The sequence below is a fragment of the Variovorax atrisoli genome (assembly GCF_014195185.1).
Classification (GTDB): domain Bacteria; phylum Pseudomonadota; class Gammaproteobacteria; order Burkholderiales; family Burkholderiaceae_C; genus Variovorax; species Variovorax atrisoli.
In genome coordinates this window covers 388,747-442,741 of sequence record NZ_JACIBG010000007.1, presented here as the reverse complement: position 1 = coordinate 442,741, position 53,995 = coordinate 388,747, and the positions used below count along the sequence as shown (strand labels likewise).

Here is a 53,995-nt window from a genome sequence, read left to right as displayed (position 1 = left end):
CGGGTCTCCGCGAAGCTCCCAGAGCACGCGCAGCGCGGTGCGCCGCCCCAGCAGGTCCAGGGCGACCATGAGGGGGCGGCCGGTGGTGGAACCGCGAACAGGTTGACCGATGCGAGGTGTCGTCATGCTTTACTTTATACAGCAAGAAGCCTACGATGACGCCGTCTTGGAGTCAGGAACCTGCATGCCCGCACGCATCGATCCAGCAACGCCACCATTTGCCGAGCACATTTCCCGGCCGCTCGACAGGCTGATGAAGGGACAGCCCCCTTTGCGGCTGTTCACGACGTTGGCGCGCGACCCTCGTCTGTTTCAGAAGTTCTTTGCCGGCGGGCTGCTGGACAAGGGTAACTTGAGCGTCCGGCAGCGCGAGATCGTGATCCACCGAACAACGGCGCTGTGCAGATCCGAATATGAGTGGGGCATCCACGTCACGGTCTTCTCGAAGCTTGCGGGCCTGACGCCGGAGCAGGTTCAGGCGACCGTCACGGGTTCGGCGAACGAAGCCTGCTGGTCGGTCGAGGAACGGGTTCTTCTGCGCCTGTGCGACTCCCTGCACGAGCACTCCGACATCGACGACGGACTCTGGAGCGAGTTGCGAAAGTACTTCGCCGAAGAAGCCGTCATCGAGCTGCTGATGCTGGCCGGCTTCTATCGCACCGTCAGCTATCTCACGAACGGACTGCGCCTGCCCCTGGAAGAGACGGGCGCACGATTCCCGGCTTGAGGCTGCTTCTGGCCGAGCCGCGGCCGCAAGCACCAACGTGCAACAACAGGAGAAATCTCGATGATCAAGGTCAGTGTCATGTACCCGTACGCCGTCGGCGCACGGTTCGATCACGCCTACTACCGCGAGAGCCATATGCCGATGATGAGGCGGCTGCTCGGCGATGCATGCCTCTACTACACGGTGGACAAGGGCATCTCGGGGCGTGCTCCCGGCAGCGACCCTGTGTACGCAGCAAAGTGCGATTTCATCTGCACTTCCGCTGAAGCTTACCGAGCGGCCTCCGGCGAGCACCAGCAGGAGATCATCGATGACATCCCCAAGTACACGGACATTCGGCCGGTCGTGCAGATCAGCGAAGTGGTGGTCGAGCGTTCGGAAGTCTGATCGAGGAGCGAATGTCGCCAGGCACCGCATCCACGCGAGCGATTCGTGGAATGGAGCGTTCGAGGGGCTTGCCTTGGCGGCAGCGTCTTGCCGGGACATCGGATGCAGCGACGTATGGCCGTCGGCATGCTGGCCCCAGACATCCGATTCGGACTCAGGGAGCGAAGACCTCGGGATGGGTATAGCGCCAGGCACCGACGCAACCGATCAGGCAAACGGTGTGGCTGATCATCGTGCTCTCGCGCCCCTGGCCGGCGAACGTGACCGCGATGTTCTGGTGCTGCTTGCGCCAGGCCAGAACCCTGCCTGAGAAACCGGGCCGATCATGCTCCTCGTCCAGGTCCGGCTGGCCATGCGCATCGATGCAATCCTGGGGTGTAGAGCCGATGGCGAGGCCCATCGGGAGCGGGCCCGGAAATGGCGTCTTGATCCTGTCGTCCGATCCGGGCGCGAGGAGCTGCACGGACCCGATGAACCATCCCTCTTCATCCGGGTAGTTCGATCCCGTCAGTCCGTTCAGTTTCTGCGCCTGGTAAATATCGATGCGCACGCACGCCTTGGGTATCCAGATGACCTCCTCGCTCGAGGACAAGGCACCGGGGCCGGAAACCCTCTTGACGCCCAGGGCGCCCAGCACATCTCGGACCTTCCTGCTGTCGAAAGGCTGGCCGATCATGGCGACCAGCTGCTCTGATATTTCTTTCACGCGAGACCTCTGCTTCGTACGCTGCGATTGGCCGGCGGCCAGGAGATGGCGCGGGATCATAGTGGATGGAGACGCATGGAATCCCTTGCTCTCCATCGGCGCGGGTCATGCCCTCAAGGCCTTCACCTGCGCACGAAGCGTCAGCACCTCAGTAGCCGAGTTCGCGGGACACCAGCCCGGACACGGCGCGACCCGCAAGGTAGGCTTCGATCTTGGATGCGATCTGAGCCACGGTCTCGCGACGACCGGTCTGCGCCGCGATGTGCGGGGTCACGCTGATGCGCGGATGGCTCCAGAAGGGGTGATCCTTGGGCAGCGGCTCCGTCCGGAACACGTCCAGCACGGCGCTTTCCACGTGGCCGGATGCCATCACATCCAGCAGGTCCTCCTCGACCAGGTGCTCGCCGCGCCCCACATTGATCAGGTGGGCGGGTGCCTTCAGTCGGCCCAACGTCCGCGCATTGAGGATGCCCGAGGTTTCCGATGTCAGCGGAAGGATGTTCACCACGATGCGGCTGCGCGCAAGGAAGGCATCCATCTGCGACTGACCGCCGAACACCTCGACCCCCTCCAGCGGCTGCCCGCTGCGCGACCATCCCGCCACCGCATAGTCCAGCTGCGCAAGCGTGGTCGCAATCTTTCGGCCGATGACGCCCATGCCCAGCACGCCGACCGGAAACTCGCGCCGATCGATCGCCGTCAGTTGATGCCAGTGGCGGTCCGCCTCCTGCTCGGCATACCGGTCGAGCTGGCGCACGATCCTGGAGACGGCATGCACCACATATTCGGCGATCTGGGCCGACATGCCGCCGTCTTCCAGGCGGTACAGCGCCAATGAACTGGGGAAGACCGGGTTGCGCAGCAGCGCATCGACGCCGGCGCCCAGGTTGAAGACAGCGCGCAGGCCCGGCTCGCGGGCGTACAGGGCGTCCGGGGGCTGGAAGATCACCGCCAGTTCCGCGCCCTGCGTGGGCATGTCCTCCCGCCAGTGGATGAACTCCACGGCCGGAAGCGCGGCCTGGAAATCAGCGAGGAAATCCGCCGTGTGAAGCGGATGCGTGCTGCAGAAAAGAACTTTCATGGTGCTGCGAATGGTGGATCTTGTCGAAAGGCGGATCACGGCTGCCGCGGTGGCTGCTCACCGATCGGTGGCGTCGAGCGGCATGCACCCGCGCGGAGGCCGGGCTCAGAAAATCTTTCCGGGGTTCATCAGGTGGTTGGGGTCGAGCGCCTGCTTGATCCGCATCATCAGTTCGTACTCGACGGCGGGCTTGTAGCGCCGCAACTCGTCGCGCCGAAGCTGTCCCACGCCGTGCTCGGCACTGATGCTTCCCTCGTACTGGTCGACCAGGTCGTGCACCACGCGATTGAATTCGACCAGGCGGGCATCGCGGGCCGCACTGGGGGTGTCGGGCGGCAGCAGCACGTTGTAGTGCAGGTTCCCGTCGCCCAGGTGGCCGAAGTTGACGATGCGCACATCGGGCGCGAGCCGGCGCAGGGCTTCGTCGGCACGAGGCACGAAGTCGGCCACCGCGGAAATCGGCAGGGAGATGTCGTGCTTGATCGCCCAGCCCGCCCGCACCTGCGCCTGCGAGATGCCATCGCGCAGATTCCAGAAGTCCCGAGTCTGCGCGTGCGCGGCGCTGAGCGCGACACCGCTGACCAGCCCGGCCTGCAGCGCGTCGCCCAGCACTTCTTCCAGTTGCGCGTCCAGACCCGAGGCGCAGGTATCGGACAGCTCGACAAGCGCATGGAACCCATGACGGCCAGCCAGCGGTGCGCGTGTGCCGGGCACATGCGCGAGCACCAGCGACAGGGATGCTTCGGACATCATCTCGAAGGCCGCCAGCCGTTCCCCGCACCGCTCGCGCAGCGCGGCCAGGAGCTTGACCAACGAGCCCAGGCGGTCCGCGCCCACCCACGCCGTCGCCGTCGATATCGGCCGTGGCAGCAGCTTCAGAACGGCGGCCGTGATCACGCCCAGCGTTCCTTCGGAGCCGATCATGATCTGCCGCAGATCGAAGCCGCTGTTGTCCTTTCGCAGGCCGCGCAAGCCGTTCCAGATCCGGCCATCGGGCAGCACCACTTCCAAGCCCAGCGCAAGCTCGCGCATGTTCCCGTAGCGCAGCGCGGCAATGCCGCCCGCATTGGTGGCCAGGTTGCCGCCGATGGTGCAGCTGCCTTCGGAACCCAGGCTCAGCGGGAAGAAGCGGTTGGCGTCCTGCGCGGCTTGCCGGACCTGGGCCAGCAGCACGCCCGCTTCGGCCACCAGCGTGTTGTTGAGCGGATCGACTACACGGATGCGATTCATGCGACCCGTGCTCAGGATGACCTGTGCCCCGCTGGCGTCAGGCGTCGCGCCGCCGCTCATGCCGGTGTTGCCGCCCTGCGTGACGACCGGCGTGTGCGTCTCGTGGCAAACCCGCATCACGGCCGCCGTCTGCGCCGTGTCGGCCGGGCGAGCGACGAGCGAGGCACGCCCGTGCCATTTGCCGAGCCAATCGCTCAGGTAGGGCGACTGCGCCTGGGCGTCCTGCACCAGGCCTTCGTCGCCCAGGATGGCGTGCAGCCGCCGGTGCAGGTCCGGATGCGGCGCGACAGTCCTTGCCCGCGGCTCGAAGAGAACCGAATTCATCGCCGGCGCTGTCCCGGATGGCTGCGCGCGCTCACCAGCCAAGCAGGACACGGCCCAATGCCATCGCGGTGGCCGCCTGCGTGGGCTCGACCACGGGCAGGCCGCAGGCCTCGGCCAGGGGCGCCCGGAATCCGGCCATGCCGGCGCAGCCCATCACCAGCACGTGCGCGCCGCGTTCGTCGCGCAGCCGCCGGCCTGCGTCGATCATGGCCGCCAGCGTGGCTTCGCGGTCGGCAAGCGCGGACACGCCCCGCCCGATCGCGATCTCCCCCACGCAGCGCTGCGAGATGCCCATGGCCCCCCACGCACGCAAGTGACGCGGGATGGAGCCCGGCAGGATGGCGATCACGCCGAAGTGGTGGCCCAGGGTGAGCGCCGTGAGCACGGCCGACTCGCTGATGCCGAGCACCGGCACGGCGACGCGCTCGCGCAGTTGTGCCACACCCGGATCGCTGAAGCAGGCCACCACGAAGCCGGCCGCGTCGGCTTCATGCCGCACGGCAAAGTCGTTGACGGCCAGGGCCGCGCCGTCCACGTGCGCCTGGGTTTCCACGCCGGGCGGGCCGGCTTCCAGGGTCACGCACCGGATCTCGGGCCCGCCCGCGCGCCGCAACGGCTCGACGGCTGCGCTGAGCTGCGCGGTGACGTCTGCGTTGCTGTTGGGGTTGATGACGTAGAGGGTGCGTGACATGGCGTGCAGTGGTGGCGGACAGCGGGTTGCGGCGTGAGGAAAGTCTAGGCCGCGGGCTGGGGCATGGCACTTGCTAAGTTGTCGGTCACCCTTAACCTTCTGTTATCCGCTCACCCGGCTTTGCAGCTTGCATGCCATGTCCCTGAATCTCCGCCAGATCGAGGTTTTCCGCGCCGTGATGACCACCGGCTCCATCACCGGCGCCTCCGAACTTCTCTGCGTTTCCCAGCCGGCGGTGAGCCGGCTGCTGTCGCACACCGAAAGCCGCGTCGGGTTTCCGCTCTTCGAGCGCATCAAGGGGCGGCTGTACCCGACGCCGGAGGCGAAGAAGCTGATCCGCGAGGTCGAGCAGGTGTATGCCGGCGTCAACCGCGTGAACGAACTGGCGCAGGAACTGCGCGACAACAGCGACGGGATCCTGAACATCGTCTCGAGCCCCAGCGTGGGCCAGATGATCATTCCGCAGGCCGTGACGCGCTTCCGCCAGCGGCATGCCAATGTCAAGGTCACGTTCCAGTACCTGGGCCCCGCGCCGCTCATGGAGCGCGTGCTCAACCAGCAGGCCGACCTGGCGGTGACGCTTCGGCCGGTCGACCATCCCAACCTGATCGCCGCGCCGCTCGGCTCGGCCCGGCTGGTGTGCGTCTGCCCGTACGACCACCCGCTGGCGCGCCTCGCCACCTTGTCTGTGGAGGACCTGCTGCCTTGGCCGCTGGTGTCTTACGAACGGAGCACGTACTTCGGCCGCATGGTGGCCCAGCTGTTCGAGTCGGCGGGACAGACGGTGCGCGCGGCCGTGGAGGTCGGGTCGCCGCAGAACGCCTATGCGATGGTGCAGGCGGGGGCCGGCATCGCGCTGGTCGACGAGTTCTCGGTGCGCAGCTGGACGAACCATCGCCTCGTCGTGCGGCCGGTCCACGGGACGCCTCTGGTGCATGCAACGCTGATGCATCTGCGCTTCGAACCGCTGTCTCAGATCGCCCAGTCGTTCATCACCGACCTGCGCGCCCTGATGGATGGCCAGGAGACATCGACGCCCCAGGAAGGTGCATAGGCGCACCAGGTGCAATCACTTAACAGCAGGTTATGGCTGCTGCATAAAAAGGCACGCGACAAGGCCTGACGCGATCGAAATAATTTCTTTCATCGCTTCACCCGTGCAGGCCTTCGTCATGAATCACCACCGCCCGACTCGCCGCAATACGCCTGCTGCCGCAGGTCGCCAGTGACGTCCGCCGGGTCGGCAACAACAACCCGTCTCCACGCTCCGGCGCAAGAGCACTCCCCGCTTTCGCCGACGCCAGCACACAAGAAACATGACCTCTTCATTTGACCTGACCATCCGGGGCGGCCGGATCTGCAATGCCACCGGCTGCATCGAGGGCGACATCGGCGTGACCGACGGCCGCATCGCCGCCATCGGCACCGGCCTGGCTCCCGGACGGGAAGACATCGACGCACGCGGGCGATGGGTGCTGCCCGGCGGGATCGACAGCCACTGCCACATCGAGCAGCTCTCGGGCATGGGGCTGATGTGCGCCGACGACTTCTATTCGGGCACGGTGTCCGCCGCCTTCGGCGGCACGACCACCGTCCTCTCGTTCGCCGCCCAGCACCGCAAGGACAGCATTCCGCAGGTCCTCGCCGACTACGCCCGGCGGGCGAGCGAGAAGGCCGTCATCGACTACGGATTCCACCTGATCCTGACGCGTCCCGACGAGGAGGCCCTGGCGGTGCACTTGCCGCAGGCGATCCGCGACGGCATCACGTCGCTGAAGGTCTACATGACCTACGACCTGCTCAAGCTCGACGACCACGCGCTGCTGGACGTCATGTCCACGGCCGGCCAGGAGGGCGCGATGGTCATGGTCCACGCCGAGAACCACGACATGATCCGCTGGATCGCGCGGCGCCTGCTCGAGCGGGGCCACACGGCGCCGAAGTTTCACGGCGTGTCGCACGACCCGCTCGCCGAGGCGGAGGCCACCAACCGCGCGATCCAATTGTCGCGTCTGGTGGACGTGCCGATCCTGATCGTGCACGTCGCAGGCGCCGAGACGGTCGAGGTGCTTCGCCAGGCGCGCCGCCTGGGTGCACAGGTGCATGCCGAGAGCTGCCCCCAGTACCTCTTCCTCGAGGCCTCCAACATCGACCTTCCGGGCATGGAAGGTGCCAAGTTCTGCTGCAGCCCGCCGCCGCGTGACAAGGCCTCGCAGGAAGCCGTATGGGCCGGTCTGCTGGACGGCACGCTCGGCGTCTACTCGTCGGACCACTCCCCCTTCCGCTTCGACGAATCCGGCAAGTTGCCCAAGGGCGATGCGACGACCTTCAAGGAGATGGCCAACGGCGTGCCGGGCATCGAGCTGCGCATGCCGCTGCTGTTCTCCGAAGGCGTCATGAAGGGCCGCATGAGCATCGAGCAGTTCGTGGCGCTCACGGCCACCAACCACGCACACATGTACGGCCTGGCGCCCCGCAAGGGCGCGATCGCCATCGGTGCCGATGCCGACATCGCCATCTGGAATCCGCAACGCGTCGTGGACGTGTCCGCCGCGATGCTGCACGACAACGTCGGCTACACGCCCTACGAAGGCATGCGCCTGACCGGCTGGCCGGAAGACGTGTTCAGCCGCGGGCGCAGCGTCGTGCGCGCAGGCGAGCTGCGCGCGGAGCGCGGCTCCGGCCAATACCTGCGCCGCGGCCCGTCCCGGCCGCTCGGTGCTGCGCCCGCCCGCTCGGCGAGCCGGGGCGCATTCAGCGCGCTGGTCGGACTGGATCAGCCCGAAGGTCTGCGCGGCCGCTGAAGCTCTTCCATCTTCTTTCCTCTTCCTCCCTCTTCTTCCAACTTCATCCCACACACGCGATCATGTCCAAGCTCCATATCTCCCGCCGATTCGCCGCCCTCCTGGCCGTCGGCGCCGCTGCATTCGGCCCCCTGGCCCAGGCCGACGAAGGCGCGCCGCTGCGCACCGCACTCGACCCGACCTTCGCTCCCCAGGCCATGGTCAAGCTCGGCGGCGGCATCCAGGGCTTCAACGTCGATCTGGCCGAAGAGCTGGGCAAGCGGCTGCGCCGCAAGGTCGAGATCGAGGCGACCGAGTTCTCCGGGCTGATCCCGGGCCTCAACAGCGGCAAGTACGACTTCCTGCTGGCGCCGGTGACGGTCAACCCCGAGCGTGCGCGCGCCCTGCTCTTCACCGAGGGCTACACCGAGACGAACTACACCTTCCTGGCGCGCAAGAACGGCACGAAGCTGGAGTCCCTGGAAGGTCTGAAGGGCAAGACCGTGGCCGTGAACAAGGGCTCGAACTACGAGGGCTGGGCCAAGGAGAACGCCGAGAAGTACGGCTTCAAGTACGACGTGTACGGCACCAACGCGGATGCGATCCAGGCCGTCATGTCGAGCCGGGCCGACTTCAACCTGGCGGGCAACACGGTGGCCGGCTGGGCCGCCAAGCAGAACCCCGCCCTGCAGACCACCTACACGGTGAAGACCGGGCTGGTCTGGGCGATTCCCTTCCGCCTGAACGACAAGGCCGGCCGCGACCTGGTCTCCAACGCCCTCAAGTGCATGAAGCTCGACGGCACCATCGCGCGCCTGGCCACCAAGTGGTACGGCATCGAGCCCGCAGCGGGAAGCGTCGAGCGCACCGTGGCGCCCGGCCACGGCGTGCCCGGCACCGAGAACTACGACCCCACCCCGGTCAAGCCCAACTGCGCCTGATCGCCGGGTTCAACGGAAGAAACGCAGCCCATGAGCGCCCCCATCCTAGAACTAGTCGGACTGAAGAAGTCCTACGGCTCGCAGGAGGTCTTGCGCGGAGTCGAACTCCGCGTCCGGCCTGCCGAGCTGGTATGCGTGATCGGGCCCTCCGGTTCAGGCAAGAGCACCATGCTGCGCTGCTGCAATCGGCTCGAGGAGCCCAGCTCCGGCCAGGTGGTCGTCGATGGCCAGGACATCACGCGGCCCGACACGGACATCAACCGCGTGCGCCAGAGCGTGGGCATGGTGTTCCAGCATTTCAACCTCTACCCGCACCTCAGTGCGCTGGAGAACGTCACGCTGGCGCTGCGCCGCGTGCAGAAGAAGGACCGCGCGCAGGCCGAGGCGATCGCACGCGACGCGTTGACCCAAGTGGGGCTGGGCCACAAGGCCGATGCCTTTCCGGCCCAGCTCTCCGGCGGGCAGCAGCAGCGCGTCGGCATCGCCCGGGCGATTGCCTTGAAGCCCAAGGTGATGCTGTTCGACGAGCCGACCAGCGCGCTCGACCCCGAACTCGTCGACGAAGTGCTGCGCGTGATGCGCGCCCTGCGCGAAGGCGGCATGACGATGCTGGTCGTGACCCACGAAATGGCGTTCGCGCATGCGGTGGCCGACCGGGTGGTGTTCATGGACGGCGGCGTCGTGGCGGAACAGGGCACGCCGGCCGAGGTGTTCGAGAACCCCAGGGAAGCGCGCACGCGCAGCTTCATCGGCCGCTACATGGACGCGAAGAGCGCGAGCCCGGCATGAACGAAGCCAATTCCGGGTTCCTCTTCACCTTCTTCAATCCCGCGGTCGCGGCCCAGTATTGGCACGAGATCGCACGGGGAATGGTGGTCACGATCGGCGTCGGCGCGGCCACGGTGGTGACGGGCGTGGCGGCCGGCCTGGTGCTGGCGCTGGCCCGGGCCACCGGCCGCGCCTGGCTGCGCCTGCCCGTCGTGCTGTTCTCGGACATCACGCGTTCGCTGCCGCCGCTGGTCATCATCATCCTGCTGTACTTCGGCCTGCCCGCGCTGGGGATGCCGCTGTCGTCCTTCACCTCGACATGGCTGTCCCTGTCGCTGGTGCTCGCGGCCTATGCCCAGGAGAGCATCTGGGCCGGCCTGTCCTCCCTGCCGAAGGGGCAGATGGAGGCCGCCCGCTCCACCGGCCTCGGCTGGTGGCAGGCGATGCGCTGGGTGCTGCTTCCCCAGGCCCTGCGGCGCGCTGTGCCGCCGCTGACGAACCGGGTGATCGCCACGACCAAGAACACCGCGCTGGGCTCGGTGGTGGCGTTGAGCGAGATCCTCAGCACGGCGCAGGCATCTGCAGCCGTGGCGGGCAATCCGACGCCGCTCACGGTGGGCGCCTTCCTCTACCTGCTGGTGTTCCTGCCCCTCGTCTTCGTGGCAAGAACGCTCGAACACCGCTCATCCAACAGGAACTAAGCCAGGCCAGCCATGGACTCGATCATCGAGAACTTCTTCAACCTGGAGATCTATCGCCAGGTCCTTCCCTATCTGCTGAACGGTCTGTGGACGACGATCTGGTTGTCGGTGATCGTCATCCCGCTCGGGGCCATCGCCGGGCTGCTGCTGGCGCTGGGCCAGACGCAATCGGGCTCGCGCTGGGTGCGCTGGACCGTGATCGCATACGTCGACTTCTTCCGTGCGTTTCCGCCCCTGGTCCTGCTGATCTTCCTGTATTTCGGCCTGCCCTTCCTCGGCGGCGACGTGCCCAAGCTCGCGGCCGTGGTCATCGCCTTCGTGCTCAACAACGCGAGCTACTTCTGCGAAGTGTTCCGGGCCGGCATCCAGGCGGTGCACAAGGGCCAGATGGAGGCGGCACGTTCGACGGGACTGACCCGCATGCAGGCCCTGCGCTACGTGGTCCTGCCGCAGGCGGTGCGAAACGTCATGCCCGACCTGCTGGGCAACTGCATCGAGGTCGTGAAGCTGACGACGATCGCCAGCGTCGTGGGCATGCCGGAGCTGCTAAGGGCCGCGCGCGATACCCAGTCGCTGGTCTACAACCCGTCGCCCATCGTGCTGGCCGCACTGCTCTACCTGGTCATGCTCTGGCCGCTGACGCGCGTGCTCGCCAGCCTCGAGAAACGCCGCACCGGCATGGCCGGCCACTGATCCTCCGCCCGGCGCCTGCGGCATCGGCAGGCACCGGCCATTCAATCGACTCGAATCTTTCACCTGGGAGGGGCTGCCTCCGACCGCAGGTCGCAGTCCCGTGTCTGCCGTACATCGGCGCTCGCATTGCTTGTGCATTTATTCCTTAGCCATCAGCCATGAAACGTCTCATCACCGTCGCCGCCGCCCAGCTGGGCCCCATCCAACGTGCCGAAGGGCGCGACGTCGTCGTCGCGCGCATGGTCCGCCTGCTCGAACGCGCCCACCAGCGCGGCGCCAACGTGGTCGTCTTTCCCGAACTCGCCCTGACCACCTTCTTTCCGCGCTGGTACGTCGAGAACCTGGACGAAGCCGACGGCTGGTACGAAGAGACCCTGCCCTCGCCCGCGACCCAGCCGCTGTTCGACGCCATCCGGCGCTATGGCCTGACCTGCTACCTCGGCTATGCCGAGATCGCCCACGAGCCGGACGAGCAAGGCGTGCTGCGCAAGCGCCGGTTCAACACCTCGGTGGTGATCGCTCCCTCTGGCGAGATCGTGCTCAAGTACCGCAAGGTCCATCTGCCGGGCCACAAGGAGTTCTCCACGATCCGCAAGGTGCAGCACCTGGAGAAGCGCTACTTCGAAGTGGGCAACCTGGGGTTCCCGGTGGTGCGCGCACCGGTGGCCGGCGTGGACGTGAACATGGGCATGCTGATCTGCAACGACCGCCGCTGGCCCGAGTCGTGGCGCGAGCTGGGCCTGCAGCAGGTCGAGCTGGTCATGCTCGGCTACAACACGCCGGCCGTGAACCAGGAGAACCGGGGCTTCGAGGCGCCCTACCAGCGCCAGTTCCATTCGCAGCTCTCCATCCAGGCCGGCTGCTACCAGAACGCCACCTTCGGCGTGGGCGTGGCCAAGGCCGGCAACGAGGACGGCTGCGAATTGCTGGGCCACTCCGTGATCGTCAACCCGCAAGGCGAAGTCATGGCCCTGGCCTCCACCTGGGACGACGAGCTGATCGTCGCCGACTGCAACCTGGAGATGTGCGAGCTGGGCCGCAACACCATCTTCAACTTCGCGCAGCATCGCCGGCTGGAGGCCTACACCCGCATCACGAGCCAGACCGGCAGCGTCGCGCCTTCCGTCTGGAACCCCGCCTGATGGAAGCCGCCGTCGTGAACGCCGAACCCGAAGCCCGCAGCGCCGCGCTGCTGCCCGACACCATCGCGCACGAGATGCTCGGAACCCTCAGGGTGCCGCGCTTCGCGGACGTGCAGCGGGCCGCGCAAGCCATCGCCCCGCATGTTCGCCGCACGCCGCTGCTGCGCTGGCCCGCGCTGGATACACGCGCGGGCGGTCCGGTGTGGCTCAAGCTGGAGAACCTCCAGCTCACCGGCTCCTTCAAGCTGCGCGGCGCCTTCAATGCGCTTCTGAACCTGGATCCGGCGCAGCGCCGCCGCGGCGTCGTGGCCTATTCGACCGGCAACCACGGCCAGGCGATCGCCTGGGCTGCCGCTCAGCTCGACATTCCCGCGACCATCGTGATGCCCGTGGATGCACCCCGCAACAAGGTCGCGAAGGCGGTGGCGCAGGGCGCGCGCGTCGTCCACTACGACCGCCGCCACGAAAGCCGCGAAGCCATCGGCATGCAGCTGCTCGCCGAGACGGGCGCAACGCTGGTGCCTCCGGGCGACCATCCTGACGTGCTGGCCGCGCAGGGCACGGTGGCCCTCGAGGCGCTCGAGGACCTGCCGGCGGGCGAGCGCGAGAACCTCGGAGTCTTCGCCGCGCCCTGCGGCGGCGGCGGCCTGATGGCGGGCTGCAATCTGGTGCTGGATGCGCTCAGCCCCGGTGCGCAGCGGGTGGCGGTGGAGCCGGCCGGCTACGACGACACGGTGCGCTCGCTGCGCAGCGGACGGCGTGAAAGCAACGACCCCGCTGCGCGCACGCTGTGCGATGCGCTGCAGGCCGCGACCCCGGCCGAGCTTCCCTTCGCGATCAACCAGCCGCTGCTCAGCAGCGCGCTCGCGGTCACCGACGCGCAGGTCGGCCAAGCCATGCGCTTCGCGCTCGAAGAGCTGCGCATCGTGGCGGAGCCCGGCGGCAGCGTGGCCCTGGCCGCGTTGCTGGCCGGCTGCCTGCAGCTGGACGGGCGCAGCGCCGTGATCGTGGTGTCGGGCGGCAACGTGGATCTGCCGCTGCTCCAGTCCGTGCTCGCCGGGCATTGAGCGGGCTGCCGCACGGCACGTCGATGCCGGCGGCCCCCCAGCCGCTTCCATCAACCCTTTTCCTTCTTCGCATGAACTCCACGCTTTCACTGCCCTCCGCCTTCCATCTGGCGTTCAACGTCACGGACCTCGACCAGGCGCGCGCCTTCTACGGCGGCGTGCTCGGCTGCTCCGAAGGGCGCAGCACCGACACCTGGGTCGATTTCGATTTCTTCGGCCACCAGATCTCGCTGCACCTTGGAACGCCGTTCGCCACGGCCGATACGGGCCATGTCGGCGCGCACATGGTGCCGATGCCGCACTTCGGTGCCATCCTGCTGCTGCCCGCCTGGAAGGCGCTGGCCGAGCGGCTGAGCGCCGCGGGCACGGCCTTCGTGCTGCCCCCGCAGGTTCGATTCGAAGGCGAGCCTGGCGAACAATGGACGATGTTCTTCCGCGATCCTTTCGGCAATCCGATCGAGATCAAGGGTTTCCGATCGGTGGAGGCGATCTATGCGGCGTGACTCCCGTCACGTCTGCACCTGACTCGGCCGCGAAAGCGCAGCGGCGGCTGCCTGTCGCAACTGCGCAGTGCATCCGGTACAAGAAGGTGAGGCATCGATCACGGCCGAGGAACGACGGCAGGCTGAGGCCACCTCAGTGCCTGTGGCGCTCGGTCCCGGCATGGCGCATCGCGGCGTTGAACGACAGCCGCAGCCGCCCTCGGACGACCGTGGCGGAGATGCGGAAGCCCCCGCCATCCGGCACGCCGGGGTCCTGCACGCCTTCGGTGATGCCGATGCTGCCGTCATGCACCAGGTGTGCGATGTAGTCCTGAAGTTCTCTGCGCCGCCTGGGAGTCGCGGGAACCAGCGACGAATGCAGGAAGTTGCCGTTGCTGTCGAAGACCAGCGTCCCGCCGCAGTGCATGTTCACCCGGGTTCCATTTAAGGGGCCGAAGCCCGGGCCCCTGAGTTCGACGTCCTCTGTCCAGGTGAACTCGATGATGCGTTCGCGCGGCGGCCGGAAACCTCCGGCCGTGCTCTTGCGCGTCGCGTACACGGCGACGATGCGCAGGTTCGCCTCGTGCGGCACGCCGAACATGCCGCGGTACCGGTCCACGAAGCGGTAGGCGTCGCCCGGGGTCGCGGTGATCGCTTCGATATCGCCCGCAGCGCGCAGCGCGTAGGTCACCTGCGAGTTGAAGCCCTCCACTTCGGGGGCCGGCACCAGGCCGCGAACGGCAAACGACCGCTGCAGCGCGGCCCGGATGCCGTAGCTGTCGACGGGGTACGCGACCTCGTGCGCGCGAAGCAGCGCACGGGCGTACTCGTCATAGCGCAGGTCCACGGGTGGGCAGTAGTCCAGGGCACGCAGCATGACGTTCGCGGTCTGCCCGGCCGCCCGGATCACGGCGCGCATGCAGTGCTGCTGGTTGCGCACGACCGCACGTCGCGGCACTTTCGACTCCCGGGCGATGCTCCCCAGGATCTCGTCCAGGTTCTTGACGTAGAGGAACTGCAGCAGCTCGTAGTAGACGCCGGTCAGCACCTCCGACCAGTCGTGCGGCTCGTAGCGGCCGGCCATCTGGCTCATCGTCCGCCTGCGCCAGGCGCCGCGCAGGTAGTCGTGGTCGGCAAGGCCGTGGACGGCCGCTCCGAACTCGGAGGCGATCGCCGAGACGATGTTCCTCGCTGCCAGCCGCGCGGGCGCATCGGCCGTCAGTCGCAGCGCGATCTCCCGCGTCCTCAGGCTGGCCATCATCGCGATGGCGTCGCCGAAGTACTCGTGGAAGCCGGCGGTCTGGGGGGAGGTCACCTCGTTGTAGCCGGGCTTCAGGCCGTCCAGCACCGCATGTCCCAGCTCGTGCGCGACGATGTCGCGCGACAGGCAGGTGTAGACCGGCTCGCCCGAGGGCCCTTGGAAATAGAAGAAGTGCAACGCCCCGCTCGACCGATCGTAGAAGGCGTTCTCGTCGTAGCCGGCATGCGGGATCACCAGCAGCCGCCCCAGGCCCGAGGCCCAGGGGATGGGGCGCGCCAGCGCCTGTGCATCCTCCAGCCAGCTCAGCGTCTGCTCGACGATGGCCCAGACATTGACCTGGTGGAAGGTGAAATCGTCGAGGCTCCTCTCGTTCGGTCGAATCCTCGCGATGCCGGCATAGCCCGTGCGGTCCTTGAGCAGCTTCGCGGGCTCGAAGAGCACATCGAGCTCGGCGTTGTAGTCGACCACGCAGACCCGTGCGCTGGAGGGCCCGTCGCCCGCCGTCGCGGCTTCGATGTCCACATCGACCGGCCACAGGTTGTCCCGGCGCGCGACCAGCGGATCCTTGGGCAGCATCTTGACCCGCACCGACCCCTTGGCCGGCGGGCGCGTCTTCGCGGTGGAGGTTCTGGCAGTCGCCATGGCCTGTCCCTTCACGGCAGTGTGGCAAGCAAGCGGCCGTTGCGCCATTGCACCGGGGCAACGGCGCGCCGAACGCACCTGCGGCCATGCTACTGCAGCGAGGAACGACCCCGAGAAACAGTACCTCACCATGAGCGTCGCGCTGCGCGACGCCTTGCAGGTGGTCTGGCTGTGGGCATTGAACATGCCGTCGTACTTCCTGTTCGTCGACGAGCTCCGCATTCGACGTGACTTCGCTGCAGCCTTCAGGCATTGGGAATTGCCGCTCCCGCATCGCCGCTCTTCTTCGGTTGGCGGCGCGTGCTGCGCAGAGCCAGGAGAGAAGCCCCCAGGGCATACTCGGGCTGCGCCGCGGCGGCCTCGGGGCCATCCTGTCGAGCGCTTTCACCAGAAAACGTGTCCACGCGTTCCAGGGCGAATGAAGTCATTACGCAGTCAACTTGTCTTTTTCTGGGTCCTGCTGTTCAGCGTGTGTGCGGCGCTGGCGGTTGTGATGCTCACGCTCTACCGCGCAAGCGCCGGGGCGCAGATCGATGCGGGGCGCACGGCCACGGAGCAGTCATGCCGCGCGATCGCCGCGCGCTATGCCAAGGCCGCGACCGACGCATCCGAGCCGAAGATCGACCTCCTGCAGGTCGTGCTCCAGCTGGTGCTGACCGAGGTGCCGCACGTCGAGGGCGGCGTGTGGCAGGCCGGCGCGAGAGCGAACTCGGGGCTGCTCGCCTATGCGTACCCCACATATGAAGGCAGCGGCGTCAAGCGCGACGTGCCCGCGGCCGAACAGCCCCTCATCGTCGAGCTCTCGCAGCTCGCCGCCCGCGCCCAGGCGCCGCAGACCGACGTGGTGCGCGGCAGCCGCGAGGCATTGATCGTCTCGGCCTGCCCGCTGGCCTCGGCGTCCAAGGACCTTGCGGCCTGGACCATGACACGCACCAACGGCGGCGCCCTGGCCGCCCTGGGCAGCCTGCGCGTAGGGCTGGGCGTCCTGCTCGCGGCGGTGCTCGCCTCGGGGCTGTGGCTGGGCTTCATCCTGTTTCGCGGGCTGCGCCACGTGCAGCGGCTCGAGACGCGGCTCACGCAGGCGGATGCCAGCGACGGCGCGATGCCCGAGCTGCCGCGCACCGGCGTGCGCGAGCTCGACCGCATCGTCGACGGTTTCAACCACTACCGCACGCGCTTCGACGAAGCCCGCGTGCGCCTGCGGGAGGCCGCACAGCAGCGCAGCCGCGACCAGCGCCTGGCCGCCCTCGGGCGCATGACCGGCGGCATCGCGCATGAGATCCGCAACCCGATCGCCACGATGCGGCTGAAGGCCGAGAACGCCCTGGCAGCCGCACCCGAGAAGCAGGCCGATGCGCTGCGCATGATCGTCGGGCAGATCGATCGGCTGGAGGGACTGGTCCAGAGCCTGCTCGCACTGGTGCAGCCCGTGACCCTGGCACCGGTGCAGGTGGACCTGCATCGCTGGCTGGAAGAGCGCACGGCAGCCATCGGCGACAAGGCCGCCGCGGCAGGCGTACAGCTCGTGCTGCAGCATGAAGGCCCCGCCAAGGCCGTGTTCGATCCCGTCCACCTGGCGCGCGCGGTCGACAACCTGCTCGACAACGCCGTGCGCCATGCGCCGCGCGGCGGGCACGTCACGCTGTCGGCCTCGACGAACGAGACGCAGATGCTCTGCATCCGCGTCGACGACGACGGCGCCGGCGTGCCGGAATCACTGCAGGCCAACCTCTTCGAGCCCTTCGCCACGGGACGCGCCGACGGCACCGGCCTGGGCCTGGCCCTCGCGCGCGAAGTGGCTCTCGCGCACGGCGGCGACCTGCGCCATCGGGCGCTCGAACCCGGCACGCGATTCGAACTGGAGCTTCCATGGCGCGCCTCCTGATCATCGACGACGACGACGCATTCCGCGACACGCTGGCCGAGACGCTGCAGGGCCTGGGCCATGAGGCCACCGAAATCGCGAGCGGCGCCGAGGCGCTCGAGGCGATGGCGCACACGCGCTTCGACGCGGTCTTCCTCGACCACCGCATGCCCGGCATGGACGGCCTGCAGACGCTCGAAGCCATGCGCGCCCGCCTCGCGCGCGTGCCGCCGGTGATCGTGCTCACGGCCTTCGCGAGCGCGGGCAACACCATCGAGGCGATGCGCCTCGGCGCCTTCGACCACCTGGCCAAGCCGATCAGCCGCGAGGCGGTGCGCGAGGTGCTCGACCGCGCGCTGCAGCAGCAGCCCGGCGCGGCCGGCACCGCGGCGGTGGCGGACGCGGACGACGACTTCATCGGTGCCAGCCAGGCGATGCGCGAGGTGCAGAAGCGCATCGGCCTCGCATCGGCAAACGCGATGCCCGTGCTGGTGCTCGGCGAGACGGGGACCGGCAAGGAGATGGTGGCGCGCGCGCTGCACCGGCATTCGGACCGCGCGGACAAGCCGTTCGTGGCGATCAACTGCGCGGCCATTCCGAAGGAGCTCCTGGAGAGCGAACTCTTCGGCCACGTGCGCGGTGCGTTCACCGGCGCCACCGGCGAGCGCGCGGGGTGCTTCCGCGCGGCCGATGGCGGCGTGCTGCTGCTCGACGAGATCGGCGACATGGCGCTGGCCGTGCAGGCCAAGATCCTGCGCGTGCTGCAGGAGGGCGAGGTCACGCCGCTGGGCAGCCACAAGACCGTGAAGGTCGATGTGCGCGTGGTCGCGGCCACGCACCGCGACCTGGCCCTCGCGGTGCGCGAGAGCAGCTTTCGCGAAGATTTGATGTACCGGCTCGACGTGCTGTCGATCCGGCTACCCCCACTGCGCGAGCGGCTCGCCGACGTCATTCCGCTGGCCGAGCATTTCCTGCGCCGCGCGGCCGCGCCCGATGCGCCCAAGGCCCTGTCCGCCGAGGCCGCGCAGTCGCTGCTGCGCCAGCCCTGGCCGGGCAACGTGCGCGAGTTGCGCAATGTGATGGAGCGCTGCCAGGCGCTGGTGCGGCACCGTGTGATCGGCAGCGCCGACCTGGACCTGGTGCTCGGCCAGGCACGTCCGACGCAGGGCGCGCAGACCCTGCCGGCCGACTGGCTGGAAGGCGACCTGCCGAGCACAGTCGAACGGCTCGAGCGGCTGCTGATCGAGAACGCGCTCGCCCAGGCGCAGGGCAATCGCGCCGAAGCGGCGCGGCGCCTCGGCATCCACCGCCAGCTGCTATACCGGAAGCTGACGCAGTACGGCATCGAGTAGGTATCGGCGGGAGACCGCGGCGAACACCGTCAAATGGGCCGAACGATCGTGTGTCTGCAATAGAAGCTGCTGGCTCGTCGGCAAGGGGTTGCCGTGCCTCCATTCGGCTGCTTTACCGCGCCACCTCAAGAAATCGCTCTTCAAGCCTTCGCCGTCGAGCCCCTCGCCTATTTGTTCCGCGTTTTGTTCCCAGTCCTTGTTCGGCTAGAGCCGCTAGCGAGGTCAGCGAGGTCGACCCGCGCTACGGAGGCTTTCTCAACACCGACCTTGCCGAGTACGTGCTGCCCGTGGCTGCAGACATCGGCCGCATTCAGGTCGACTTCGTCGGCAAGCCCGACACACGCTTCAACGCGCCGGGCGCCAAAGGACTGGGTAAGGTGGCGATGGCGGGCGTGGCACCGGCCATCGCAAACGCTGTTCAGACCTTCTTCAATCGAGTTCTCGGCTCTTAAGAAATGCGCGCCACTGCCGATAAGGAAGATTGCCTGCAGCCACGGGCTGCTTCTCTTTTGAATGGAATCCAGAGTGAACGTCACCCCGAGCGCATCCGGCCTTTATGCAGCGCCCGCCGCTGTAAGCGTTTCGCGAGCCACGCCGCTGTCGACGCTCGCGAAGACTTCGTCAGCGCAGATGACACCGGAGTCCGCTGTGTTGGTCAGCCTGAGTCGAGCACCCACCCCGGCTGACATTCAGACCTACACAATCTTCGGATCCACGACAACCGCTTGGTCGCGGCCCACCGACGACGCCGTTTCGTCCTTGATGGCCGGCAACTTCGGCCTGCCCTCTCTCACGGCGCGTTTCAGCGGCCTGGGCGCGGCAATGCTGAAGCGCTTCGAGACCGATGTCGACGACTTCTCGCAATCGGTGACGTTTGCGACACCAGGTGCGTCCGCCGTAGCGCCGGCTGACCTGCTGGCCGCAGCCGACAATCAGATCAATTTGTCGATCAAGACTGCCGGCGGTGCCACGGTCGAGCTGAGCCTGGCCAGCCAGGCCGACGGCATGGCGGTACAGGTAGCGGTTTCCGGCGGCGAGCTCAATGAGTCCGAGCGCAAGGCTCTCGCAAACCTCTCGGGCGCGTTCCAGGATGCCATCGACGGCTTGAATGCCCTGCCCCCAAAGCTCGCCCTCGAAGGCTTGACCAATTTCAATACCAAAGAGCTGCTGTCCATTGATTTCAAGGCGAGCTTGAAGACTGATGGCAAGGGCGCGATACAGGCAGTGGATTTTCATGCCGACTCGAGAACGCGCGGCCTGAGCGCCTCCGGACCTTCCGGCACGGTGAAGGTCGACGTCGACTTATCGCAGCCGGCCATCCTCGGCAGTGCCCCGCAGCAAGCGCGAGCGATCGCACGGTATTTGCAGCAAGTGGACATGGCAGGCAGCCGCGGCCGGGGTGACGCTGCCCTGGTCTCGATGTTCAAGGATGCGTTCTCGCAACTGAACAGCAACTACGGCGAGAAGACTGCGCTGCCGGGCCACGAGGCGCCGACAGCGATTTCGCTCAATGCTGGCGACCATGGCTTGCTCAGTGGCCTGGCCGACTTCAATGCATCGATGACGCAGGTGCCGGATGCATCGAACCCGATGCGCCCGGACGAGGTCGATACCTTCAGGTACACGCTGTCGCAGAAGACAAGCGTGTCGGGCAAGGACCCGCGCAACCGGACCATCCATCAAGACCAGCAAGCCGAACTGGATGCAAGCTTTCACCGGGCGCTGTCGCCGGGCGCTCAACTCCTGCTCACGGCAGCGAAGGAATCCCAGTTCTACGAGTTCGTGCAGATCAACGACCAAGCCAATGCTTCGACCGACATCTCCTACAAAGACGGTACGCGCACCCGTGCATCAGTCGGTCAGAGCGCTCGCCAGTCGACGCACGTGCAGCGCTACCTCATGGCCAAACTGGAGTCCGACACAGTGCAGCCGGAAGAAGGCATGCGTGTGAATGACCTGCGCCTTCTGCTGTCGATCATCGACAGGGCAGAGATGTCAGACGACCCCGACGACGCACGCCAACGCGATCAGGCACTTGAGGCTGCTGCCGCGATGGCGGGGTTGCCCGATGGACCGGCCATGCTGCGGTAGGACACCATTCACCTCGAACCTTGCCCCGAAACAGAAAAGGCGTCTTGAAGTGCATGGCGCACGATGCTAGCGCCTAGAGCCGGCCCTTGCGGCGATCTTCGCTCAGCTTGAGGATCGGCGGCCGCTTGGCCTGATTTTCAGGCTGCACCCTGTCCCACAGGGTTCCATGGCCAAGTGCTTGGCCCAGTTGGTCTTCACGTCGGAGCCACTCCTCGACCGTCCTGATGCGGTTCGGATGGATCTCGTCGAGAAGTGCGTAGTCGCGTTGAACGATCTCGTGCTTCCAGATGTTCCAGAAGCCGGTGAAGTTATCGCGGAAACTCATCGTGCTCTTGTCTTGCGGGTCTGCGTTGTACCCAGCCGGAAGTCCAGCGGCCATCCTGAGCGGACCGCTCCAATAGTCCTCGAGGGAGGTATCGATATAGCGCGCGCGATGCCCTGTGACCCGCTCGAAGGCGGCTGCCAGTTCGTGGTAGTCGACCTGCTCGATGGCGACCTCGAGATTCATGCCGTTGGCGCGCCCCGGATTGTCGAAGAGCCATCGGGCGTAGTAGCCGCAGTCGCCGAGCGCGACATGAGGGACGCGCCCTCCCCCAAGCGGGACGCGCCAGGTAACGACCCCATCCTCGACCGACGGGGTCATCGGCGTCATGGCCGAAAGAGCCATCTCCATGTAGGGCCCGGTCGTAAACACCGCCGCGCCCATGCGGTCGGAGTTGGCCTCGTTCTGGAACAGAATCCATTCGCCGATGCGGCCCTTGCCGTCATAGTGCCCGGTACGGAACTTGGAGTCATAGCCCGCCTTCTTCAGAGCGTAGTCGAGATTGCCGTAGACGAAGAACCTGACACCTTCCTCGATCGCGATCTCATAGGCGCGGATCGCCCAGTACATCTCGGTCTTCTCGCCGGTATTGAAGCCGTCGATGTTGATGTAGGCGCCGTCGCACCCTCGGAAGCCGGCTCGCAGCGTGTCCTCATCCGCAAAGGTGCCTTCGACAATCTCCACGTTGCCAAGCTCGGCGAGAGCTTGCGCCCGGCGCGAGCCGCGATCGCGCGTGAGGGCTCGGACAAAGTATTTCCCGTCCGCGACCAGCGTCTTGATCACCGGCAACCCTTGAGCGCCAGTGCCGCCGACGACGAAGATCCTGGAGGTGGAGTAAGAGGTCATGAATATCTCCTTGTCTGGTGCCGTGGCCCGCGGTTGGTGCTGAGCGTTTGTCGGGCGGCAGGCGAAAGTGTTGGATGGCCCCGTTCAGCTGCCCTGGAAGAGGCGCACTCGCCCTTCAGCCTGGGCGGTCGTTCGTCGCGAGCGCCTGCGCAACTGGCGAAGCGAAAGGGCATGCAGGACGAGCGAGGTCGGAACGGTGAAGGCCGGAATGATTGCGGTCGGATAGCTGCCGGTCAGCAGATTCGGATGGTCGAACGCAAGGTGCTGCAGCGGCCCGGGCGACGTGAGCGCCCCCAGCATGACCGCAAGAACCAGATCCGAGATGCCGATGAAATTCCACACCAGCGCGGACCTCCCGCTGCCAGGACGCCCGTTCGCCAGCATGATGGCCGTCGGCAGCGGCAACAGGCCTGTGATCACGTCCCCTGTGCCGGCGGGGACGGCGAATATGCCCGGCGTGTTCCCGACCCACCAGTTGATGAGGAACACGCCACCGATTACCCGGTAGACCTGAAACCCTACGAGCCAATTCACCGGCATGGCGTCGAGCAGGACGCCGATGCGCTTCGATCGCGTGACCAGAAAGATGACGACGACCGTCGGCACGACGATCATCAACGCGAGCAAGGGAATGGGGATGGCGCCCGGCAGGAGCAGGCCGTTGGCGACGATCGCCCAGGCCGCGCCGTGCCAAAGGGTCAACGGGATGGAGATCGCAAGCCAGGTCGTCCGCCGCTGCGAAACCGTCAACGACGTTCGGGACAGGCCGAGCCAGGCGCCAGCGAGTGTGGCGATGTGAACAGCCAGGAGCGCGACGATGACCGACACCTCGGACTGCTGGCCGCCCGGGACTGTGACAGGGGCAGCCAGCCAGATGGCCGTCATAACAGCCGTGCCGCCAAGCGCGAGCACGGGGCCGATCATGGAGTTGTTCGACGCCAACATGAAACTCTCTTCATTGGACCCAATTCGATGATCTGCTGCAGCGGTCAGCGCCGGATGCTCGCCATCAGGCCCTGAGGCCCTGAACATGCGAGCCTTTCTCGTCCGGTGCGACAGTCACTCTTATAATAAGAGTTAATTGGATTTTTTGCAAAGGAGTATTGGCAGTGCTCTCGCTCGATCACCCAGGCAGGCTGATCGGCCAAGCGCTGCGGCGGCAATGCTTCAGCGCTGCCGACACCAGCGCCTCTTCTTATGAGAGCATCGCCAGCAAGGCAGTAGACGTCGGAAGGAGCGAGATGCGCTCGAAGGGTTTTGATGGGATGGTGTGCTCGATCGCTGGCGTGATGGCCGCGATCGGAGACCGCTGGGGTCTAGTCATCCTGCGGGATATGGTCTGTGGCCTCCGCCGCTACGAGGACTTTCGCAAGTCCTCCGGCGTCACGAATGCAACGCTGAGCGATCGTCTGAAGCACCTCGAAGCCAATGGCCTCATTGAGCGAAGGCGCTACCAGGCAAACCCAGAGCGCTGTGAATATCTGCTGACCCAGAAAGGCTGGCAGATGGCGCCCATGATGCCCGTGCTCGCCCAGATCGGCGACCGCTTGGGAGTGTCCGGCGCGGGCGCGCCTCCGATGACTTTCGTGAATCGAAAGACCGGTGCGGAGGTTCGGTTGAGTTTCATCGATCAAGAAACCGGGGATGTGGTCAGCACAGCCGACCTTGAGATCAACCCCGGCCCCGGCGCCGATGATCTCGTTCGTTGGCGTCTATCTCATGCCCGCCGCCGCGACAGGCCCTCGGACGAAACGCCCTCGAAAGAGTCTTGAGTTCGATCCTTTAGCGCAGACGCAGTGGCAGGCGACAGTCGGCCACGAGTGGCCGCTCGCGTCGCCGCCAAGCATACTCGCCACCCTGCCTTTGGCAACTACAGCGTGAAGCCGCCGTCGATGGTGAGGCTGGCTCCGGTCATATATCCTGCCTCGTCGCCGGCCAAGTAGGAGATAAGTGCTCCGACCTCATGGGGTTGGCCAACACGCCTGAGCGGGCTCAACGGCTTCAACGCCTCGATCATGCTGGCCGTCAGGTCGGTTTCAATCGGGCCAGGCTGGATGTTATTGACCGTGATTCCACGCGGAGCTAGGTCCAGCGCCGCTCCCTTCACAAGCCCGGCCACGGCGGTCTTGGTCAACTGGTAGACACTCGCCCCTGGAATGCCGGTGCGGACAGCCACGTTGCTGCCAATGGTGATGACACGAGCGCCATCCACGAGGTGCGGAAGAGCCGCCTGGATGGACAGGAAGACAGCGCGCACGTTGATGCTGAGCATCTCGTCCAGGTCGCGCAAGGAAACGTCACCGATGGTGCCCGCCCTATAGATGCCAGCGTTGACGACGACCACCTTGATGAGGCCGAACTTTTCGACTGCCTGCCGTACGGCCTCGATGATGGCGTCGGCGCTGGCGCTGTCCGCCTGGATGGCATGCGCTCGTCCTCCGGCTGCAGCGACTTCCTGCACCAGTGCCTGCGCGCTGTCCGGGCGCGATACGAACGTGAAAGCGACCGGGTAACCATCGGCCGCGAGGCGCCTCACCGCTGCAGCACCGATGCCCCTCGCACCACCAAACACCAGAGCTGCACCCCTTGTCGAATCTGACATCATTTCTCCTTTTTGGACAGTTCAGTCCATAACTAAGCAAAAAAAACTGCCTCATGGCAGAGCCCAACTCAGCCGACCCCAAGTAGGTCAACTGCGAAATCAGCCATCGCGTGCATGCTCTGCACATTGGCGCCTGCGCGGGCTGCCACTTGCAGCCCGGTCATGGTAAGGATGACAAAGGCGGCCGCACGCTCCGCATCAAGGTGTGGCGCTATGTCGCCAGCGCTCTGACCTTCGCGGACCTTGGCCACGAGGCGCTCTCCCAAGAGAGCTCTCGAATTTGCGGACATGCCGGAAAGCTCCGGGTCGGTAATACCGAACTCGCCCGTCGCACCAACGCCGAAGCATCCCATCGCGCGCACCCGGTCATCCTCGACGGCCAAGCCTTTCAACATCGCCCGAATACCTTCGCGAGCCGACGATTGCTCATTGAGCCTTCGCAGATGCGTTTCCACGCTCTTGGCCTGGTACTTCGCCAACACTTCCAGATACAGCTGCCGCTTGTCCCCAAAGGCGTTGTACATGCTTTGACGACCTATTCCCATCGCGTTGCGCAAGTCGTCAGTCGACGTGCCAGCATAGCCACGGTCCCAGAAAACCTGGGTGGCCTTCTCCAATGCTTCGTCCCGGTCGAATTCCCGTGGTCTTACCATGCCGTCATGCTATGCGTTATGGATAGATCTGTCAATAACTAGGCTTGCTGACCAGAACGACAAGCTGCACGTCATGAACATGCGGGCAACCTTTGTCACTGCCGAAGATGTCGGCGACCGGCGCAACGCTGATCGCTTTGTATTGGGCGGCTCCTCCGACTCAACAGCATCCGCCGTTGCGGCTGTTGGGATCAGCCTTGGGTCAGAGGCCAATTGGCGAGTTGACTTGCTCCCAGTCGTTGGGCATTCCTGTTTTCAGGATGTACGCCGCGTTGGCGAACTGATCTACATTGGCTATGGCGAGCAAGTCGCCGTGTTCTCGCCCAGGACAGGCGACTTGGCATCGCACTCGCTCGATGGCTACTTTGGCCGCCTATTCACTTCGAGCGATACTGAGTCATTGGAACTTGGTTCATCAGTCTTGGTTGCCTCAGCCACAGAGTTGTTGCGCTTCGACGGAACCGGCCAGCTCCTGTGGAGGAAGTCCGGGCTTGGAGTCGATGGCGTCATCGTGCAGAGAATTCAAGATGGTCAGATTTTTGGCAATGCCGAATGGGACCCACCAGGTGGATGGGAGCCGTTTCGACTGCTTCTGGATTCCGGTGAGGCATGCCGGAGCTGAGGCTCCGCCGCTTTGCCGGCCTTGGTCCTGTTCGCGTCATCTACAGCTCTCGGCCAGATGCAGTCGCTCTTCAGCAGAGTTCAGTTCTTTGATTCAACAAAGGGGCGTGAAAAATGCAGACTCCGAAGAGTCAGTCGATGTGGGGAAGACTTATCAAACGCCTCAAACTGGCGCTTCTTCGGAGTGGGGCGAAGACTGACTGAGCCCGGCCAGAGTCAGACCTTCGCCATGACGCCAGAAAATTACCCAGTAGTTGGCAGCTTCAAGAACGAAACCGCTTTCGCTATGACGCTGTATCTTGAGATGGTCCCTGAAGAGGTAATCCTTGAGGCTGGCGATGAGGTGGAACTGCTTGCGCAACCTACTGACAACCTGCTGCCTCTCGACGTAGTACCCGTGGAGAGCGGGCTTCACATACACGCACACAAAGAGTGCGACCCGGATTGGCATGTCAGATTCAGGGGCAGAGTTATCAAGGTCGGCAATCCAACCCGTCTTTCTGATTACCGCTGAAGCCAACATCTGAGATGCTTGCATCTAGACTGCCAGGCGACCGGCCAATGTCGGCCACGACCTGTCATTCAATACCGCCCCTCAAGATGGACATCAAACGGATCCAGCGCTCGGTCTTCTACCGCTATCAGCATGTGACCGGGCCAACGTGCGTCTTGGTCTCCGTTAGGTTTGGCAAGGCGCCGCCGAGTGGCCCCGCGTTGATTCGGTTACTCGCGATGGACAGGACGGAGGCGAAGGTCCAGTTTGACCTGTCGAATCATGTGTCCGAGATACTTGCTGGGGTGGCTCGGGCAAACGCTGAGCTTGGAAGTCGCCTTGAAGTTGAGGCGATTGAGGTCGTCCCAGACGACTATCCCGGAAAGGGACAGGCTGAGCGCGCCGCCTGTCAAATTGCCATGGCCGTGGGTCGAGGCGACGTATAGCCGCAGCCGGGCACAAGCTGCCGCTTGGCTTGGTCTGCTTCGCATAGGCTAGCCTACATAAATGAGCAAATCTGATCCCGATGCAGTTTCCTATTCGTTCGTCGTGCGGGGCATTCACGATGATGTCTTTGACATATTTTCTAAGCGCTTCCCTCGATTCACCGGCGGTGTCGCAGTGAGGGAGCCGCGAATGGTCTATCACCGCGTCGAGTGTGCAGTCGGCGACATCAGCGGTGCTCTGACCTGGATCCGAGAGACGCTGTCGGGGAAATACACAGCACTGGAACTGCACATCAATATCTATACGCCGCGCAGCTGGGCAAACCTAGATGTGCCGTCCGAGGTCGTTGATGCGGCTAACGAGCACGGGATACCTCTTCGAGTCATGTTCGCTTCACCGGCCGCCTAAGGTAGACCCCGCAAACAACGCGCATCGACTGTCCGCCTTGCGTCGATAAGGCCAACCTTACGCAGGACTGCAACGGGTCCGCTCGCAACGGAAGCCCCACCAGCTACAGTCGGCCAAGAGCCGACACTCGTAGCTCTTTTAGACTTCGCGCGATAGCGGACATCGAGCGGCCCGCCTGCCCCCATGCTTTGCCCAAGATGTGAACAAGGCGAGATTGCCGCAATGGCAATTAGACGCAGCGGCGCTGGGCTGTTCGTTTGCGAGGAGTGCGAGGCTACTTGGTTCGTCGAGTCCGAGATTGGTACGAAGCCCTTAGTGGACCTCGGTACCCATCTGCGAAGCTTGGGACTCGCACCAACCTGGGATGAGCTTGACGCGCGAGCTCCATAGGCTCGACTCGGCTACAACCGGACCTTCGACAATCACCTCCGACACGAGAAAATGACGCCCCATGAAAGCTATTGCCGTTGAGATATCCCAAGTTGTTGATGACAGCGGATATCCACCCTTCGTGGAATGCCTCTTGATCGATGCGATGGGGCAGAGACACCGTTTTGTGGAGAAGGAGCCCGTCGTGAGCGCGACTGAAGTTGACGTCGAGTCGCTTCCAGCACCTGGCGTTATTGCTTGTGAAGTTGAGTCGCAGTGGCTGGATTCGAGCGGTCGCTCAGTCGTCCGTGTTGCGACGACGCGGCCCTGGGGAGTCGAGTCCACCGAAGGTAGCAGTAGTTTTGTTGTGCTTGCTGAGCAGCTACGAGAGATTTGAGCGTCGGACAGGATTCGGCCAACACCGGATATTCCCTATGGGCTTCCAATCATTCATGATTGAGGCTGGAAATGCCGCAAGGAGCACTACATGAACGCGAAGGCATTGTTCAAGATCGTCCTGGCTTGCGTTTGCACGCTATGCAAATAGAAGCATCAAACAAGACCGCCGCAGCTGCCGGCGCATGGACGTCCTTCGGCCTGTTGCCGTTCGAGGACTGGCTCGCGCAAAACCATATCGAATCGGTTCTTGCCTACAACCTCTTGTGGGCATCCGCAGCGATGGTGTTCTTCATACTACCCGCCTATTTCTTCGTATTGGGCCGCAGTAGTGAGCCCTTCAGTCGAACATGGCTTATCAACCCTGCAGATCGCGCGCGATACCTGGTCATCGCGAAACGCTTATTCGTGTGGTTCATTTCCGCCGGCGTAGTTGGTTCGCTCTGGTCCTTGGTGCTATTACTGATGACCAATTAACCCTGCCTCGAGAAGTTTGCGGCGAGACCTGCCACTAGGGCACACACGGCGCACGACGTAGGGCCAGAGGCGGTCCATTGGGAAAACCATTGAGTCGAGCCTTGGAGCTTCAAAAACATGACTGAAATAGCTGTTTTCTCGGTGTGGGCCAAGATTCGCGCAGACGCTATGGGAGAGTTTCGGAGGTGGATGGCCACCCGGACCGGATGGAGGGAAGTCGACGTTCATCGACTGTTTGGCACAGCAGTAGATGCTGGTCAGCTGGTCGAACTATTCCAATCCCTGGGATGGGAGGACGCGCACGTTGAGCTTGGCAGACTGCCGGCATTCGTCGAAGCCGGCACCGAGAAACTGACAGTGGCTTCGTTTGCTCCAGGAGAGCAAGCACCATACTGCGCCACTCATTCCCTATACACATGGAACCGAGGATGTCCTGTCTGTGAAAACAACTACATTCATAGAGGTCGAGGCACTGAGTCAGAGCCGTACAACGTGCTTTCATGAGTGACCGCTTCGAAGCATGCAAAGCCATTTAGGGCCCCTTCGCGATGGCTCTGCGACCGGCTACAGTCAGCCAAAACCGGACTTTGAGGAGGAGCCTTGCGTTCTCTAGACGAATTGCTGGACACCCAGGAACCAGCCCTGCCGCTGGTTGAGCATTGGGCGAGAGCAGCCGCCCTCTCGGTTGAAATATTGCCTCCATCTTCCAACCGGGGCGACGTCCTGATCGAACTGCAAGTGACGACTCGATCGGTCCTTGGAGCGCTGGCCTATGGAACCGGTGGCGTTCTGGTGGACGGTGGCTGGCTCAGAATGCTCGGGTCCGGGCATCCCAAGTTGACCCGCAACATCGGGGCATGGAATGCCGGGCGGTCGAACGGCTTCTGCCTTGTAGCCGACGATGCGGTTGGCGGCTTCTTCGCTATCAATGGGGGTGCGCTCGGCGACGATAGAGGCGCTGTGCACTATCTCGCTCCAGACACGCTGACATGGGAAAGTCTTGGGTTCAGTCACTCTGCTTTCACACAATGGGCATTCACGGATCGGTTGCGCACTTTCTACGATGGAATGCGCTGGACCGGCTGGGAGGAAGACGTACGGCGACTGCCAGGAGACCAATGCTTCAACTTCTACCCGTTCTTGAGCACCAAGGAAGGTTCGACACAGACCAGTTCGAGGCGGCCCGTTTCAGTCGCTGAGCAGTACGCGTTCAACACTGTGTGAACAAAGTTTCGGCACTCAAAAACGGCGGTGTTCGGCCAGAACCGGCCGTTCGCTGGGCCAGCACAATGCGGCCAAAAGCTGCCGCTCGGTGACGAGGCAGAATGGGACCAAAGCGGCCCCTTGCCATCGCGGTTTGCACATCACCGGCGTCTACGTCTCAGAATCGAATGCGCTTCTTCCAAGTACTCCTCGTAGTTGCGACAGTGGCGCTCGCAAGCTCTGAAGTTGCGCCGCATTCGTTGCTCTTTCTTTCAATCGGTGCCGGGCTGCTGGCTGGCGTAGCAGGGAGCCGAGTGCTCTTGGCTTCCAAATTCACCAAAACCTAGTGCGGAGGCTGCTGGCCAAAGGCAGGCTCTGAATGAATGCTCAGCACAATCTAGTTGCCTTGAAGGCTATCCATGGAGCCGAACGGACCGCAAAGTTCCTTCTGGTGCTTCACCGCAATTCCGTAGCTATCGGCCGGCTCTACTATTGGCAGAAGAAAATGCTGTCGGCTTTCAGCTTTGCGACCGGCATCAAAATCGAGTCTTTGGAAGACGCACTGCAGGCATTTGGCATCTGTCCGGTTCACGAGGAAGAACTGCAGTCGGAAAGAGTTCCCATCTTCTACGGAACCAGACGTCCTCTTTCTCCTGAAGCTGTGTCGCACGCCGACCAAATCCATCCATTCGTCAATCTTGCCGCGTACGGCCCATGCTGGGCCGAGCAAGCTACGCACAAGACCGTGAGCTTCTGCTCTGCTTGCCGAGAGAGCTACTTGAGTGGCAGCAACGCGACTGAATGATGACAATCGGCCAGAAGCGGCCGGTCGCGGTCAACTCTGATTCGTGCCAGTGGTCGCCTGTACAGCCCCTGCTCGCATACTTTCACTCAAGAAAATGCATTGGATTCTTCACCGTGACGTCTCCGGCAATGTCCCATATCCAGAATGCAGGCTATTGAACTCGCGCGCAGTCCTGAACTTTCCCTTCTGGGGAGGTGTCAGCCTCGCAAATCAGTACCCGAACCTCGAATTCGACGTATCCGACTCATCTGACTCACCTCAGGGTCTCGTTGACTTCATGGGGTCAATTCACATCGATATCGTTTCTCGCAAGCTTGCCGCTGCTCTTCAACTGGTCGGTGCGGAAGTCGAGTTTTTTCCGGTTGCAGTGTCCTACAACGGGAACAAGTTAGACGGGCAGCAATTTTTCGCGCTGAATTCTCTAATGCGCCCGCGAGCGCTCGACCTTAGAAAATCCGACGTTGACCTTGATGAGGCGCTTGGAGACGTTCTTGTTGCTCGAAAGATTGTGCTCGACGAGACAGCAATTGCTAACTTGAACTGGCTCATCGTAGATGAACTCAACAGGATAGCCGTGAGCTCCAAGGTCATCGATGCAATCGGCCTGTCGGGATGTACCGGCTGCGCATTTTCAGAGCCGAGTTCAATCAGCCTTTGAAAAGAGTTAGAGGCACAGCTCATGTACTGACAGACAACGATCGCACGCGACAGTTGGACTTCGTAGCGGCGGCTAACTACAGCTCCCGGCCACAAGCTGCCGCTCGGCGACGAGGCAGAATGCGGCCAATGGCGACCTCCTGAAGGTGGCCGCAATTTGAGCGTGAAACCCCAACCGGATTTCGAGTCTGGTATCCGCGCTGAGCCTTCCGAACTACGTCAAGCGCCACCCTGCCCATGAACAAGAGTCTGAGCGGCATCTCTCATCCGAAGAGCCATAGAGTTATCCGAGAGGAGAACGTCGTCGCAGTTTCACCGGGCGGCGTGCTTGAGGTGCGGGGAGATAGTTTTGAGGCGGTGTTGCAGATTTCACAAGAGGTCATTGCAGCCTACTGGGCTGATTGCGAAGGAAGCGTGGGCCAGCACCTCGTGCGTTCCGTCTCGCGTCAACCAAATCACGCACTTGCGCGATTCAGGCGCTCAGTAGAGACTTCAGTTCCAGACGATCTGCCGTTGATGGAACATTTTCAAGAGGTTGCTGCAACCTTGGTGTCAGGGCAGTACGCCTTCGTACTCGAAGACGTGCCTGTTGATTCATACGTGGTGGAGCAAGAAGTGCGGCCGGAGGTGACATTGGACATCACGCGGTTTTACCCCGGCTTCGGCGCCATGGTTGCCACTCACCCCCGGGCGGCCCTATCTCGGCTCACGATAGATCGCCATGCACAGGCGATTCGACGTGGAGAACGACCAGCCGTCATTACCGTATCGCACGACAAGGCATGGGCTGAGTTCATTATTGATGGTCATCACAAGCTTCACGCCTACCAGCGTGAAAACGTTGCCATCCGGCGCTTGAACATCATCCGCCGGCAGAGTTCCAGGGCGACGCTGCAGGACTTACTGTCGTTCCTGGCTGACCGGGACTTGCAAAAACACCTGCGTGAGAATCGCCGGGCCGACTAGTCAGCAGGCCGACGGCGGCCACAACCTGTCGTTCGCCGCATCGGGGAAAAATTCGTCCATACACCGAAATTCCAGAAAAGCCTTGTGTATGACGCGGAGAGATCCAATCCGGTTCAAGCTGGTCGTTTCAAACCTTAGGCCGAGAATGTATCGTTTCCTTGTAAGAGTACTCCTCGCTTCGGCGGCGCTGGCCAGCATTTGCGTACTTGCTCAATCGCGCTATGAAAATCCGGTTGATCGGAAGACCTACGAAACACTTGGGGAATTCAGGACGTATGTACCCGCAGTACCGAGAGAGACCGGCGAACGTCGTACCTCCACAGCTGGCGTCACGCTCCTCATTGGAGAATTGGAGCTGAGGTCTCGCGTGAAGGTGGAGGATTTGGCAACCTTCATAAAAGCAATCGAAGCGCGGGCTTATCCCGAACTCGAGAAAAATAAGGAGCCAATGACAGCGATCGTGCAATTTAACTGCCAACCTGGAAACTGCAAGGTTAACCTTGCAACTCGAGGAAGAGCGGAAAAGTCTACCCTTCGGGCTGTATACGATTCGCTTTCGAAATTGGCGCCTCTAAAGGCAACGGGTGAGGTCATCTTTCAAATCGAATTCCGCGTTCGCGCTTAGCAGCCAACAGTGGTCGTCCAAGACAAGCCGTCAATTAGGCCAAGAATCGCAACTTCGATGAGTCACCTCACCATTTCGAGCATCAACTGGCTTTCAGATGGCGGGGACGCCGACGTTACGCTTTCCAGCGATGTGGCCACTGTGGTGGCCTTCTGCTTTCAGTGCTCTTACAAGGTTGGCCAAACAGTTCCCAACCTGCTGCATCCGGTCATGGTTGACGAACTGGAGTCTCCGTACCTGCAAGACTGGCCGGCAGATAAGAAAGCACTTGCTGGTGCAGAGCGGCTGAAGTGTCACGGGAGCTACGGGTATCGCGGTTGCGGCGAAGTAATCGATCAGGCCGAGGGACTGGTCCAAGCGCGTGGCTTCGTCTTCAACTTCGGGGATGTCCCGGCTGGAGCAGAAACTGTTCGATTTCAGTTTGACCGACTGGACATTTGGTGAGCACAAGTGTGAGCAGATAAACGACTGCTTTCGAGAGCAGCGAACTACGGCTCAGGGCCCTAGGCGGAAATTGCTGTCTCACGAAAACGGAAGTTCATCGAACCATCCGCTACCACGCTCGGGCGACTGCAGTCCTGTCTCCCGAATCTTCGCTCACGCGAGTTCTTGCGATCCTGGAGGCGCCCATATGTGACCTTCCCTAAGGCAGCTTGTCTATCGGTTTCCAGTTGCCTTTTTCGGTGCGGACCTCCCAATCTTTGCCGTTTCTACTTCGGTGAGGACTAATTCCACCCGCGCACCCTCCACCTGCAGCAATTGGCGTTTTGCAGAACTCTATCTTTACGTATTCACCGTCGTATTCCACATTCTCGCGGCTGCACGCCGACGGGAGAGGGTAGAACTCAGCGACTTCCGGTACATGAACCCACTCGGTAACTACGCCTTGCTCAGTCTCGGCACGGTAGACCTTGCAATCTTTCAGACCTATCAAAATAGGCTCGCCTTTCCCAGCCGCATTTATTCGGACGAGATTGCCTCCAAAGGGATTTTGCAAGAGGAGAATTCGCTCCCTATCTTCTTTGCTCAGTTTCAATTTCTCAATGTTGTCGGTGCACCCGGCTATCAGGAGAAAAGACAGAAGCGCTTGAAGTGTTTTCTGAGACTGCTTCATAGGCTATTGACAACATCGCACGCTAAACAAAAAAGTTTATTGGCGGGCCAAGCCGGTCCAGTGCAACGCCAAGGGCTGCTGCTGGCCGAATTTTCGGTTACGGTGCGACTGACTGGTTGTGCCCGAAGTCCGTTGTCCTGCCGCCGACTGTCCTGCGCTCATGGTCTATTGACCAGCTGCATATATCGCCAAATACCCCAAACCACGCCCACAGCGATACCGACTGCGATGCTCCAGCCTACCGGAACACCAGCGATGAAGCTCAGAGAAAGCATCAATGCGACCGATGCGAGACCAATGTAGGTCAATGTGATGAGGTCAAGGCGTGCGATCTCGTTTGCGTCCTCGGAGAATGCGCGGTCACTGTAACCGCGCTTGCGGCGCTGCCTTCTGAAGAGCACCACGTCAAGGACGATCTCGAAGATTCCAACCACGAAGTCCGTCAGTAAGCTGAACATGAAGCTCCTTTGAATATCCGCAATTGGCCCCGACTGTAGCCTGTCGCAGTCTTCTGAACTCTTGGGTCAAGGCGGACATTGCTAGAAGCTTGCGGCAACCGTCAGCTTCCGCCGCTCGATTGGCTTTCCATCTCTGTCGTAAACGGTTGCGCCCAATGGCCGAGTTCACGCGCACCCGGGCTTGACGTACCTCCACCGAAGACAGCTTTGTTCTCGATGTATCGGGTTTCGAGCACAACGTCGCGACCGCCTTCCTTGTGGGCAGTGCCGAAATCGTCCTGCCCATTCTGCTGATACCGGGCCTGGGGACCCGATTCGCAGCCGCAGGGTTGCTGCCGATGGTGGGCGTCGTCCAACTCACTGTTCTCGATGGCTGGCCGGTCTATCTCACCTGGGCCGCGATGGCGCTCGCCGTCAGCACGGCACGATGCCGCGGCCGCCGGGAGCTCACCGGGAAATCTCAGGTCTTGCTGTCAGCCCGGCTTCGCTTCAGCCGGCGAATCTCGGCCAGCTGGAATTTGAAGGCTTCCACCGCCTCCTTGGCGTCGGAATTCCAGGTGTCCGTCTTCATGTGCGCAAGAACAGCTTCCAGCGCATCGCCGAGCTGGCCAATCTGGCGTCCGTAACTTCCCACGTCGTCCAGGATCTGCTGCTCGAGAGCGGGGTCTGACGACTTGCCCATGTTGATGTTGATGAACCCAAGCTGCCCATTGGAAATCCGGGTCCACCAGGTCCAGGGGTTGATGTCCTGGCGCACATTGCCGGAGAGCGGCAAGTAAAAGTTCGGCATGGAGATCCTCCTGCGCAACGCGACCGGCTGCTGCAATCAGGTCAAGCAAGAAGCTCGCCGGCCCACGTCTGAACTCGCTTGAGAAATCCTGAGACGACCACGCGTTTGCCGTCAGATTGATGCGGGTTGGCTGTGGGGCGGCCGGCTGCCAATTCGGCGGAGACGAACCGCTCAAGCGCCGGCTGTTCGTCGAATTGCATCAATTCGCAGTTGGGCACTGCATAGGCCTCTATCACCACGGGTGAGCCTTGGTAGACCGCTCCCAATACCTGGGTCAATGCCTCTCGTGGAATGCTGTCTTTGCGTTGTATGTGTTTGAGTGGTGGCCGAGTAGTCGCTGGCCTGCGCGCAAGCCAAAGTTGGTGACTGGCTGGCAGTGGCCGTCAGGTATCGGTCGTGACGTCATCCCATGACTGTCCGCAATATCCGACCAGCTAATTGATTGCATGGTGACGCTCGCGAGCGACGCCCTCGTCAACCGCTGAAACGCTCGGTTGATAGTTTGGACGCGACATGCGACGCTGGAGCGCTACCACGTGAAACTCTTGAATTTCGTAGGCAGCATCGAAGAGCTCATCCTCAGACCTGAGCCTTGCAGAAGCGCAGAATTCCGTCGCGGACTCATCATTAATCACCGCGAATGACCGAAGCCAAGCAGGTTCTGCACATCTGGCGAACGTCGGCTGATGGCCGCATGCAGGCCTCCTCAGACGCTAGCTTATGCCTCGCCAAAGAGGAAGCGAAGAAACTCTAGAAATGAGGGGTAGCGAGGCTCGAGCTGGCCGTTCTTGAGCAGAGCGTCGCCGCCTTCGAAGTCGACGTCGTAGACCTGTTCGGTCGAAATATCGTAGACCATCACGCCTCCACCCAGGAAGCTAGTCAAAACCACATATCGCTTTGGCCAGCCAAATTTGCTACGGACCAATGCTGTAGAAGCCTCGATGGATTCTTGAGGCAGTGCACCAACAACATCTAGCAGTACGAAGCCCGTGTTCTCACTTGCCAATGGTCCATCGTATCGAAGGTAGAACGATCCAATTTGGGAGTTGGCGGTAATGCCGAGACGCGTCAATCCAGCTGTCACGGCGGCAACATCTGGTCTGAAAAATCCAGCATCTTCAAGCGAGGAGACGATGATTTGCATCACGCTATTTTCTGGAAGTCCACTTATGGCCGAGTTTTGCCAGCTGCAATAAGCGGCCGGTTCTGGCCGAATTTTGCCGAACAAGGCTACGTTAGTGTTTCATGGAATGGTTCAGCCGCGACTTGAAATTCATCCTCGTAAACAACATAGCCAGGCCGCTCGCTACGCAGGATTTCAACCATCACATCGTGCGCTTCCAGTACCCGAGCCATCCCGTGCATCATGCTGATGTGCTGATGTGCTGATGTGCTGATGTGCTGATGTGCTGATGTGCTGAGTTGCGGTGTCCTTGAACCAACTGAGTGCCACCTTCTTCGCGTGCGGTTTGGACGAACGAGTGAAGCTCACGGGCTTGCGAAGATTTTTTCGGAACCAGTCTCGAAGTTCGTAGTAGTTCTCAACTTCGTGCTCCGAGAGCAACCCTTGTGTCTCGAGCTCTCCGAGTGCCTGAAACAAGCCCTGCCTTCTGCCGGAGTCGATGTCGTTGCTGTGAATTACAAAGCGAATGAATATGTCGGTACGGTTGATTGCTCGCGCCGAATGACCGGTGTTGGCGGCGGATTGTGCCCAGCTATCAGAGGACCGCTCTTGGCCGACTGAAGCAGGACGCGGCGCTCTTCAATAGGCGCCGCCCCTGGGCACACAGCCATCCGTGTCGTGCAGCTTGCCTTCAGTGAGGACGTTTTCCATCTTGCAGACCTCGTTGAAGCTCCAGATATCAAAGGCGTCACCCGGAATCGCATGCTGCTCCAAGTGGGCCTCGAATTCCTCGATGTCCTCGAAGGAGATGACACGTGGCGAACTGGCTCCTCGATAGAACCAATGCTGAACAATGACGGGACCTCTGGCCAACGCATTCTTTATCTTCGCGAGGCTTGTCTCAGACAGAATCTTGGCTCCTTCTTCAGTCCAGTCGTCTGGCGCGTGGCGATCGGGAATTCGTTTCATAGGATATTTGTGCGAAGTGATTTTTCTCGACTACGCTAAGAGTAGCCCGCGTTGAGAAGGCGCATGCGGCCGACATTGGCCGGTCGCCTAGCGGTCTCGATGCAAGCATCTCAGATGTTGGCTTCAGCGGTAGTCAGAAAGACGGGTTGGATTGCCGGCCTTGATAACTCTGCCTCTGAATCTTACGTGCCAATCCGGGTCCCACTCTTTGTGTGCGTGTATGTGGAGACCGCCCTCCACGGGGGCCACGTCGAGAGGCAGCAGGTTGTCAGTGGGTAGCGCAAGCAGTTCCACCTCATCGCCAGGCTCAAGGATTACCTCTTCAGGGAGCATCTCAAGATACAGCGTCATAGCGAAAACGGTTTCGTTCTTGAATCTGCCAACCACTGGGTAACTTTCTGGCGTCATGGCGAATGTCTGGTTCTGGCCAAATTGAGTCATCTCGAAAAAGAAATGCTACTTTGGGGAGGGACGACTACAAACCGCGTACTCGATTTCGGTTCGCCGATTCCGAGCATCGCCGGTCTGCGCTACGGGTCGGCTTGCACCAAACCATTCGACCTTGATTCGTTCACCATCGATGCCTGCGCGAACTAGGAGCGCCTTTGTGTTTTCGGCCCGCGCTCGCGACAACAAAGCAAGGGATTGCGCGCCTTCCTCATCGCGACCCGCGTATCCAATAACGAGCCAAGTTTTCTCGACACAGTCCCCAGAAAACTGTTCTGGCATCTTCGCAAGGAAACTGAACAGGCGCTCTCGCTGCGCGGCAAGACCAGAGACCGCTCTCGGTTCATATAGCAAGTCCATGTCCGCCGGTGGGTCATAGGTTGCGATGGTGTGGGGAAGGCTCTGCGCCTCAGCCGCGGCTCCTAAAACGCAAAGACCAGCAAACAAGCACCGCCGACGCCGCAGGGGCATCCGCTCGGGCTGAAGGTCTGCATTTCTAGGCATTACTCGTATGACTGGTTGTGGCCGAGAAGCGTCAAACCCATCGGCTTTCAAACTCGATCTCAACGGCGCCATTGTTGACCCGAACCAGAAAGTAGCTTCCCGTACAAAACAGTCCGTTGTATAGCTTTCCGGTGCGAACTTGGTAGTCCGCTTCCAGCGGCACAGGATTGCCGTTAATGTCCTCGTACGGATAGCTTGCTTGATCCCAAAAATTGAGCACGACTTCCCCGCACTCGGCTGTCACCAAGTTGCAGACGGTCTTCTCTAGCTCCGTGCGAGGATGGAATGGCAAGGGGTTGATATTTGGATTGATCATCAAAGGACTGCTTCTGGCAAAGGCACAGCTATCGACAGCGACATTCAACGGGAGAATCGCGAGAGCCGGTCATGGTTTTGGGATAGGTCTGCACCATCTGGCCTTCTTTGCCTTGACCCCTGCAGTAGGTCAGGCACTGCTGCTCCAGACCTGAGTTGGAACGGCCAGAGCGATGGCCGATCAGAACACCCGTCGCACCGAGGACGGTGATCGCTCCAAACGCAATCCATGCTGGCGAAATGCGGCGCTTCATGTGTGGTCAAGACTCATTTTGGTCGAGGGGCCGAATTTCTGGATGTTGCCGACCGTAGTCCATCGCAGCCTGGCTGGGGAACGCGCGAGCCTCACCGGCGTCTCCCAGATGCCCCGCCGCTAGGTGCCCCCCTTCCATGCTGTCGGCAAGCCATCTGTCCACCACTTTTGGGACAAGCTCGGTCGCCTTACCCCGAAGGAACGTGTATCCGTATGGTGGCTTGATGACGTCGAATCCGACCAAGACCTTGTCGGCCCGGCCACGTGCGGCCTTCACGAGAGCGGCGACCGGAAAGACCGAAAGTGAAGTTCCGACCACGAGTACCCGTCCTGCGCTCGCAACGTGGTGTTTCGCCTCACTCAGAAATTCGACCTCTTCTCCGAACCAGACCACATCTGGCCGAAGTTGCGTTCCATCTTCGCAAAGCTGCCCCTTTGAAATGGGTGCGCCGCCAATCTTGTAGCGTCTCCGCGCTGCAGAGGTTCCACGCGCATACGCTATTTGCCCGTGGACATGTATGACGTTGCTGGAACCTGCTCGCTCATGCAATTCATCGACATTCTGGGTGATGACGATGACTTCGTAGCTCGCCTCCAGGCCTGCAATAGCGTGATGCGCGGCGTTGGGTGTCGCCTCCCAAGCCTGCCGACGTCGCTGGTTGTAGAAATCGAGCACCACTTCTGGTCGATGCTCCCAACCCTGTGGGCTGGATACTTCCTCCCACGAATATGAATTCCAGAGACCTGCCGAGTCACGAAAAGTTGGTAGGCCACTTTCGGCGCTGATTCCCGAGCCCGAAAGCACCACACCTTGTTTGGCTGAACCTCTGGCTTCATTCAACGCCTATGAATTTCGGTCGACTATCTTAGTCGCGCTCACCACCGGCTCCTTCTCCAAGAAACAGTGCCTCTGACCCATCGCATCAATCAATAGGCATTCCACGAAGGGCGGGTATCCGCTGTCATCAACGACTTTGGAAAACTCAACGACGATGGCTTTCATGGGACGTCATCTTTCCGTGCCAGAGGTGATAGTTGAACGACCGGTTTTGGCCGACTGTAGCCAGTTGCTTACCCGGCACTTCGGGGCACGGGGAGGTCCTAGAAGGCACCGCATAGAAATCGCCGGATTCAGACCGTCTGGCGTCCAAGCCCAGATTCGAGCGCGCCGTCGAGAGCTGCCCATAGCTTCGGCAGCGTGTCTTCGCGTGGCTTTCCTCGCTCAATATAAGCCGCCATCGCACGACGCGCATCTTCTTCGCGCCCTGAAAGCGCATGGCAAAACGCGGCTGCCGCGGGCAACTGTGTGTACATGCCTGCCTCGGGGCGGTTGCTCAGCGTGACAACCTGGTCGTATATCGCTTGCCTACCCAACTGCCAGAAGTCATGTGCTTGGCGTACGGCGCTTGAAAGCCGGGATGTCAGGCCTTCAAGCAGGCCCTGTTCACCCCACATGTATGAGAGGTTGAGTTCTGCGGATTGTCCGTCGATGAACGCATCAAAAATCGCCGATTTCTCAGTGCGATGCCATTGCATTTTTCCCGCCACAAGGTGCGGCACAAAATCGAACGAATACCCCCATCGCGGGGCAACAACACCGCCTTTGAGTTGTACGTAGGCGAAGACACGGCGAATGGGCGCATCTTTGCTGTCGACCCAGTGAAGTGGCTTTGCCTCGACGAAGCGATCTGCACCGAGATATCTCGCAATCGCGGGCCCAATATGGGACTGAACAGCGGAAATGGTCAGAAGGTTGAAATCGCTCATGGAGGCGGGGTCTACGACGTCTTGGGGTCAACAAGCACTCTGTTCGAGTGTCCGGTCGTGGCCGCATTGTGCCGCCTCGGTGAACGGCCGGTTCTGGCCGTGCTCTGCCTAATCGTCAGCGAGGCTGTTCTGCACCGATACTTCTTCAACCTCGAAGCTCACCTTGTCGTCGAAATGAACATAAGCGATGACAGTGTCCCAGAACTCGTCCAGCAGCGCCTGTCCATTGCTGTCGAAGTCATTCAGCGCAGATAGGCGCAGCACACCATCCTTTGCTTCGCACCTTACATCTTTCTGCCAAGGGCGCTCGGCGAACTCCGAAAGCATGTCAGGCACCACATCAACGAGCTGAGCTTCCGTTAAACCCATGCAGATTACGGTGACACGATATAAGGGCATCTTCAAAGTCCGCTTCTGGCCGCATTCTGCCGTAGGCGCGCCGCCGTCAGTGGGCCTGCAACAGACAGTCCACCCCTCTTAAGCGGGCTTACTGCTGACGGTCTTCTCACCTATATCGGCAAGGATGTCCTTCGCCAACTCCGCTATTTCCTGATTGGGGTCGGTGGCGTACCCGAACAGTCGCGGGCGCTGCGCGATGACCATGCGCCGCAGTTCTTGAAAAGTTGCCGTCTCATCTGGTCGGTCGAAGTGAACGCAGCGCCAGATAAGCTCAAGGAGTTCAATCGTCAGTTGTTCACCGGCTTGAGGCAAGACGTCGAGAACAAACGGGAGCGCATGAATCGCTACTGACGGAGGGCCGATACCACCCGAAACCAAATCGCACCAGAGGTCGCGGCTTGCAGCGAGTGCAGCAGTCAAGTCGGTACTTGCGAGGCGTTCCAGTACTTCCCCCATCTTGTCCGCTGGGCCGAGGCAGGTCCTGAAATTGCTCCAAGGAATCGCATCCAGTCGCGCCCGAAACGGGGTTTGTGTGAGTTGGGACATGGTGGTTCAATCTCCACGCCTCTCTGACAGGTAAGCCAGAGATAGGGATAGCTTCAAAGTAACTGGCAAGAGGCAAATGACTGGTTGTGGCCGATTGTGCCGCTTCCCGTAGGCCAAACATTGGCCGCGAAAGCTGATGACTGCCCCTGAAAAAGCAGGCGTTGGTTGGGCGTTGCATCAAGGACGGCTGAAGTCCGGCCAGCGCATGCTGAGGCTCCCTCAACTCGATGGGAGACCATCATGGGATCAGTAAACACTGCAACCTGCCAAGTGCCTTGGAACAAGGGCAAGATCGTCGGCCGGAAGGCGCCTTTCAAGCTCAAGGACATCTGGGCACTGCGGGTGCGACTGCAACTGGAGGGCCGAGTGCGCGAGCTCGCTCTCTTCAATTTGGGCCTGGACAGCAAGCTGCGAGGCTGCGATCTTGTTAGCCTGAAGGTCAGGGACGTCTGCCACGGAGAGCAAGTTGCCCCGCGGGCAACAGTGTTGCAACACAAGACGCAGCGTCCGGTGCAGTTTGAGCTCACGCCCGGAACCCGCGAGGCTGTGCAGGCCTGGATCCTCCGCGCCGGACTGCGATCGGACGACTTCCTGTTCCCGAGCCGAATGCACGACTCGCCGCACCTCGGCACCCGGCAGTACGCCCGCATTCTTGGTGGCTGGGTCAGGGAACTCGGGCTGGATCCTGCCGACTACGGAACGCACTCGATGCGACGGACGAAGGCAACGTTGATCTACCGACGGACGAGAAACCTCCGTGCGGTGCAGTTGCTGCTCGGCCACTCCAAGCTTGAGTCGACAGTCAGATATCTGGGCATCGAGGTAGATGACGCCCTAGAGATCTCGGAGCAGACAGAAATCTGAGCGAGCTCGATTTAGTGGCGCAGATCCGTCCGCTTTGCTGTCACAGCGAGGCGGACCGACGCACTGCCAGATGGCTCGATTGCGACGCTTAGCAGACATTCAGCGGGCCATACCGACTGACTGCAACCAGTCTGAAGCAGCCATCGCTAGCGTGTGCAACGCGGTGACACTAGACATCCCGAGATGCGGTGCAAGAGAAATCGCAAGCGCACGCATGGCCCATGCAGGTCGTCAGTTGCTAGACCTTCTGAAGGACGGCAAGGTTCTTCTAATACCCCGTCGCGTCGACATCCGAAGCCTTCCATATCAGCTCAGCAAGCACCGACTCGCGCCTGAATACCCATGCGTACTGCCCTCTAGAGGCAGATCGACTGTTCACCTCGGGACAATCGCACGTGAAAAATAAGGCTGCCCGTGCTGCTCTAACCAAGGGGTACCTGAGCCGGCTTTCGCATACCCCAGAACCGCCATTTCGATCCCCCTCCAGATACCCAACATGGGTCGGATTGAGGCATACTTCTTTGGACACTGTCGGACTGAAGAATACCCCTCCCCAGAGGAGAATATAAAAAAGCCGGCCTCCTTTGGAGGCATCCCACTTGGGTAGCAGGTCCCGTCTCATGACCGCGTTACCTCAAGAAATCATTCCTCAAGTCTCCTCCGTCCAGGCCGTCCTGAAGTCGCACCTGGGCCGCAACCTTCGGGCGATCCATCTCTTCGGCTCGGCCGTGGACGGCGGCTTGAAGCCCGGCAGCGACATCGACCTGATGGTGTCGATCAATGATCCGCTGCCGGAACCGGTCCGGCGCGCTTTGATGACCGATCTGCTGGCGCATTCGGCGTGGCCGGGCAGTTCAGAGACGCTCAGGGCGCTCGAAGTGACGGTCGTCGCGCTGGGCGAGATCGTCCCCTGGCGGTATCCGCCGCGGCGCGAGATGCAGTTCGGCGAATGGCTGCGTGAGGACATCGAGGCCGGGCGCTTCAAGCCCGCCTTGGTCGATCACGACCTTGCCATCCTGATCACCAAACTGCGCCGTCACAGCTCGGCCCTGCTCGGGCCGGCGGCCGCTGAACTGTTCGAGGAGGTGCCGCGTTCCGACTTCAGGAGATCGCTGCTCGACACCATTGCGCAGTGGAACGAGGAGCCTGATTGGCTGGGTGAGGAAAGAAACATCCTCCTGGCACTCGCGCGCATCTGGTTCAGCGCCTGTACCGGCAACATCGTGTCCAAGGACGTCGCTGCGGCGTGGGCAGCGCAACGCCTGCCACCGACCTGTCGCTCGCTGATGGAACGTGCGGCGGCGGCCTATCTCGGGGGCGGGGAGGACGAGCCGGCCTGGGCCCGGATGCCCGTCGCCGAGACCATTCATTTCTGCAAAGGCGAGATCGAGCGAGCGCTGAAGCGGGCGCAGTGATACGCCGTCGCGAAGGCTGCTGAGGGGCGGCTGCCGCACCTCCGATCCTGACACCTGCAGCCGCCGACGTGTCCGCAAACCGGACACATGCTGTCCCCAGACCGTACGTCCGGCCGCAGACCGGATCACGCAAGCTGTTGATTTAAAAGGAAATACACACTGGCACGATGTGTGGTTCATCTCAGGCACCTGACACTTCAAAGGAGCCTTTCATGACACCCCGCTTCACCCTGATCGCCATCGCCGGCCTGCTGTCCGGCAGCGCCGCCTTCGCGCAGATGCCGCCCCCGCCGCCCGCGGGTGTCGTGCCACCGCCGCCCCTGGCCGCCGCGCCGGAGTCCGGCATGACGACGCAAGGCCGCGTCTCGCAATGGCTGGTCAATCCCAACGGCGAGGCCGACGGCCTGCTGCTGGCCGACGGCACGCAGGTCGCCTTCCCGCCGCACCTGTCGGCCTCGGTGATGCAGATGCTGCGGCCCGGCGACACGGTGCGCGTCGCCGGCTGGCGCGCGCCCAACGTGCCGGTGGTGCGCGCACAGACGCTCGAAGCCAACGGCCGCAGCGTGATCGACCAGCCGCCCGCCCCGGGCATGTTCCCGCCCGGCCCGCGCGATCTGGCCGCGCTGTCGGCCATGTCGGCCGGCGGACGCATCGAGCGACTGCTCTACACCGACCGCGGCGACGTGCACGGCGTGATCCTGGCCGACAAGTCCATCGTGCGCTTCCCGCCGCACATCGGCGCGGCCTATGGCGCGATCCTCCAGCCCGGCGCGCAGCTCTTCGCACGCGGCTGGGGAACGCGCGGCGCCAACGGCAGCGCGATCGAGGCGACCAGCCTCGGCCAGAGCGCCGACAGCGTGCGCGAACTCGTGAGCGGGCCTGTCGGCCCCATGGGACCCGCCGGTCAGGTGGGTCCGCGCGGCCCCCGCCACCAGCGCCCGATGGCTCCGGTGCCGCCGGTGCCGCCTGCACCGCAGTTCGCACCGCAGCCTCCCGCCAACTCCTGAGGCCCTGAGCGATGACCTCCCCCGCTCCCTCCTCGCGCAGCGTGCGCGCGCTCGACGCCCTCGCCTTCTTCGCGCCCGACATCCAGGGCGGCGTGGGGCCGTTCCTGGTGATCTTCATGGCCGGCACGCTGGCCTGGGATCCCCAGCGCATCGGCAGCGTGATGTTCGTGTCGGCCCTGGTGGGCCTGGCGGCACAGGCGCCCGCCGGGGCGCTGATCGACAGCGTGCGCCACAAGCCGCGCTGGATCGCGGGGGCGGTGGCACTCATCGCGCTGACGCTGGTGGCGATGGCGAACTGGCCGGGCTATGGGGTGATCCTCGCGGGCCAGTCGCTGATCGGCGCGGCAGGCACGCTGGTCGCGCCCGCGCTCGCGGCCACGAGCCTGGGCATGGTGGGCCGCGCGGGGCTGGACAGCCGCATCGGCCGCAACGCCGCCATCACGGCCGCGGGCACGGTGCTGTGGGCACTGGGCACGGGGGCGGTGAGCCACCTGTACGGCGCGCACGCGATGTTCTTCTATGCGACGGCGATGGCCGTGCCGACCATTGCGGCGGCCCTGCTCATCCGCGACCGCGACATCGATCCGCAACTCGCGCGCGGCGCCGACGCGCAGGACGTGACGCCCGCCGCTGCGGGCGTGCGCACCGCGCGCTGGTACGACCGGCGTCTGGTCGTGCTGCTGGCCTGCGCCTTCCTGTTCCACCTGGCCAACGCCGCGATGCTCACGCTGGTGGCGCAGAAGGTCAGCGCACGGGCCGGCGCATCGGCGGCGCTGTGGATGTCCGCGGGCGTGATCGTCACGCAACTGGTCACCATCCCGATCGGGCTGGCCGTGGGCCGCTGGGCGCCGCGGCTCGCACGCAAGCCTATCTTCCTCGCGGGCTTCGCGGTGCTGCCGCTGCGCGGCCTGCTCTACCTGCTGGCCGACAGCCCTGCGGCACTGCTGGCGCTGCAGGTGCTCGACGGCGTCGGCGCGGGCATCTTCGGCGTGATGCTCACACTCATGATCAGCGACCTGACGCGCGGCAGCGGGCACTTCAACTTCGCGCTGGGCATCGGCGCAGCCTGCGTGGGTCTGGGCGCCGCGCTCAGCAACCTCGTGGCGGGCACGGTCGCCAATGCTGCAGGCTATGGCACGGCCTTCGTCCTGCTCGCGGGCATCGCGGCGGCCGCGCTCGCACTGTTCGCGATCGCGATGCCGGAGACGCGTCGTCCCGGCCAGGCCACCGCAGCCGGTGCCGCCGCACTCGAGGGAGCCACCGCATGAACAGGGATTCCGTATCCGCCACGCTCCACGCGCCGCTGCCCGGCGATGCGCGCGCCACCGAGGAGAACGGCGGCGGCGGCAACGGCCTGCTGTGGGTGCTGGTCGCCGTGGCGGTGCTGTTCGCGTTCCTGCGCCCGCGCGCGCCCATGGACTGGCTGCGCCTGGTCGACTGGCAGACCGTCGGCGCGCTCGCCGGCCTGCTGGCCATCACCCAGGGCGTCGAGAAAAGCGGCATGCTGCAGGCCACCGCCCAGCGCCTGCTCGCCCGCACCCACAACCAGCGCAGCCTCGCGATGCTGCTGACGGCCAGTGCGGCCTTTCTATCCGCGCTGGTCACCAACGACGTGAGCCTGTTCCTGCTGGTGCCGCTCACGCGCGTGCTCGCCACCCAGGCGCACCTGCCGCTGGCGCGGCTGGTGGTGCTGCAGGCGCTCGCGGTGAACGCGGGCTCGGCCCTCACGCCCATCGGCAATCCGCAGAACCTGTACCTCTGGCACCGCTCCGGCGAGGGCTTCGTCGCCTTCATGGGGATGATGGCCCCGACGGTCGCGGTGATGCTGTTCTGGGTCTTCGTGGCGGTGTGGCTGCTGGTGCCGCGCACGCCGATCGAGCTCAAGCCGCAGGCCGAGGCCGCGCCGGTGCGGCCGCGCATGCTGGCGCTGTCGGGGCTGCTGTTCATCGGTTTCGTGATCGCACTCGACCGGCACTGGCTGCTCGCGGGCCTGGGCGTGGTGTTCGGCGTGTTCCTGGTGAGCTATCCGCGCGTGCTGCGCGGCATCGACTGGGCGCTGCTGGCGATCATCGCGCTGATGTTCGTGGACCTGCGCCAGCTCGCGCAGCTGCCCGCGGTGGTGTCGCTGCTGGGCCACTGGCCGATCACCGAGGGCTGGCGCGCGTACCTCGCTGCCATCATCACCTCGCAGTTCATCAGCAACGTGCCGGCCGCGATCCTGCTGGACGGCCACGTGCGCGACCTGCCCGCGCTGGCGGCCGGGGTGAGCGTGGGTGGCTTCGGCTGTGTGCTGGGCTCGCTGGCCAACCTGATCGCGCTGCGGCTGGCGAAGCTGCCCCATGGGCTGAGCGAGTTCCATCGCATCAGCATTCCGTTCCTGGTCGTCTGCGCAGCATCGGCGCTGCTGCTGCGGCTGGGGTGATCTTTCGTCCTGACTCTCACATCAACAAAGGAAGAAACCATGCCTCATCACAACCCCCACGAAACCGTCGACGTCTGGTCTGTCGAAGGCCGCTTCGCGCACTACCTCTACAGCCCCAAGGGCGGCATCGAGGGAATGCTCATCGAGACCGACGGCATCCCCACGCAGTTCGTCTTCGAGCGCCACGGCGAAGGCCTGCCTGCGCAGCTCGCGGACATCCGCGCCGGCCAGGCACTGGTCGTCGAAGGCATCGAATCGCCGCCGTCTCCCAAGGGCGAGGCCGCGCACACGGTGTACCGGTTCGAGCGGCTCGCCGCGATCGACGGCAAGCCGCTGCCCGAAGCACAGCCCGACGACAGCGTCGACGGGCGCGTGGCGCGCATCCACTATGCGCGCCACGGCGAAGCCAACGGCGTCGTGCTCGACAACGGAGACTTCGTCCACACGCGGCCCCAGGGCTTCGCGCAGCTGAACCTGAAAGTCGGCGACCGGGTGCAGGCCGAGGGCCGGGTCCGGCCGCTCGCCACAGGCGAAGGGCGCGTGGTGGAGGCCGCGCGGGTCAACGACATCGACCTGGAATGAGCATGCTCTCCGCTGCCGGGCAGTCCGGCATTCGGCTGCTCCAGCTGAATGCCGGACCTTCGGCGGGGAATGCGTGACGGAAAAAAATCGAACCGGGTCCGCTACCGCAAGGCGGCGCGATATCGCTCAGGCAGACGCGACCGCTCAGCGAGTGTCCCGGCGCAGGAACACATGCGTGGCGCGCTCGCCTGCGACCTGCCTGTCGCAGCGGTAGCCCAGCGCCGGCAGGTCGAGCCCCTCGAACAGCGCCTCGCCCTTGCCCAGCAGCACCGGCCGCACGGCAAGGTGCAGCTCGTCGATCAGGCCGGCCTTAAGATATTCACGCACCGTCGCCACGCCGCCGCCCACGCGCACGTCGCGCTCGCCCGCCGCGGCGCGCGCCTGCGCCAGCGCCTCGTGGATGCCACCGGTGATGAAGTGGAAGGTGGTGCCGCCCTTCATGGTCAGCGGCGCGCGGGCATGGTGCGTGAGCACGAAGACCGGCACGTGGTAGGGCGGCTCGTCGCCCCACCAGCCCTTCCAGCTTTTGTCGGGCCAGGGGCCGCGCACCGGCCCGAACATGTTGCGCCCGAGAATCCAGGCGCCCATCTCGGCGAAGCCCTGTTCGGCGATCTGGTTGTCGATGCCGGTCTCGCCGGCCCCGCCCGTCTTCTGCATCTGCTGCCAGACGCGCGTGGGAAAGAACCAGTCCATGAGCTCCGGCCCGCGGATGCCCAGTGGGTTCTCCAGGCTCTGCTGCGGACCGGCGGCATAGCCGTCGAGCGAAACGCCGAAACTGCGTACGAGCAATCGGGTCATGCGTGCGTCTCCTGTGGAGGGAAAGCGGCAGTCTACGCGGACGCTGAGCTGACCGGCCTGCACCTGCGGGCTGCGCCGCAGCGCATCACGCGCGCCCGGCCTGCGGGCCTGGAGGACCAAACCAGGTAGACATCGCCTCGTGGAGGCCATCCGATGTTCCCTCGCCCACCCATGCCACGTGCCCGTCGGGCCTGATCAGCACCGCCGCGGGCGCGCCGACAGTGCCGATCGCGGGCAGCTCCCAGGGGCCGTCGTACCTGCCGTGAACCAGCCTGACGCGGCCCGACCACGGCGCGACATCGAGACGCCCCGGCGTCGCCAAGTCCAGCAGCACGGGCCGCGCGTCGTGCAGCAGCGCGAACACGCGCACGGGGCCTTCGGGGGTGACCAGGTCGAGGTCGGGCATGCGGCGGCCGACCAGGGGGTGCGTCCCTGGCAGGTCGTAGCGGATGCCCAGTCCGGACATCTCGGCGGCGATGCGCTTGCGCGGCTCCTCCATGCCGAGCAGCTCCAGCACGACTTCGCGCAGCGCCTCGGTGCGATCGTCGGTGCGCTGAAGGGCGACCTGCGCCATCGTCGTGCGCAGCACGCGTGCCGCGACCGGGTGCCGCTCGCGGTGATAGGTGTCGAGCAGGCTGTCGGGCGAAACGCCCTTGACCACCTGGGCGAGCTTCCACCCGAGGTTCACCGCGTCCTGCACGCCCGTGTTGAGGCCCTGACCGCCCACGGGCGAGTGCACGTGCGCGGCATCGCCGGCCAGCAGGACGCGGCCCCTGCGGTAGCTCTCGGCCTGGCGCGACATGTCGGTGAACCGGGAGATCCACTTCATGTCGTGGATTCCGTAGTCGGTACCGCACAGCTCGACGAGCGCCGAGCGGAGGTCGTCGAGCGTGGGCTCGGCCGTGGCATTGGCTGTTTCTTCAGTCACCATCACGCCGATCGGCCCCTCCTGCGCATAGACGATCTTGCCGTCGCGGATCTCGTACTGCTCCCTGCTGAAGGCATGGATGCCGCGGGCCGTGCGATGCACGCCCAGCGGCGGCTCCTCGGTCATCTCCGCCTCGGCGAGGATGCTGCTGGTCGTCGCCTCCCATCCCGGAAACGCGATGCCGGCCGTCTTGCGCACGAGGCTGCGGCCGCCGTCGCAGCCGACGAGATACGCGGCACGCAACGCTTCGCCCCCGGAAAGCTCGATGGTGACGCCCGCCTCGTCCTGCACGAAGCCCGCGAGGTCGTGCCCCCGGTAGATCGGCACCGCGAGCTCGTCGATCCACGCGGCGAGGATGCGCTCGATGTGCTTCTGCCTGAGCGCCAGCCCGTAGTTGTGCCGGGTCGGGAAGTCGCTGATGTCCAGTCGGGTGACGGAGAAGCCCGTGACCTGGGCCTTCTGCCCCTGCGCGAGGAACCGCTCGACGATGCCGCGCTGGTCCAGGACCTCGAGCGAGCGCGAGCTCAGGCCGCCGGCGCGCGAGCCTGCAAGCGCCTGGTCCGGGCGGCGCTCGACGATGGCGACGTCGACGCCTGCCAGGGCCAGCTCGCCGGCGAGCATCAAGCCCGTCGGCCCCGCGCCGGCGATCACGACTGCATGTTCTTTCATCCGTGAATCCTTTTTCATTTGCTCACAAGTGAATGGGAGGTGAACGGCAATGGTTGCCCGGACATGCGCGAAGGATCGCGGGCGCCGCAGCAGGCCGTGGCGCAGTGACATTTGGGAACGTTCTTCACCGTCGCGATGTGCGCGGTATCGGGTCGCCGTCCGTTGGAAGCGCATCAGGGCGATTCCCGCCCTCTGGAGTTGAAAAATGATTCTCTCGCGAACCGTCTTCAAGCTCGCCGCTGCAGGCCTCGTTGCCGCCGGCGCCCTGACCGTCGCCGCATCGGCCAACGCCGGCACCAGCTGGTCCGTCGGCATCAACGTCCCCGGCGTGGTCGTGAGCGAGCCGGCGCCGGTCTACTACGAGCCGGCTCCCGTCTACACCCATCCGGCGCCGACCTACTACCAGGCTCCGCGGCCGGTCTACTCCGTTCCGCCGCCCGTCTACTACGACCCGGCCGCGCGCTGGGAGGAACGTCGCGCCGAACGCTGGGAAGAGCGCCGTGCCGAGCGTCGCGAATGGCGCCGCCGCCAGTGGGAGCGCGAGCAGTACCGCCGCTACTACGAGGATCGCGACTGAGGCCGGCCGTCTCGCGCGCAGGGCCGCCTCCTCGGCACCTGCGCTTCAGCCCTGCGCGGGCAACGGCTTCGTGAGCGCCGCGGGCGCGACCTGTCGACCGACCAGCCCGCCCACCGCCAGCAGCGCGAGCACGTAGGGCAAGGCGATCAGCAGGGCGCTGGGCACCTCGATGCCCATCGCTGGAAGCTGGAACTGCAGCGCAGTGGCGGCTCCGAAGAGGCAGCAGGCCATCACGGTCCGACCGAGGCGCCAGTTGCCGAAGATCACCGCCGCGATCGCCAGGTAGCCGGCGCCGCCGGTCATGCCTTCCGTGAAGGTGTGGATGTCACCGATCGACAGGAAGCAGCCCGCCAGCGCGGACATGAAGCCGGTGAACAGCACGGCGCCGTAGCGGATGCGGCTCACCTTCAACCCCGAATGGCTCCCCGCCTGCGGCGACGTGCCCGCGGCATGGATCGCCAAGCCGAGCGCGGTGGCGCGCATCACCCAGCCCACGAGCACGATCAGCACGATGGCGGCATAGAGCAGCCATGCCTGCCGGAAGACCTGCTCGCCCAGGTGCGGGATCTCCGACAGCCCGGGCGGTGCCCACTTGTCCAGGCCCGGGATCTCGGCGCGCGAGCGGCTGCCGAAGATCGCCCGGTAACCCAGGGTTGTCGCGCCGAGTACCAGGATGTTGATGCCGATGCCGGTGACGATCTGGTTGGCGCGCAGCGTGATGCTCAGGAAGGCCTGCAGCCACGCGATGGGCAGCACGCACAGCACGCCGCAGAGCAGGCCGAGCAACGGCGAGCCGGTGGCCCACGAGGCCGTGGCGCCTGCGAAGGCGCCGGCCAGCATGAGGCCCTCCACGCTCATGTTGAGCACGCCGGCCCGTTCGCTCACGAGCTCGCCACTGGCGGCGAGCAGCAGCGGCGCGGCGAGCCGGATGCTCGAGCCGACGAAGACGGCGGCCAGTTCGGGATCGATCATTTGCGTCGCGCCTCCATGCGCTGGATGCCGATGGCTGCCCCGGCGAGCGTCACGATGATGAGACCCTGGATCACCACGACCAGGGCGGTGGGCACCTGCGCCACCATTTCCATGTTGATCCCGCCCGAACGCAGGAAGCCGAAGAGCAGCGAGCCCGCGACCACGCCGGTCGCGCTGCCGCGTGCGAGCAGGCCCACCACAAGGCCGTCGAAGCCGTAGCCCGACGAGAAGCCGGCCTTGAGCGTGTACTGCTCGCCCTGCAGCATGAAGGCGCCGGCCAGTCCGCCGAAGGCGCCGGCTGCGCAGAGCGCGCCGATGGCGAGGCGGTCGATGGGCATGCCGGCGCGGCGGGCCGCACGCGGGTTGAGGCCGGTCGCGCGCAGCTGCAGTCCCGTCACCGTGCGGTTGAGCAGCAGCGCCACCGCCACCGCCAGCACCACCCCGATCAGCAGGCCGACGTGCAGCGGCGTACCCGCATCACCGGTGAGCAGCGGCAGCTGGGTCGCCACCGGGATCTCCAGCGACTCGGGCAGCGTCGCGCTGCTCGTCATCGGCCGGCGCAGCAGGTGCTCGGACTGCACGCTGCCGTACACCATCCAGATGGCGATGAATGACAGCAGCAAGGTCGCGATGACCTCGTTGGTGCCCATCTTGACGCGCAGGACGCCGGCGATGCCGCCCCAGAGCGCGCCCGCCGCGCAGGCGCCGAGCATCGGAACGACGAAGGCAAGCCCCCACGGCAGCTGCGCCACGGGTGGCCACAGCGCGAGCGCCGTGGCCGTGATGCCGCCGACGGCAATCTGCCCTTCTCCGCCCACGTTCGTGAGGTTCGCGCGCTCGGCCAGGATGAAACCCAGGCCGACCAGCATGAGCACCAGCGCACGGTTGATCGAGGCAGCCAGCGCATAGGACGAGCCCCAGGCGCCGTCCGCGAATGCGGCGACCGCATCGCCCACGGGCACGCCGAGCGCGGCGATCAGCAAGGCACCGACGCCGAAGGCCAGCAGCACGGCGGCTGCCGAGACCTGCAGGGCGGGGGTCGGCCTGAGCCGCGACCAGGCAAGTACAGGACCGCTCATGGGGCGACCTCCTCTGCAACATCTTCCTTGTCACGGTGCCCGGCCATCCAGGCACCGATGCGCGCGCGGTCGGCGCCCGCCGTGGGGCATGCGCCCATCACCCGGCCCCGGTAGAGCACCAGCACGCGGTCGGCGACGCTCAGCAGTTCGTCGAGCTCCGACGAGATGAGCAGCACGCCGACCCCGCGGTCAGCGGCGGCCCGGATGTGGCCGTAGACGGCCTCGACCGCGCCGACATCCAGGCCGCGCGTGGGCTGCGCCGCCAGCAGGAAGCGCAGGCCCTCGAGCGTGAGCTCGCGCGCGAGCACCGCCTTCTGCTGGTTGCCGCCCGAAAGGCCTCCGAATAGCACGTCGGGGCTGGCGGCGCGCACGTCGTAGCGCTGCATGAGGTCGAGCGCCTCGCGGCGCATGGCCGCGCGGTCGAGGAGGCCGAAGCGCCGGAACCGGTCCAGGCGGTCGAGCATGATGTTCTCTGCGACGTTCATGCCTGTCACGCAGGCCAGCGCGTGCCGGTCTTCGGGCACCACGCCGCAGCCTGCGGCGCTGAGCTGGCGCGGCGTGGCGCGCGTCATCTCGTCGCCGCAGACGAAATAGCGCCCCTCGGTGGGACGCAGCATTCCCGAAAGCACCGCGCCCAGCTCGCTCTGACCATTGCCCTCGACGCCGGCGATGGCCACGATCTCGCCCGGCTCCACCAGCAGGGTGAAGTTGTCTAGGCGCACCACGCCATCGGCGTCGCGCACGGTGAGGCCGTCGGCCAGCAGCGCCGCCTCGCGCGTCGGGCTGCCCGGTGCCGGCCGGGACGCACGAGACGCCCGAACCGGCGCGGCGGCAGGCGCCTGCAGGTCGCGCTGGATCATCGCGCGCACCAGCGCGTCAATGTCCTGTGCGGGCGCGTCCGAGCGCGCCACCACGCGGCCGCCGCGCAGCACGGTCGCACGCCGCGCAACGCGCTGGATCTCCGCCAGCTTGTGGGTGACCAGCACCACGCCGCAGCCCTGCTGCGCCACGCGCGTGCACACCGAGAGCAATGCCTCGATCTCCTGCGGCAGCAGCACGGCGGTGGGCTCGTCGAGCACCAGCAGGCGCGGCTCGCGCACCAGGCACTTCACGATTTCCACGCGCTGGCGCTCGCCCACCGACAGGTCCTGCACCTTCGCATGCGGATCGAGCG

The 53,995-nt window shown here is 64.0% G+C and carries 65 protein-coding genes (2 of these 65 running past the window's edge); 34 read left to right on the top strand and 31 right to left on the bottom strand.

Annotated features, from left to right (window positions below; translation table 11 throughout):
* Positions 1–126: the start of a winged helix-turn-helix transcriptional regulator gene (locus FHY06_RS25255; RefSeq protein WP_126186131.1), read on the bottom strand. 198 nt of this gene lie to the left of the window's left edge; 126 of the gene's 324 nt are visible here — the first part of the coding sequence; it begins with the start codon at positions 124–126; its stop codon lies beyond the left edge, outside the window.
* Positions 127–184: 58 nt separating this feature from the next.
* On the opposite strand from FHY06_RS25255, the gene FHY06_RS25250 reads away from it, so the two are divergent.
* Positions 185–727, top strand: a complete 543-nt coding sequence (locus tag FHY06_RS25250; RefSeq protein ID WP_184606681.1) for a carboxymuconolactone decarboxylase family protein — start codon at positions 185–187, stop codon at positions 725–727.
* 60 nt (positions 728–787) lie between these two features.
* The gene (locus FHY06_RS25245; protein ID WP_184606680.1) at positions 788–1,114 is read left to right on the top strand and encodes an EthD family reductase; all 327 of its coding nucleotides are present in this window, start codon (positions 788–790) and stop codon (positions 1,112–1,114) included.
* Positions 1,115–1,268: 154 nt separating this feature from the next.
* Here the strand turns inward: FHY06_RS25245 and FHY06_RS25240 are convergent, their stop codons facing one another.
* The 4 genes from FHY06_RS25240 to FHY06_RS25225 form a co-directional block, all read right to left on the bottom strand.
* Complete coding sequence (locus FHY06_RS25240; RefSeq protein ID WP_311733729.1) at positions 1,269–1,820, bottom strand: hypothetical protein; 552 nt, start codon at positions 1,818–1,820, stop codon at positions 1,269–1,271.
* 148 nt (positions 1,821–1,968) lie between these two features.
* The gene (locus tag FHY06_RS25235; protein WP_184606722.1) at positions 1,969–2,901 is read right to left on the bottom strand and encodes a 2-hydroxyacid dehydrogenase; all 933 of its coding nucleotides are present in this window, start codon (positions 2,899–2,901) and stop codon (positions 1,969–1,971) included.
* Between the two features lie 105 nt (positions 2,902–3,006).
* Complete coding sequence (locus FHY06_RS25230) at positions 3,007–4,455, bottom strand: FAD-binding oxidoreductase (RefSeq protein ID WP_184606678.1); 1,449 nt, start codon at positions 4,453–4,455, stop codon at positions 3,007–3,009.
* Between the two features lie 31 nt (positions 4,456–4,486).
* Complete coding sequence (locus FHY06_RS25225; RefSeq protein WP_019658540.1) at positions 4,487–5,146, bottom strand: aspartate/glutamate racemase family protein; 660 nt, start codon at positions 5,144–5,146, stop codon at positions 4,487–4,489.
* Positions 5,147–5,282: 136 nt separating this feature from the next.
* Here FHY06_RS25225 and FHY06_RS25220 point away from each other — a divergent pair, with 136 nt between their 5' ends.
* From FHY06_RS25220 to FHY06_RS25180, 9 genes are all read left to right on the top strand, one after another.
* Positions 5,283–6,200 (top strand): LysR family transcriptional regulator, encoded by a 918-nt coding sequence (locus FHY06_RS25220; RefSeq protein ID WP_020723448.1) that lies wholly within the window; start codon positions 5,283–5,285, stop codon positions 6,198–6,200.
* 262 nt (positions 6,201–6,462) lie between these two features.
* Entirely contained in the window at positions 6,463–7,950 is a 1,488-nt protein-coding gene (gene hydA, locus FHY06_RS25215) for a dihydropyrimidinase (protein ID WP_184606677.1), read from the top strand.
* Between the two features lie 62 nt (positions 7,951–8,012).
* On the top strand, positions 8,013–8,870 hold the full coding sequence (locus FHY06_RS25210) for a transporter substrate-binding domain-containing protein (RefSeq protein WP_019658537.1): 858 nt from the start codon (positions 8,013–8,015) through the stop codon (positions 8,868–8,870).
* 30 nt (positions 8,871–8,900) lie between these two features.
* Positions 8,901–9,659, top strand: coding sequence for an amino acid ABC transporter ATP-binding protein (locus FHY06_RS25205; protein WP_019658536.1), 759 nt, complete (start codon positions 8,901–8,903; stop codon positions 9,657–9,659).
* Positions 9,656–10,339: an amino acid ABC transporter permease gene (locus tag FHY06_RS25200; protein ID WP_019658535.1), complete on the top strand. Its 684-nt coding sequence runs from the start codon at positions 9,656–9,658 to the stop codon at positions 10,337–10,339. Before FHY06_RS25205 ends, FHY06_RS25200 begins: the two co-directional genes overlap by 4 nt.
* A gap of 12 nt (positions 10,340–10,351) precedes the next feature.
* Entirely contained in the window at positions 10,352–11,032 is a 681-nt protein-coding gene (locus tag FHY06_RS25195; RefSeq protein ID WP_019658534.1) for an amino acid ABC transporter permease, read from the top strand.
* 158 nt (positions 11,033–11,190) lie between these two features.
* Positions 11,191–12,174 (top strand): N-carbamoyl-D-amino-acid hydrolase, encoded by a 984-nt coding sequence (locus FHY06_RS25190; protein WP_184606676.1) that lies wholly within the window; start codon positions 11,191–11,193, stop codon positions 12,172–12,174.
* Entirely contained in the window at positions 12,174–13,241 is a 1,068-nt protein-coding gene (locus tag FHY06_RS25185) for a threonine ammonia-lyase (RefSeq protein ID WP_260310654.1), read from the top strand. Before FHY06_RS25190 ends, FHY06_RS25185 begins: the two co-directional genes overlap by 1 nt.
* 89 nt (positions 13,242–13,330) lie before the next feature.
* Positions 13,331–13,744: a VOC family protein gene (locus FHY06_RS25180; RefSeq protein ID WP_026346859.1), complete on the top strand. Its 414-nt coding sequence runs from the start codon at positions 13,331–13,333 to the stop codon at positions 13,742–13,744.
* Between the two features lie 133 nt (positions 13,745–13,877).
* On the opposite strand, the gene FHY06_RS25175 is transcribed toward FHY06_RS25180, so the two are convergent.
* Both FHY06_RS25175 and FHY06_RS25170 read right to left on the bottom strand, forming a co-directional pair.
* Positions 13,878–15,626 carry a gluzincin family metallopeptidase gene (locus FHY06_RS25175; protein ID WP_184606675.1) on the bottom strand — a complete coding sequence of 583 codons (1,749 nt, stop codon included), beginning with the start codon at positions 15,624–15,626 and terminating at the stop codon, positions 13,878–13,880.
* Positions 15,627–15,871: 245 nt separating this feature from the next.
* Positions 15,872–16,054, bottom strand: a complete 183-nt coding sequence (locus tag FHY06_RS25170; RefSeq protein WP_184606674.1) for a hypothetical protein — start codon at positions 16,052–16,054, stop codon at positions 15,872–15,874.
* Positions 16,055–16,119: 65 nt separating this feature from the next.
* Between FHY06_RS25170 and FHY06_RS25165 the strand changes: the two genes are divergently transcribed.
* From FHY06_RS25165 to FHY06_RS25150, 4 genes are all read left to right on the top strand, one after another.
* Positions 16,120–17,511 (top strand): sensor histidine kinase, encoded by a 1,392-nt coding sequence (locus tag FHY06_RS25165; protein ID WP_260310653.1) that lies wholly within the window; start codon positions 16,120–16,122, stop codon positions 17,509–17,511.
* Entirely contained in the window at positions 17,496–18,842 is a 1,347-nt protein-coding gene (locus FHY06_RS25160; RefSeq protein ID WP_184606672.1) for a sigma-54-dependent transcriptional regulator, read from the top strand. The genes FHY06_RS25165 and FHY06_RS25160 overlap by 16 nt, the downstream gene beginning before the upstream one ends.
* Before the next feature lie 287 nt (positions 18,843–19,129).
* Complete coding sequence (locus FHY06_RS25155; RefSeq protein ID WP_260310652.1) at positions 19,130–19,294, top strand: hypothetical protein; 165 nt, start codon at positions 19,130–19,132, stop codon at positions 19,292–19,294.
* Positions 19,295–19,367: 73 nt separating this feature from the next.
* Complete coding sequence (locus FHY06_RS25150) at positions 19,368–20,933, top strand: hypothetical protein (RefSeq protein ID WP_184606671.1); 1,566 nt, start codon at positions 19,368–19,370, stop codon at positions 20,931–20,933.
* A gap of 73 nt (positions 20,934–21,006) precedes the next feature.
* Here FHY06_RS25150 and FHY06_RS25145 read toward each other — a convergent pair whose 3' ends face one another.
* Together FHY06_RS25145 and FHY06_RS25140 are read right to left on the bottom strand one after the other, a co-directional pair.
* Positions 21,007–22,101: an NmrA family NAD(P)-binding protein gene (locus FHY06_RS25145; protein ID WP_184606670.1), complete on the bottom strand. Its 1,095-nt coding sequence runs from the start codon at positions 22,099–22,101 to the stop codon at positions 21,007–21,009.
* A gap of 84 nt (positions 22,102–22,185) precedes the next feature.
* On the bottom strand, positions 22,186–23,046 hold the full coding sequence (locus FHY06_RS25140; RefSeq protein WP_184606669.1) for a DUF8737 domain-containing protein: 861 nt from the start codon (positions 23,044–23,046) through the stop codon (positions 22,186–22,188).
* 164 nt (positions 23,047–23,210) lie between these two features.
* On the opposite strand from FHY06_RS25140, the gene FHY06_RS25135 reads away from it, so the two are divergent.
* Complete coding sequence (locus FHY06_RS25135; RefSeq protein WP_311733728.1) at positions 23,211–23,873, top strand: winged helix-turn-helix transcriptional regulator; 663 nt, start codon at positions 23,211–23,213, stop codon at positions 23,871–23,873.
* Between the two features lie 98 nt (positions 23,874–23,971).
* Here the strand turns inward: FHY06_RS25135 and FHY06_RS25130 are convergent, their stop codons facing one another.
* Together FHY06_RS25130 and FHY06_RS25125 are read right to left on the bottom strand one after the other, a co-directional pair.
* A complete protein-coding gene (locus FHY06_RS25130) occupies positions 23,972–24,706 on the bottom strand; it encodes an SDR family NAD(P)-dependent oxidoreductase (protein WP_020723444.1) in 735 nt (244 codons plus the stop codon).
* Between the two features lie 65 nt (positions 24,707–24,771).
* Positions 24,772–25,320, bottom strand: coding sequence for a TetR/AcrR family transcriptional regulator (locus FHY06_RS25125; RefSeq protein ID WP_260310651.1), 549 nt, complete (start codon positions 25,318–25,320; stop codon positions 24,772–24,774).
* Between the two features lie 109 nt (positions 25,321–25,429).
* Between FHY06_RS25125 and FHY06_RS25120 the strand changes: the two genes are divergently transcribed.
* On the top strand, positions 25,430–25,978 hold the full coding sequence (locus tag FHY06_RS25120) for a hypothetical protein (protein WP_184606667.1): 549 nt from the start codon (positions 25,430–25,432) through the stop codon (positions 25,976–25,978).
* A 162-nt stretch (positions 25,979–26,140) separates the two neighbouring features.
* Here FHY06_RS25120 and FHY06_RS25115 read toward each other — a convergent pair whose 3' ends face one another.
* Positions 26,141–26,515: a hypothetical protein gene (locus FHY06_RS25115; RefSeq protein ID WP_184606666.1), complete on the bottom strand. Its 375-nt coding sequence runs from the start codon at positions 26,513–26,515 to the stop codon at positions 26,141–26,143.
* A gap of 462 nt (positions 26,516–26,977) precedes the next feature.
* On the opposite strand from FHY06_RS25115, the gene FHY06_RS25110 reads away from it, so the two are divergent.
* The 9 genes from FHY06_RS25110 to FHY06_RS25070 all read left to right on the top strand — a co-directional run bounded on the left by FHY06_RS25110 (position 26,978) and on the right by FHY06_RS25070 (position 33,267).
* Positions 26,978–27,325: a hypothetical protein gene (locus FHY06_RS25110; protein ID WP_184606665.1), complete on the top strand. Its 348-nt coding sequence runs from the start codon at positions 26,978–26,980 to the stop codon at positions 27,323–27,325.
* 451 nt (positions 27,326–27,776) lie between these two features.
* Positions 27,777–28,091, top strand: a complete 315-nt coding sequence (locus FHY06_RS25105) for a hypothetical protein (protein ID WP_184606664.1) — start codon at positions 27,777–27,779, stop codon at positions 28,089–28,091.
* A 71-nt stretch (positions 28,092–28,162) separates the two neighbouring features.
* Complete coding sequence (locus FHY06_RS25100) at positions 28,163–28,567, top strand: hypothetical protein (RefSeq protein WP_184606663.1); 405 nt, start codon at positions 28,163–28,165, stop codon at positions 28,565–28,567.
* 600 nt (positions 28,568–29,167) lie between these two features.
* Positions 29,168–29,791, top strand: a complete 624-nt coding sequence (locus FHY06_RS25095) for a DUF2625 domain-containing protein (RefSeq protein WP_184606662.1) — start codon at positions 29,168–29,170, stop codon at positions 29,789–29,791.
* Between the two features lie 358 nt (positions 29,792–30,149).
* On the top strand, positions 30,150–30,575 hold the full coding sequence (locus tag FHY06_RS25090; protein ID WP_184606661.1) for a hypothetical protein: 426 nt from the start codon (positions 30,150–30,152) through the stop codon (positions 30,573–30,575).
* Between the two features lie 94 nt (positions 30,576–30,669).
* The gene (locus FHY06_RS25085; protein WP_221404377.1) at positions 30,670–31,233 is read left to right on the top strand and encodes an imm11 family protein; all 564 of its coding nucleotides are present in this window, start codon (positions 30,670–30,672) and stop codon (positions 31,231–31,233) included.
* 236 nt (positions 31,234–31,469) lie between these two features.
* The gene (locus tag FHY06_RS25080; protein WP_184606659.1) at positions 31,470–32,198 is read left to right on the top strand and encodes a hypothetical protein; all 729 of its coding nucleotides are present in this window, start codon (positions 31,470–31,472) and stop codon (positions 32,196–32,198) included.
* Positions 32,199–32,343: 145 nt separating this feature from the next.
* Entirely contained in the window at positions 32,344–32,823 is a 480-nt protein-coding gene (locus FHY06_RS25075; RefSeq protein WP_184606658.1) for a hypothetical protein, read from the top strand.
* A 57-nt stretch (positions 32,824–32,880) separates the two neighbouring features.
* Positions 32,881–33,267, top strand: coding sequence for a hypothetical protein (locus FHY06_RS25070; RefSeq protein WP_184606657.1), 387 nt, complete (start codon positions 32,881–32,883; stop codon positions 33,265–33,267).
* 199 nt (positions 33,268–33,466) lie between these two features.
* Here FHY06_RS25070 and FHY06_RS25065 read toward each other — a convergent pair whose 3' ends face one another.
* The 3 genes from FHY06_RS25065 to FHY06_RS35190 form a co-directional block, all read right to left on the bottom strand.
* Complete coding sequence (locus tag FHY06_RS25065) at positions 33,467–33,937, bottom strand: hypothetical protein (protein WP_184606656.1); 471 nt, start codon at positions 33,935–33,937, stop codon at positions 33,467–33,469.
* Positions 33,938–34,095: 158 nt separating this feature from the next.
* The gene (locus FHY06_RS25060; RefSeq protein WP_145759840.1) at positions 34,096–34,395 is read right to left on the bottom strand and encodes a hypothetical protein; all 300 of its coding nucleotides are present in this window, start codon (positions 34,393–34,395) and stop codon (positions 34,096–34,098) included.
* Between the two features lie 101 nt (positions 34,396–34,496).
* Positions 34,497–34,751 carry a hypothetical protein gene (locus FHY06_RS35190; protein ID WP_221404376.1) on the bottom strand — a complete coding sequence of 85 codons (255 nt, stop codon included), beginning with the start codon at positions 34,749–34,751 and terminating at the stop codon, positions 34,497–34,499.
* Between FHY06_RS35190 and FHY06_RS35185 the strand changes: the two genes are divergently transcribed.
* Positions 34,653–35,021: a DoxX family protein gene (locus FHY06_RS35185; RefSeq protein WP_409327467.1), complete on the top strand. Its 369-nt coding sequence runs from the start codon at positions 34,653–34,655 to the stop codon at positions 35,019–35,021. The two genes, FHY06_RS35190 and FHY06_RS35185, sit on opposite strands and share 99 nt — an antisense overlap.
* 205 nt (positions 35,022–35,226) lie before the next feature.
* On the opposite strand, the gene FHY06_RS25045 is transcribed toward FHY06_RS35185, so the two are convergent.
* From FHY06_RS25045 to FHY06_RS24995, 11 genes are all read right to left on the bottom strand, one after another.
* Positions 35,227–35,463 carry a hypothetical protein gene (locus FHY06_RS25045; protein ID WP_184606654.1) on the bottom strand — a complete coding sequence of 79 codons (237 nt, stop codon included), beginning with the start codon at positions 35,461–35,463 and terminating at the stop codon, positions 35,227–35,229.
* A gap of 156 nt (positions 35,464–35,619) precedes the next feature.
* Complete coding sequence (locus FHY06_RS35180; protein WP_184606653.1) at positions 35,620–35,820, bottom strand: DUF4272 domain-containing protein; 201 nt, start codon at positions 35,818–35,820, stop codon at positions 35,620–35,622.
* A gap of 83 nt (positions 35,821–35,903) precedes the next feature.
* Positions 35,904–36,329, bottom strand: a complete 426-nt coding sequence (locus tag FHY06_RS25035) for an SMI1/KNR4 family protein (RefSeq protein ID WP_184606652.1) — start codon at positions 36,327–36,329, stop codon at positions 35,904–35,906.
* Between the two features lie 618 nt (positions 36,330–36,947).
* Positions 36,948–37,277 carry a hypothetical protein gene (locus FHY06_RS25030; RefSeq protein ID WP_019658747.1) on the bottom strand — a complete coding sequence of 110 codons (330 nt, stop codon included), beginning with the start codon at positions 37,275–37,277 and terminating at the stop codon, positions 36,948–36,950.
* Positions 37,278–37,400: 123 nt separating this feature from the next.
* Positions 37,401–37,685: a hypothetical protein gene (locus FHY06_RS25025; RefSeq protein ID WP_184606651.1), complete on the bottom strand. Its 285-nt coding sequence runs from the start codon at positions 37,683–37,685 to the stop codon at positions 37,401–37,403.
* 48 nt (positions 37,686–37,733) lie between these two features.
* Complete coding sequence (locus FHY06_RS35175; RefSeq protein WP_409327468.1) at positions 37,734–38,006, bottom strand: OmpA family protein; 273 nt, start codon at positions 38,004–38,006, stop codon at positions 37,734–37,736.
* 253 nt (positions 38,007–38,259) lie between these two features.
* Positions 38,260–38,544 carry a hypothetical protein gene (locus FHY06_RS25015; RefSeq protein ID WP_184606649.1) on the bottom strand — a complete coding sequence of 95 codons (285 nt, stop codon included), beginning with the start codon at positions 38,542–38,544 and terminating at the stop codon, positions 38,260–38,262.
* A 259-nt stretch (positions 38,545–38,803) separates the two neighbouring features.
* Complete coding sequence (locus FHY06_RS25010) at positions 38,804–39,637, bottom strand: SIR2 family NAD-dependent protein deacylase (protein WP_184606648.1); 834 nt, start codon at positions 39,635–39,637, stop codon at positions 38,804–38,806.
* 290 nt (positions 39,638–39,927) lie between these two features.
* On the bottom strand, positions 39,928–40,563 hold the full coding sequence (locus FHY06_RS25005; protein WP_184606647.1) for a hypothetical protein: 636 nt from the start codon (positions 40,561–40,563) through the stop codon (positions 39,928–39,930).
* A 108-nt stretch (positions 40,564–40,671) separates the two neighbouring features.
* A complete protein-coding gene (locus FHY06_RS25000) occupies positions 40,672–40,932 on the bottom strand; it encodes a hypothetical protein (RefSeq protein WP_184606646.1) in 261 nt (86 codons plus the stop codon).
* A 108-nt stretch (positions 40,933–41,040) separates the two neighbouring features.
* On the bottom strand, positions 41,041–41,508 hold the full coding sequence (locus FHY06_RS24995) for a hypothetical protein (RefSeq protein WP_184606645.1): 468 nt from the start codon (positions 41,506–41,508) through the stop codon (positions 41,041–41,043).
* 240 nt (positions 41,509–41,748) lie between these two features.
* Here FHY06_RS24995 and FHY06_RS24990 point away from each other — a divergent pair, with 240 nt between their 5' ends.
* The 6 genes from FHY06_RS24990 to FHY06_RS24965 all read left to right on the top strand — a co-directional run bounded on the left by FHY06_RS24990 (position 41,749) and on the right by FHY06_RS24965 (position 47,798).
* Positions 41,749–42,372: a tyrosine-type recombinase/integrase gene (locus FHY06_RS24990; RefSeq protein ID WP_184606644.1), complete on the top strand. Its 624-nt coding sequence runs from the start codon at positions 41,749–41,751 to the stop codon at positions 42,370–42,372.
* Between the two features lie 620 nt (positions 42,373–42,992).
* Positions 42,993–43,787: an aminoglycoside adenylyltransferase family protein gene (locus FHY06_RS24985; RefSeq protein ID WP_184606643.1), complete on the top strand. Its 795-nt coding sequence runs from the start codon at positions 42,993–42,995 to the stop codon at positions 43,785–43,787.
* A 212-nt stretch (positions 43,788–43,999) separates the two neighbouring features.
* A complete protein-coding gene (locus FHY06_RS24980; RefSeq protein WP_132802014.1) occupies positions 44,000–44,794 on the top strand; it encodes a hypothetical protein in 795 nt (264 codons plus the stop codon).
* Positions 44,795–44,805: 11 nt separating this feature from the next.
* Positions 44,806–46,062, top strand: a complete 1,257-nt coding sequence (locus FHY06_RS24975) for an MFS transporter (protein ID WP_184606642.1) — start codon at positions 44,806–44,808, stop codon at positions 46,060–46,062.
* The gene (locus FHY06_RS24970; protein WP_260310648.1) at positions 46,059–47,216 is read left to right on the top strand and encodes an SLC13 family permease; all 1,158 of its coding nucleotides are present in this window, start codon (positions 46,059–46,061) and stop codon (positions 47,214–47,216) included. The genes FHY06_RS24975 and FHY06_RS24970 overlap by 4 nt, the downstream gene beginning before the upstream one ends.
* A 39-nt stretch (positions 47,217–47,255) precedes the next feature.
* Positions 47,256–47,798, top strand: a complete 543-nt coding sequence (locus FHY06_RS24965) for a hypothetical protein (RefSeq protein ID WP_184606641.1) — start codon at positions 47,256–47,258, stop codon at positions 47,796–47,798.
* A gap of 144 nt (positions 47,799–47,942) precedes the next feature.
* On the opposite strand, the gene FHY06_RS24960 is transcribed toward FHY06_RS24965, so the two are convergent.
* Entirely contained in the window at positions 47,943–48,596 is a 654-nt protein-coding gene (locus FHY06_RS24960) for a dihydrofolate reductase family protein (RefSeq protein ID WP_184606640.1), read from the bottom strand.
* Positions 48,597–48,681: 85 nt separating this feature from the next.
* Entirely contained in the window at positions 48,682–50,193 is a 1,512-nt protein-coding gene (locus FHY06_RS24955) for an FAD-dependent monooxygenase (RefSeq protein ID WP_184606639.1), read from the bottom strand.
* 205 nt (positions 50,194–50,398) lie between these two features.
* Between FHY06_RS24955 and FHY06_RS24950 the strand changes: the two genes are divergently transcribed.
* Positions 50,399–50,770 carry a hypothetical protein gene (locus FHY06_RS24950; RefSeq protein WP_126186038.1) on the top strand — a complete coding sequence of 124 codons (372 nt, stop codon included), beginning with the start codon at positions 50,399–50,401 and terminating at the stop codon, positions 50,768–50,770.
* Between the two features lie 45 nt (positions 50,771–50,815).
* On the opposite strand, the gene FHY06_RS24945 is transcribed toward FHY06_RS24950, so the two are convergent.
* The 3 genes in view from FHY06_RS24945 to FHY06_RS24935 are tightly spaced (each overlapping or abutting the next) and all read right to left on the bottom strand, a layout consistent with a single transcriptional unit that may run on beyond the window.
* A complete protein-coding gene (locus FHY06_RS24945) occupies positions 50,816–51,742 on the bottom strand; it encodes an ABC transporter permease (RefSeq protein ID WP_184606638.1) in 927 nt (308 codons plus the stop codon).
* The gene (locus tag FHY06_RS24940; protein ID WP_184606637.1) at positions 51,739–52,821 is read right to left on the bottom strand and encodes an ABC transporter permease; all 1,083 of its coding nucleotides are present in this window, start codon (positions 52,819–52,821) and stop codon (positions 51,739–51,741) included. The genes FHY06_RS24945 and FHY06_RS24940 overlap by 4 nt, the downstream gene beginning before the upstream one ends.
* Positions 52,818–53,995, bottom strand: the 3' portion of a protein-coding gene (locus FHY06_RS24935) for an ABC transporter ATP-binding protein (RefSeq protein ID WP_184606636.1). The gene runs 457 nt beyond the window's last position; 1,178 of the gene's 1,635 nt are visible here — the last part of the coding sequence; the start codon falls outside the window, past its right edge; the stop codon is at positions 52,818–52,820. The genes FHY06_RS24940 and FHY06_RS24935 overlap by 4 nt, the downstream gene beginning before the upstream one ends.

Coding starts and splice junctions, on each gene's coding strand:
- FHY06_RS25250 (WP_184606681.1), top strand. CDS start 185: ATGCCCGCACGCATCGATCCAGCAACGCCACCATTTGCCGAGCACATT.
- FHY06_RS25245 (WP_184606680.1), top strand. CDS start 788: ATGATCAAGGTCAGTGTCATGTACCCGTACGCCGTCGGCGCACGGTTC.
- FHY06_RS25235 (WP_184606722.1), bottom strand. CDS start 2,901: ATGAAAGTTCTTTTCTGCAGCACGCATCCGCTTCACACGGCGGATTTC.
- FHY06_RS25230 (WP_184606678.1), bottom strand. CDS start 4,455: ATGAATTCGGTTCTCTTCGAGCCGCGGGCAAGGACTGTCGCGCCGCAT.
- FHY06_RS25225 (WP_019658540.1), bottom strand. CDS start 5,146: ATGTCACGCACCCTCTACGTCATCAACCCCAACAGCAACGCAGACGTC.
- FHY06_RS25220 (WP_020723448.1), top strand. CDS start 5,283: ATGTCCCTGAATCTCCGCCAGATCGAGGTTTTCCGCGCCGTGATGACC.
- hydA (WP_184606677.1), top strand. CDS start 6,463: ATGACCTCTTCATTTGACCTGACCATCCGGGGCGGCCGGATCTGCAAT.
- FHY06_RS25210 (WP_019658537.1), top strand. CDS start 8,013: ATGTCCAAGCTCCATATCTCCCGCCGATTCGCCGCCCTCCTGGCCGTC.
- FHY06_RS25205 (WP_019658536.1), top strand. CDS start 8,901: ATGAGCGCCCCCATCCTAGAACTAGTCGGACTGAAGAAGTCCTACGGC.
- FHY06_RS25200 (WP_019658535.1), top strand. CDS start 9,656: ATGAACGAAGCCAATTCCGGGTTCCTCTTCACCTTCTTCAATCCCGCG.
- FHY06_RS25195 (WP_019658534.1), top strand. CDS start 10,352: ATGGACTCGATCATCGAGAACTTCTTCAACCTGGAGATCTATCGCCAG.
- FHY06_RS25190 (WP_184606676.1), top strand. CDS start 11,191: ATGAAACGTCTCATCACCGTCGCCGCCGCCCAGCTGGGCCCCATCCAA.
- FHY06_RS25185 (WP_260310654.1), top strand. CDS start 12,174: ATGGAAGCCGCCGTCGTGAACGCCGAACCCGAAGCCCGCAGCGCCGCG.
- FHY06_RS25175 (WP_184606675.1), bottom strand. CDS start 15,626: ATGGCGACTGCCAGAACCTCCACCGCGAAGACGCGCCCGCCGGCCAAG.
- FHY06_RS25170 (WP_184606674.1), bottom strand. CDS start 16,054: ATGACTTCATTCGCCCTGGAACGCGTGGACACGTTTTCTGGTGAAAGC.
- FHY06_RS25165 (WP_260310653.1), top strand. CDS start 16,120: ATGCTCACGCTCTACCGCGCAAGCGCCGGGGCGCAGATCGATGCGGGG.
- FHY06_RS25160 (WP_184606672.1), top strand. CDS start 17,496: ATGGCGCGCCTCCTGATCATCGACGACGACGACGCATTCCGCGACACG.
- FHY06_RS25145 (WP_184606670.1), bottom strand. CDS start 22,101: ATGACCTCTTACTCCACCTCCAGGATCTTCGTCGTCGGCGGCACTGGC.
- FHY06_RS25140 (WP_184606669.1), bottom strand. CDS start 23,046: ATGTTGGCGTCGAACAACTCCATGATCGGCCCCGTGCTCGCGCTTGGC.
- FHY06_RS25130 (WP_020723444.1), bottom strand. CDS start 24,706: ATGATGTCAGATTCGACAAGGGGTGCAGCTCTGGTGTTTGGTGGTGCG.
- FHY06_RS25120 (WP_184606667.1), top strand. CDS start 25,430: ATGAACATGCGGGCAACCTTTGTCACTGCCGAAGATGTCGGCGACCGG.
- FHY06_RS25115 (WP_184606666.1), bottom strand. CDS start 26,515: ATGCAAGCATCTCAGATGTTGGCTTCAGCGGTAATCAGAAAGACGGGT.
- FHY06_RS25110 (WP_184606665.1), top strand. CDS start 26,978: ATGAGCAAATCTGATCCCGATGCAGTTTCCTATTCGTTCGTCGTGCGG.
- FHY06_RS25105 (WP_184606664.1), top strand. CDS start 27,777: ATGAAAGCTATTGCCGTTGAGATATCCCAAGTTGTTGATGACAGCGGA.
- FHY06_RS25100 (WP_184606663.1), top strand. CDS start 28,163: ATGCCGCAAGGAGCACTACATGAACGCGAAGGCATTGTTCAAGATCGT.
- FHY06_RS25090 (WP_184606661.1), top strand. CDS start 30,150: ATGAATGCTCAGCACAATCTAGTTGCCTTGAAGGCTATCCATGGAGCC.
- FHY06_RS25085 (WP_221404377.1), top strand. CDS start 30,670: ATGCATTGGATTCTTCACCGTGACGTCTCCGGCAATGTCCCATATCCA.
- FHY06_RS25080 (WP_184606659.1), top strand. CDS start 31,470: ATGAACAAGAGTCTGAGCGGCATCTCTCATCCGAAGAGCCATAGAGTT.
- FHY06_RS25075 (WP_184606658.1), top strand. CDS start 32,344: ATGTATCGTTTCCTTGTAAGAGTACTCCTCGCTTCGGCGGCGCTGGCC.
- FHY06_RS25070 (WP_184606657.1), top strand. CDS start 32,881: ATGAGTCACCTCACCATTTCGAGCATCAACTGGCTTTCAGATGGCGGG.
- FHY06_RS25065 (WP_184606656.1), bottom strand. CDS start 33,937: ATGAAGCAGTCTCAGAAAACACTTCAAGCGCTTCTGTCTTTTCTCCTG.
- FHY06_RS25060 (WP_145759840.1), bottom strand. CDS start 34,395: ATGTTCAGCTTACTGACGGACTTCGTGGTTGGAATCTTCGAGATCGTC.
- FHY06_RS25035 (WP_184606652.1), bottom strand. CDS start 36,329: ATGCAAATCATCGTCTCCTCGCTTGAAGATGCTGGATTTTTCAGACCA.
- FHY06_RS25030 (WP_019658747.1), bottom strand. CDS start 37,277: ATGAAACGAATTCCCGATCGCCACGCGCCAGACGACTGGACTGAAGAA.
- FHY06_RS25025 (WP_184606651.1), bottom strand. CDS start 37,685: ATGACGCCAGAAAGTTACCCAGTGGTTGGCAGATTCAAGAACGAAACC.
- FHY06_RS35175 (WP_409327468.1), bottom strand. CDS start 38,006: ATGCCAGAACAGTTTTCTGGGGACTGTGTCGAGAAAACTTGGCTCGTT.
- FHY06_RS25015 (WP_184606649.1), bottom strand. CDS start 38,544: ATGATCAATCCAAATATCAACCCCTTGCCATTCCATCCTCGCACGGAG.
- FHY06_RS25005 (WP_184606647.1), bottom strand. CDS start 40,563: ATGAGCGATTTCAACCTTCTGACCATTTCCGCTGTTCAGTCCCATATT.
- FHY06_RS25000 (WP_184606646.1), bottom strand. CDS start 40,932: ATGGGTTTAACGGAAGCTCAGCTCGTTGATGTGGTGCCTGACATGCTT.
- FHY06_RS24995 (WP_184606645.1), bottom strand. CDS start 41,508: ATGTCCCAACTCACACAAACCCCGTTTCGGGCGCGACTGGATGCGATT.
- FHY06_RS24990 (WP_184606644.1), top strand. CDS start 41,749: ATGGGATCAGTAAACACTGCAACCTGCCAAGTGCCTTGGAACAAGGGC.
- FHY06_RS24985 (WP_184606643.1), top strand. CDS start 42,993: ATGACCGCGTTACCTCAAGAAATCATTCCTCAAGTCTCCTCCGTCCAG.
- FHY06_RS24980 (WP_132802014.1), top strand. CDS start 44,000: ATGACACCCCGCTTCACCCTGATCGCCATCGCCGGCCTGCTGTCCGGC.
- FHY06_RS24975 (WP_184606642.1), top strand. CDS start 44,806: ATGACCTCCCCCGCTCCCTCCTCGCGCAGCGTGCGCGCGCTCGACGCC.
- FHY06_RS24970 (WP_260310648.1), top strand. CDS start 46,059: ATGAACAGGGATTCCGTATCCGCCACGCTCCACGCGCCGCTGCCCGGC.
- FHY06_RS24965 (WP_184606641.1), top strand. CDS start 47,256: ATGCCTCATCACAACCCCCACGAAACCGTCGACGTCTGGTCTGTCGAA.
- FHY06_RS24960 (WP_184606640.1), bottom strand. CDS start 48,596: ATGACCCGATTGCTCGTACGCAGTTTCGGCGTTTCGCTCGACGGCTAT.
- FHY06_RS24955 (WP_184606639.1), bottom strand. CDS start 50,193: ATGAAAGAACATGCAGTCGTGATCGCCGGCGCGGGGCCGACGGGCTTG.
- FHY06_RS24950 (WP_126186038.1), top strand. CDS start 50,399: ATGATTCTCTCGCGAACCGTCTTCAAGCTCGCCGCTGCAGGCCTCGTT.
- FHY06_RS24945 (WP_184606638.1), bottom strand. CDS start 51,742: ATGATCGATCCCGAACTGGCCGCCGTCTTCGTCGGCTCGAGCATCCGG.
- FHY06_RS24940 (WP_184606637.1), bottom strand. CDS start 52,821: ATGAGCGGTCCTGTACTTGCCTGGTCGCGGCTCAGGCCGACCCCCGCC.